Below are 57,671 nucleotides of genomic sequence, written 5' to 3'. Positions count from 1 at the left end.
CCCGAGCGGGTGACTGCGTCTCGGACCACCCTGGAGAGTCCAGACTCCGACAGCGACAAGCTCCACTCGTCACCGAAGATCCAAGGTTCTCGTACGAGCATGGGGTGCAGCTGGTCGACCTCACGGAACTTCTTGCGCGCCTCGTCGGAGTAGAGCAGCCGCCGCAGTCCGGCGACGAAGTCCACGCGGTTGGCAACGGTGTTCGCCGACCGCACAATGGACCCGAACGTCGTACGCTCCAGGAGCTCGACCACCATCTCCTGCTCGTCGTCGGAGAGCGTGAGCACCTTGGTCAGAATCTGTCCAGTCTTCGTCGGCTCCACTCGCGCGGCTTCCTGCAACAGCCGCAGTGAAAGTTCTTTTTGCCGCCGATCTTTTCCGATGGCCTGGCTGGCGAGCACGGCAACGATGTCGAAGACCTCACGTTCGACCTCCTCTGCTGGCGTGCTGGCCGCCCCCACATACGGGTAAACGCCTTGTGCCTTCCACTCGGCGAGAATCGTGCCTTTCCGTTCGTCCAACAACTCGCCGAGGTGGTCGATGAGAGCCTGCTGAGCTGCTTCGAGCAAGTCGCCATGGCGTACATCAGGGAACACCAGGTCTGCCGGTGTCATCAGCTCCTGGTCCCGGAAGCCCTCCCAGAGCAGGTAAGCGCTCCAGTGAACCGGGACCGGTCGGGGCAAAGTCGGCTTGAACTCGGTGACGACCGCGCCGTGTTTGTCGCACAGGAACAGCTTTCGCGCCGCCATGTCCTCATCCCACTCGACGAACCTCAATATCGGCGCGGCCTTGCCGTGCGTAGCCGCCGCGGGGGCGGGAACAGGCAAATCGACTTGGTCGAGGATGTGTGCCTTCGGGTCGAGGTCGTGGCCACGGAAGGTGACTGTCACGTCGGGCAAGGCCAGCAGGAAACCAGCGAGCTGAGCAGTCAACGGCGGCTGAAGATCACTATCAACCAGGTGAACCGTGCGCGGAATCTGACGAAGCGACAAAGTCACAGCCGTGCCGCGGGGACCGTCCGCGGACTGTGGTTCGCTGACCAAAAACTCGTCGGGCCGAGTCCGTGAGCCGTGAATTACCGTCGTGACGAACCCGCCTTCGCGGACGACCGTGCTGCGCCACTCGACCTCCTCCGCAATGCCGTAGGTGAGGAAGCGGCCACGGCCGAGCTGACCATGCAGAGGACGGTTGATCTCCGGGGAAAAACGCTTGGCCTTTTTCCAGGAGTCTCCGTGGATCTGGAAAAGGTCCAGGATGTCCTCGGAAGACATGCCGTGGCCATTATCAGTCACGACCACCTTCAGGGGCCCGCCAACCGCGTCTCGAACGACGGTGACATCCACGGTCGTCGCCTCGGCGTCGATCGCGTTCCAGACGAGCTCCGCGACTACGTCCACGGCAGTCGCTCGTTCCGACTGGCTCAGGATGGTACTCTTCCCCGCTTGGACGCGCATGGTTCCCACGCTGGCAGCTTAACCGGAGAGCGCGCTGACACCAGCCGAAACCTTCCACCGAGCGGTACCTTTCGGGCGGAGGATCGCATCGCCGGGTTAACGCAGCACGGTCAAGCCGCCCAGTGCCCCGGCCAGATTGCACCGTACTTGTGGCTGACGCGCACATGTGCCTTTCGGCGCCGGGCACTGCATGAATTCGCCTGCTCCTGCGCACGCATGACGATCACCTCCTCGTGCGCGATCAGGTGCAGCGGCATCCCGCCTCCCGCTGCTTTCGGATGAAGTCGCGCTGAAAGAAACTGCCACGCACGACCAGCTCGTTCTCCGAGACCCGAGCCAGCAGCGCGATGCACCGCTCGACCGGGACTAACCCGGCCGCGGCACCGCAGGCAATGACCTGCGAGGGCAGGTCGATCAGCTCGGCGTGCTCGCGCCACGGCCGGACCGTGATCGCCACGTAGCCGCTCGGGCGCAGGACGCGTGCGCAGGCGGCGAGGATGCGGGTGAAGCCCGCCAGCGGGCGGTGATGGCCGATATTGGCGAGGTTGCCACGGTCGAGCGCGCTGCCGTAGCGGTAGTGGCCTTTGCTGACCTTCTCGACGCCGGCCTCCCGGTTGGTGTTCACAAGGCCGTGTACCGACGGGCCGTACCGCGGGGACGTCACCACCAGAGCGACCTGGCCAACTTGCTCGGCCGGCAATAGCATCTCGAGCTGGCGGGCGTCGCCGCGGACGACCTGGCCGTCGTGGTCGTGACCGCGCTCGCGGGCGAAGCGGAGGTTCGCGCGAGCGATGTCGGCCCAGTGCGGCTCGTACTCGACGCCGACCGCGCGGCGGCCGAGGTCGATCGCGTCGACCAGCGTGGTGCCGATCCCGCACCTCGGATCCAGCACCACGTCACCCGGTTTCGTGTAGTGCTCGATCGCGTGCGCAGCGACGGCGGGCAGCATCTTGGCCGGGTGCGAGGTCGACTCCGGCACGTACCGGCCCTTGCGCTGCGCAGCCGGCGACGTCTGCGCGGTCACCCACACCGACACCGGCAACTCGCCCCCTCCCGTCTACGCACTGGTGGGCGGGGTGGTGTCGAGGGCGTCGATGAACGCGCGGGACAGCGGCATGGTCGGCTCGTCGGCCGGCGACAGCCGCGTGGTGGTGGTCATGGCGGTGCACCTGTCCTTCGGTCGGCTGGTCATCGGAGGTCTTCGGGGAACGCGACGTCCGCGTGCGCCTGCGCGAAGACGAGCACGTCGCCGTGCACGCGTACGTGTGCCGTCGTCGGCGGGCCAACCAGCTGGGCGCTGAGGGCCACGTCGTCGGAGACCCACTGGAGAGGCTCGGGAGTCGGCTGCAGGCGGCCGCCGCTGATCGGGGTCAGCAAGGTGACGACGTGCTGCAGGTACAGCCAGCGGGTTCGGGGTTCGATTCTCCCGGCATCTCCTCGGCCTCGTGTTCGTCGTCGGGATGTTCTTCGAGTTCCCATGGGGTGCCGGTTGGTACGTACTACTGGAGCCACCCCAGATGATCCTCTTTGATCAAGATCCTTCCAGACATCTGACCCCGGGTGATGCGGGTAGGCACGCCGAGGGGGAGGAGCGCGCCGCCCCGCAGGCTCGACGCCGCCGAGGCCGGTAGCGGTCCGCGCGCTGTTCGAGGTCCATTGCTTGCAGATGCCTCCCGCGCTTGCCGGTGCCGTCACGTTCCATGCAGGGCCGCGACGGGCTTAGCCAAGCCGTTGACGATGAGGACGAGCTCGGGGCCCGTGTCGTCGATGCGTGCATCCGCGGGCGGCTCTGCCCGTCGACGACGCAGTGCCTCCGTCATGGTGGTGAGCAGCTGCGTGTCGACGAGCGCGGGTGCTCATTCCGTCGGATGGCATAGGCCGGCCAGATGCTTCGGCGGAATCGGCACTTCCATGTCGAGCCGGTGCCGCGATGCTCGTCGACCTGGATGGGCTCGAGGCCCAGCATTCATTCGTCGGTGAGTGAACTGTCGTTGCGACCTTTCCGACACGGGCTGCCCCAGTCGCTGCGGTAGTCCGGGACCAGCTGGCCAACGACAATCATCTGCGATACCAGCCTGTACACCGTCCCAGTCTTCCCGTGCCGACGGCTGATGATCGTGATTCGCTTGACTTGGACTTCGCGCGAGTACCCACCGGCCAGCGGCAGGCAGGACGAATGCCCGGTACGGCTCCGCACTGGGAACCGACCTGCATCCTGCGCGGCCACCACAGCCGGTTCCGCCACCACGGTGGCTCCGAACACCACGGTGGCGGCCGCGACGACCATCGCGAATCTTTGCCCGTTGTTCAGGTCGCTCCTCCCCTGCAGGCCACGGCGGTTCGGCGTTCCCTCCCCCCCCGGAGCTCAGAACGCCGAACCGCCGACCCGTGCCGGGAACACCGGCACTCCGTCCCCGACCGGCACACTCCACCACGACTATCGCCGCCGGCGGCCGGATCCTGGACAAACCTGGACGTTCGCGAACACCCAGCCCGTCACCGACGTCCGAACTTCAAAGACGTCAGAACCGCATCAGCGCGCTCGACGCCGAGCCGGCAGCCGGCCTGCCCATGGAGGGCGCGAGCCTGCTGGACATGGGCGCGCTCGGCCTCGAATTCGCCGCGTTCGCGCTCGACGGCCGCCATCGCGAGCAGGCTGTCGGCCCTGATCAACCTGTGCCCGGTCTGCTCGCTGACGACCAGGGCCTGGCCGGCCAAGTCGTAGGCCTCTCCGAACGCCTTCTGTCGCAGGCGCACCGCGGACAAGCCGACCAGAGCGTCGCCGCGACCGCGAGGGTGGTTCGCCGCGGTCGAAAGATTCAACGCCGAATCGAGCTCGACCCCGGCCTCGTCGACCCGGCCGAGCTCCACCATGACCGTGCCGAGAACGTGGCGTGCGCTCGCCTGCGTCCGCAGCATCGCGAGCCGAGTCGCCTTGACCAAGGCATCGCGAGCAGTCGCAAGTGCGTCGTCGTACTCCCCGAGATCGCGCAATGCTCCCGCGAGGTTGGCGAGCACGCTGGCCTCATCCGCATGCTCCCCGGTCGACCGGCACAACTCGAGACCGGTCCGGTAGTGCTCGACGGCGCGCTCCAGGTCACCGAGCGCCTGGCTGGGGCGGCCCGCGTGGCTTTCGGCGAGCTGCACTCCGGCGGCGTAACCCTGCTGAGTCGCCGTTTCCACTGCCCTGGTCTGGAGGTCGTAGGCACTGGCCAGGTCCCCCAGCTCCCACAAGACATCGCCCATCACGACCAGGTTCGCCACGGATACCGGCCCGTCCCCGGCCAGCTCCAGGTCCAGGGCCCTCCGGTAGTACTCGGCGGCGTCGTGGAGCCGGCCGATCGAGATCGACGTACGTCCCAGGTCACTCAGGACGATGCTCTGGAGGTCCAGCGCCTCGAGCTCGTCAGCCAGTCGCACCGCCTCGTCCAGGTGACGAAGCGCTTCAGCGTGGTCCGACCTGCTCCAGTGCGCGCTGCTGAGCACCCGCAGGCACAGCACCTGCCTCGCCACGTCCCCGGCGACGCGAGCCGCGGCGAGGGCGGCCTCGCTGACCGGCAACCACTCCGCAGAACGGTGACGTTCGAACTCGAAATGCAGAGCAACGCACAGCTGAGCCGCCAGCGCGTCGAGGCCCACCGCGGCAGCCCGCCGGGTCAGCGTGGCCAGGGTGATGAATTCGACGTCGAACCAGGTCAGCGCCGCGTCGGCGTCGGTGAACGACGCACCGCCGGAACGGACGCACGCGTACTTCTCCCGGTACGGCCGTGGGTGCCTCAGCTGCGCTGCCTCGGTCGCGAGCCCCGCGTAGTGCGAAATCAGGCGCTGCAGCGCCGAGTCACGCACCTCGTCGGCGTCGTCTTCCAGGCAACGGAGCCTGGCCCACGAATGCAGCAGGGCGTGCTGGCTGTACTGCGCCGGCGTCCGTTCGAGGAGGAAGTGCATGTCGAGCAGGGTGCCGACGACCCGAACGACCGACTCCGGCTCAAGCTCGGTCGCGGCCACCAGTGCCGGTAACGCGATCCCGTCGACCGGAAACAGCCCGAGAAGCCGGAACACCCGTTGCGCCGCGGGTTCCAGCGCCCCGTAGGACAGCGCGATCGCGGTCCGCACCGCAGTCTCCCGATCACCCGCCGCATCCAGCACCGCGACCGGATCAGCCGACCGGAGCTCCTCGACGATCACGGAGAGGGGCGTGCCCACTCGGACACGAGCGTTGGCCGCCGCGATCCGCAGCGCGAGCGGCAGGCGTCCGCATACCTCGGCCAGCTCCGCGGTCGCAGTCGGGTCGGCGTCGACCTGATCCGGGCCGGCGGTGTGCCGGATCAAGGCGATGGCGTCGTCCGTCCCGAGCGGTCCCAGCTGGCGTGGGACAGCTCCCTCCCTGGCGACCAGGCCGACCAGCCTTGTACGGCTGGTGATCACGACGGCGCAGCTCGGCGTTCCGGGCAACAAGGGGCGCACCTGCTCGGCACTCCTCGCATCATCGAGCACCACCACCATGCGCCGACCGGCGACTACGGACCGGAAGGACGCCGCGAGCCGGTCAGCGTCCCCCGGTAACTCACGCTCGGCCATCCCCAGAGCGCGCAGGAACCCGGACAGCACATCGGCGGGATCGGCCGGACGAGCATCGGCGAACCCCCGCAGGTTCACGAACAACTGGCCATCGGGAAAGCTCTCCGCAGCCCGGTGCGCCCACCGAATCGCGAGAGCCGTCTTGCCCACCCCAGGCATCCCGGTGACGAGCGCAACCCCGGTGTCCGGAGAGCCGGTCAGCAGCTGGTCCAGTCCGGCGAGATCCTGCTCGCGCCCTGCGAAGCCGCCGACGTCGAGCGGCAGCTGCCGGGGAGCCCCCGGGACGGGCTCCACTTTCTCCATGTGGAGGTGGGCGGCGACGCGGAACCAGGCTTCGTTCCAACTCCCCCACGCGTCACGCGGAACCCGCAACGCGATCACGATCCGGTCGAACACGTCGGACGGCGGGTGGATCTTCCCGGACACGTAGGCGTGCACGGTCGAGCGGGGCACATCCACCAAGCGGGCGAGGTCGGTCAAGCTGACCCGCGCCTTGCCCGTGCCGCGAGCCGCCAGCCGACGCAGCAGATCTACCTCACGCACGAAACCCGCGACGTCATCGATCCGGGCCGGATCCGGCCTTCCGACATCGCCGCCCACCCGCTTCACACCCCACAACGCCTGACCTGGTCTATCCGATCCAACCGCACCTGCGCCCTTGGGCAGTTGCAAGGACTGCCGAAACGGCCTCGCCCGTTCAGCCGACGCACCGGCTGCGTTTCAGTTTCATTGAAACAGTGCCGTATAGCTATACATACACTGGGGAGCGTTCGTGGCGAGCAAGAGCGACCACGAAACTTAAGGTGACCACCATGCCGCCGGGCTGTCGTCTCCTGGGGCCGACTCGCCCAGCCGACAGTGGCGCCAGCGCCGACCTGGCGCGGCATGACCGTGCTGCTCGACCTGTACGCCGAGCCCCGGCATCCGCGCCGCGGTGCCGGGCCGTGTGCTCGCCCGAGCGACCGCGGTCCGTCGGCTGCCGTACTACGCGAAAGACCACGCGGCCAGGCCGCCGGCAGCTACTACACGTCGTCACCGACGGTGCTGCAAGGCAACCCTCGGTCACAACCCGTCCGGTGTGGTGTTCGACGAGGTCCTGACCCTGCCCAACGCGAGCCTGTGGGGACGCCGTGCACACCGGCATCGGCACCCGCAGCCAGCCGATGATGATCGTCGCTGCGCGAAACGCTCACTGGGGACGGCCTGGCAGCGTTCGGCGTCGGCCAGGTCAGAGCAGGCCGAGCGTGCGGGCCTTGTTCACCGCTAGTACGCGGTCGTGGCTATCCAGCTTCTCGTACAGGTTCTGCAGGTGCTTGCGCACTGTTCCTAGCGCGATCCGGCGGAGGCTGGCGATCTGCTGTGCGGACAGCCCTCGCGACAGCAACTCAAGCATGTCGACCTCGCGCAGGGTCAGCCCAGCCCGACAGCGCGCCTCATCGCGCCCAACCGCACCCTGCACCGCCGGATGCGGCCGGTAGGCACGGTCGAGGAGTGCCAGCATGGGCTGGAGCCGTCGCGCTGTGTCGAGATCGTTGTCCGTGAAATCGCGGCCAGAACGGTTGATTGCCCAGGCTTTTCCTGCCGATGCGGTCAACTTGCCGACGATAATCGAGAGCTGATAATTCGCGCCGTTCGGCCCGAACAGTTCCCGGTAGAGCCGGCTCGACCGCAGTTCGCGGTCGGACACGCAATCACTCATCCTGCGTGGCGCAACATCATTCGGCACCTGAAAGTAACTGTTGATCAGCGGATTCACGTCGATCGTCGCGGTGACACGCCGATCCCATTCGTCGCTCTGACGAGGATCCATCCAGCCTTCCACGTGTGGCGGGTCCGCGTCGATGGCGTTCCAGCCCACCACATCACCGGCGATCGCGTGATGCAGGTAGGCGGACACGCTCGCCAGGTACGCCGCGCGGTCCAGCATCTCACTGGCGACATAGCTGAGCTCGACAGCAGTCGCTTCACGCGCCACGATCCCCTCCCCGCAGCCGGTTGTCCATACGCGAAAGAACGTATTCACGACACCGTGCCGAAACCACCAGTCTAATGGGGTTGCAACCGCGCGACAGCGGCAGAACGGGCTAGGCAGCTGCTCCTTACAGTCTATAAAGGATCTACCCGCCGTGTCCAAACATTTGTCGATCGCAAGACCTCGTCGCGTTCACTCTACGAAAGGTCACAAATATGATCACGAAGACCAAATCGGGCCGCGCGCGCCGACTGCTCGCAATCGCGAGCCTGAGCGGCGCGTTGATGGCCTCCGCCGCAGGATCCGCGTTGGCTTCCACCGAGGACACGGGCATGCATCTGTCGCCCGGCGCGAGTGACAGCATGCCGACCTGGTTCTTCGGGCGCACGCAGGTGTGCTTCCGGAATCCTGAGCCGGTCGGCGGTCCGGACGTGTCGTACAACTGGTGGTCCAGCACCACGACCGGACACGGCAGCCTGCACGCAGGGGAACACGACTGCACGCTGGTCCGATCGTTCGTCGGATTCCGCATCGGAATCCAGGACATCTCCCTGAATGCCAGGCTCGACGTCTGGGAGCCGATCGGTCCGGCCTAACAGGCGATCACGCCTGAAACAGGCCGCCGTCGAGCCGGTGGGATCGCGGCAGATCCCACCGGTTCTTCCGGACAGCGTCGAGGTACTAGTGAATCAGCCGACCTTCGGCGTGGCCCGGCCATGGCTGTGCAGGCACGGTTCGCCGGGTCGGCAGCGTGGAGAAGACCACCGACGATCAGGCAATCTGTGCCCGGCACACGACGGGGTTGGCATCGATGGACAGCAGGTCCAACTCGATCGTCGGCTCTGGCGGCAGTAGCGCGGCGAGCTGCCCGGTCATCGTGTCCTGCATCCGCAGGCCGCGGTCCCTTTGGAAGGTCTCCAATCCGAGCGTCCGGCCGGGTAGTGCACCTGCCCGGCGAGCGTGCACTCGATAATCCACCCGCTCGGCGGCGGGCGGGTGGCTGGCACTGATCAACCCGTCGGTCGCGGCGCAGGTCACCGAAGCCCAGGTTCAGCCCCAACGCTTGCCGCTGGTCGCCATCCCGCCTGCCGGCCGCGCCGACACCGGGCTGATCCAGCTGCGATAAGGCGCCACGATCTGCGACCAAGTCGAACTGTCGCTGGGCGCGGGCGATCGACGTGGCCTGCTGCTCGAGCTGCACGTCGCGCCCCGGCGCCGCGGCGTCGGCCGAGTCTTGGTGCGTGCGGCTGCGGCGCGTGGCGATGGGTTCAGTTGGAGCGCGAACCCCTCAGATGAGCCGGACGCCGCCGCGCTCTGGGCCCGCGTCGGCGCACCACCTGCACCGGGGCGCCCGTGCTCGCACCAGGAACGCCAGGCTGCGCATCGAACCCCGCTGGCAGAAATGGTGATCGAGCTCAAGGTCAGCGGTGGGGTTGTGCGACCGGCCGCAGGACGGCGCGACCTTAGGATGCACCTTCTTCCGAATCGAGAGCTGCCTCGTCAGGTGGCGATGCGTCATGCGTAGTCGGGTCAAATGAGTGCCCGTTTCGGGTCGCCCCGCGGAACCCGACGACGCCGTCGAAGGCGGCATCGACGAACCCGACGGCGGCGTCGAAAGTGGCCCCGTCGAACCCGGCTCGACCGGCGAACGTCGCCGCGTTGAACACGGCGGAGCCGTTGAACGTCGCCTCGCTGAAGCTGGTGTCGTCAGCGAACGATGCCCCGGCGAACGTGCTGCCGCGAGTGAACGTCGCCCTACCGAACCCGGCATCACCGGTGAACGTCGCCCCGCTGAACACACTGTCGCCAGTGAACGTCGCCCCTCCGAACCCGGCATCACCGGTGAACGTCGCCCCGCTGAACACAGTGTCGCCAGTGAACGTCGCGCCGCGGAACACGGCCTCGGCCTCACCGACGAAGGTTGCGTTTCCGAAGCAGCCTTCCGCGACGTTGCAACGGAAGAGGGAGAAGTCGATGAGAGTGGCGCCAGTGAGGTCGATGTCGATCTCGGGCCAAAAGGTGGGCTGAGGGCCACCTGGGTCCTCACCGGGATTCAGGTGGCGTTTCAGGATGCCCTGTGCGGTCAAGCGCACTTCGCGTTCGTGGAGCTGAGCCTCTCGGGCTGGGGAATTGGCGTGCGGTGTTGGCGGTCGAGGGGTGGTGGTTGATCGCAGTAATGGGCGCCGCACACCCAGAGAACGAGGCTCGCCAGTCGCTGACGGCGGGGTGTAGAAGTTGCGCAGGTAGGCACAGATCACGTTGACGACTGTCTGCCGCTGAGACGGGTTATCTTGTGCGACCCGTTCCAATGCGTAGAGGCCGCCGTGGCGGACGGCGGCCTGCGCAGAGCCGAGTTGCTCGACGGCCTTGAGGTAGAGCTCGGTCAGCCGTCGTTCAGTAGCATCGTGTTGCTGGTGGGCGAGGGTGCGTTCGCGGTTGTCAAGGTCTGCCTCCGTGGAATGCTGGCGCCGCCAGGCCAGGTACAAGGCGACGACACCGCCGCTGCCGACCGCGACGCTCAGTCCGACCTTCAACGCGTCCAGCCGCGCGGACACCAAATCAGCGCCGTTGAGCCCGGCTGTCGCCGGCCACCACAGCACCACCACAGCACCGGCGGTCAACACCGCGATCACGGCCGCGGTCAGCCACATCGTCTTCGGCGACAGCTCCCGCAACCGCGCCGGTGCCCCCGTCGCAGCGGACCGCTGTGGGTCAGGGACCCCGGGGCCCGAGGTCGATGGCGTGATGTCGTCGGTCATGTTCGTCTACGTCGTCAGGATCCATCCGGATGTTGCAGACGTTCGACTGGACGACCGCGTCGTCGAGGTCAGGCACGACCATAGAGACATCGAACCCGGCAGCGCGGGCCCGACCGCCTCGATCAGCGTCCACACGACGCCCCGATGCCGGTGCTCCGCCGGCACGGCCAGGTCGGCGAACGCGGCGCGGCGGGAAGTCCCGCACTGCAGCAGCTCGGCCCGCCCGAACAGCAGATCGCCGCAGCGCAGCTCCAGTGCGCCTACGCCGGCCGGGAGCTCCGGCACCGCGAGCAGGAACTCGACGCGCAAGCCGTCGTGGTCGGCGAGGAGGACCTGGCCTGGCGGCCGACGTCGATCAGCGCCCCGGTCGGACGGGAGACGTGCAGGCCTCGCAGGCCGGGCATGTGCGCTCCAGTACGCCGAAGGCGTTCGATAAGCCGGTCGGCGGGCCAGCCCACGCCAGACCAGATGACGGCGTGAGGTCCTGTCACTGACCGCTAGACAATCACCCGTACTGGCCGGGGTGTCATGGATTTGGCCAGTTTTTGGCCAGTCGCAACACTGGCGGAACCGACCGGCGGCCTGGTGGTCCGCTTCGACCAGGTAGGCCGTTCGGATGCTCGCAGGACGCATGAGCCCGTCGTACGGGCCGGTGTGAACAGGGCCGGGTGCGGATCGACGCGGAACGCGCGGCCGCAGCGGTCAGCCCCGCCAGGTGACCTCCGAGACACCGCCGTACCGCTCCTCGTCGAGCGCGAAGCAGGTCACCAACCTGTGGCTGGCCACACCTCTCCACGGTATAAATCCGGATACTTGCACTAAATCCGTAGACGGATTACGTTGGCAACGTGTCCACGGATAACGCCCACAGTCGGGACGCCCGCGCGTTCCGCCCCTTCGACCCCCGCGAGTACGACTACGCGGCGGCCGAGCTCGCCGACCGCGACAAGACGATCGGCGACTTCTTGCACGCCGCGCTGCGCTGGTTCAACAAGAACCCTAAACACGTGCTCGCCACACTGGACGAGGAAAGGGTCTGGCCACCGCAGCGCCACGCCGGCCGACGCGCGGCAGTGACCGCCTACGCAGTCCGCGACGCCACCGGAGGCTGGTATGGCGACCCCGACCTGCCGGTCGAGCGACGCTGGGACTACCCCATGGCCCACCCCTTCGAGCCAGCCGACGAGTACAACCCGCTCTACGGCCAGGTGCTCACGCTGCGATGCGCCGAACTCGGCAACAACATCGGCCGCGAGCAGCACATCAGCCCCTACGCCGTGCGCGTGCTGGCCGACCAGCGTCGCGAGGTAGCCGTACGGATCACCGCCGCCGTCCAGGACGCCCTGTTCGGCCCCCCGATCACCGGCACCCCCGAACGGGCAGCGTGGGAACGGCTGCGCGATCAGCGACGACGCAGCATCGAGACGTGACCATGACGCCGACGTCACCGTCATGGATCGTCTTGCTGCAAGACGTGCTCGTCCGGGCACTGACGAGCAAGGTCGCGTTTCGTCGGCTGGTCGCACTGGTACTGGTCACGGCCGCAGCGCTTGCACTTCTGCTCGGCGTGGTGCTGCTCTGCGCAGGCAAAGACATCGGGTGGTGGTCCGTCTTGGCCTCCGGCAGTGTCCCGGCCCTGCGCGCGGTCCGCCGAAAGCCGCACTGACCACACTCGCCCACGACACTGCTTTGACCGTCGCCTCGTCAGCGGCGAGTCACCCGCCGGGTACCAGCGCGGGGAGGAGGGGCGATCAGGATCGTCAGCGCGCCGCTTCTTGGTGCGAACACGAGCTTGCCGGTGCCCCGACCCCGGCCCAGAACGCGGCGGAGTCCGGCCTTTGGGCGGGTTGGCGCACCAGTTGAGCCCGGCGGCGCCGGTGGTCTGTTGCTCGGGCGAGTACGCGATTGATGCTGCGTCGAAGTCGGGGCTTAAGGCACAGCTAGCTGTTGCGGGTCATGACGTTGGTGACGCGGGTGAGGGCCTGAACTGAGGGACGGGTCTTTCAGCGGCAGGATGAGAAGTGCGACCCACTCATCACGCCGAAGAGAAAGACCCGTCCATGCACCACCGTAATGCCCCGCTGTCTATCGAGGGCCGCCACAGGCTCGTCGCGCGCTGCCAGACCCGCCCGATCGCCCACGTCGCCGCGGAGATGGGCATCTCGCGGCAATGCGCATCCAAGTGGGTCAACCGCTGGCGCCGCTACGGCAAGGCCGGCCTGCTCGACCGGCCCAGCGTCCCGCACCACCAGCCCACCGCCACGCCCGCCGAGGTCGTGGCCCGGATCGAGCAGCTGCGCCGGACCCGGAAGTACTCCGCCCGCCGGATCGCCACCGAACTCGCCGCCGAGGGCATCACGATCTCCGTGCGCACCGTCGGCCGGCACCTGCTGCAGCTCGGGCTGAACCGTCGCCGGTTCCTCGACCCGACCGGCGCCACCAACCGCCAGCCGCGACGGATCATCGCTCGCTGGCCCGGGCACATGGTCCACCTCGACGTGAAGAAGACCGGCCAGATCCCTGACGGCGGTGGCTGGCGGATCCACGGCAAAGGCAGCGACCAGGACCGGCAGGTCGCTCACACCAAGACTCGGGGTCAGCGGGCCCGCTACACCTACCTGCACTCCGCCGTCGACGGCTTTTCGAGGCTGGCCTACACCGAAGCCCTGCCCGATGAGAAGGCCCGGACCGCGATCGGGTTCGTCCACCGCGCGCGGGCGTTCTTCGCCCGCCACGGCATCACCCACATCCACCGCCTGGTCACCGACAACGGCTCCTGCTACCGCGCGAACGATTTCCCCACCGTCCTGCGAGGGGCCCGCCATCAGCGGATCACGCCCTACACTCCACGCCACAACGGCAAAGTGGAGCGCTACAACCGGATCCTGGCCGAAGAATTCCTTTATGCCCACGTTTGGACCAGCGAAGCCCATCGCACCGCGGCCCTGGCCGTCTGGAACATCCATTACAACTACCATCGGCCACACACTGCCGCCGGAGATCAGCCGCCAGCGTCCCGGCTCCACGCCGGCGTCACCAACGTCATGGCCTCATACACAAAGCACGCGAGCAGACATTGTTGCCATGATCACTACAGCTCAGCTCTCGCAATAGATTTGACACGGGCTGACACGGCGCCAAGAGTGGATAATAGAGTGCGCAAACACGAGTTGATCTATAGCCCCAATACTGAAGTTCGCAACCCAGCCTGCAGACAAACGGCGATTCGATAGGCAATCGAAAGACCCATGCAATTGGGTCGTCGCAGGTGGTGACGGCGACCGGATAGCCGTCAAGGGCGGCACAAGCCACCGCGTTAAACCAGTCGGTTTAGCCAGTGAGCATGGTCAGTTTCTCTGCGGCGATGAGGTCACAAACCCGTCAACGCCGGTGACCAATCGCAATGTCGGCTCACCAACGGGCCGCCCCTGCCTACCGTGGCCGAGGCGCAGTTCTATCCCAAGGCGCGGTCTCTACCGCTCGTCAGCGGGCCCGGCTAGGTCAAGGCGACATCGACGGCCGGGTACCCGGCCAGTGAATCGGTGCTCAGCACCGAGACCGACGACAACTCCACCTCGCGCCAGATCATCGTCGATCGCTGACGGCCAAGGACTTGCTGAGGGAGTTCTGGTCACCCTCCCCCGCTAACGACACACTCCCGCAGTTTCTTCAGGTTCGGTGTAGGTGTTGTTCAGGGCCGCCACAAACTCACGGGTGGCTGCGGGATCATGACGATGTTGTCACTGGCGTCGATCTAGACGAAAGACGTCGATGATTCTTCGACGTCGATCGCGGTGATCGACATGCTGCGGATCCGCTCGCGTCAGCGCGTCGTTGAGCGACGTCGGCCTAGCGGACGGCCGAGCGCGGTCGCCGACGACGTCACTATCAGCCGTCACTGTGGGCGGCATCAAGACTGCGAAGGCGACGCCGGAGGTCAGCAGCATCATGCCTACGGTACTTATCGTAAATAACTAGGGCGTCGCGCCAGCAACTGAGCGCACGTTTTGTGTTGCCAACGTAATGCAGGGAAGTGCCAAGAGCATCCAGGATCTTGCCAGTTCCCGCTACCCATTGATGATGGGGCTCAATGGCAAGTGCCTCTTCGCACAGTGCAATCGCCTCCCGATGTCTTCCCATTCCCTGGTTCGCCGTCGTCATCTGGAACAGGGCATATGCCTCCCCTCCGCGGTCATCGGCCTGTCGACGCATGACGAGTGCATGTTCAGCGTGACGGAGTGCCCGCTTATAGTCCCCTAGACCCGTACACGCACTGCTGAGATTTCCTTCAATGACGCCCTCCATGCGACCATTCTGCATCCCCTCACTAAGAGGCAACGCAACTTGGAGGAATTCGTATGCGAGTGCATACTGCTGTTGCTCCAGCCACAGCAAGCCCAACTCGTTGAGCGCCCACGTTTCCAGCTGTACGTCACCAAGGTCACGTGCCAAGCCCAGCGCACCATCAGCGATGCTAATTGCCTCCTGCCAAAGGGCGACAGCGCCGCATGTCTCAACCAAGAGCAGCAACACATGCACCTCCGCCAGACTGTCATGGCTGCGACGGGCAGCAGCCACGGCCCGTTTTTCAAGCTCAAGCAAAATATCGTAATCGCCCCGTCCAGACAAAGCCGTCGATATTGCACAGACAAGAAGAATGGTAAGCCGATGAAGATCATCACGGTCAGCAGTCCGAACTGCAGCAATTAGATTAGCCGCTTCACTATCGAACCACTCCCGGGCCTGACCAGCCTCCGAAAAGGTGATTTCAGGGCAAGTTTTGACCGCCGACTTTAACGGTATACAAGAGGATGCTATCGAGGTCCACGCACTCCGAAAAGCAGCCGTAGCCTGCCACGCATACCAATTCAACATGCGATCTCGAGCCTGATCCCTTTCGACCGGATGGTCGTTTTGGATGTGGTCGACCGCATAGGTGCGCAGCAAATCGTGGAGCCGATACCGATCTCGTCCGACCGGCTCGATCATATGAACGTCGGCAAGCCCGCCCAACAGCCCGCGGACTATGCCAAGCTCAAGGTCCACAACTGCGGCCGCTGCGCGCAAGCTGATCTCGGGGCCCGGATGTACGCCGAGATACCGAAACGTGCGGGCCTGCTCAAGTGGGAGTCGTTCGTAGGACCAGTCGAACACCGCTCGCACTGCAGCTCGCTCGTCCCCACCTCGACTGAGGACGTCTAGGCGATACCGGTCGTCCGACAGTTCGGCGGCAACGTCCGCGACAGTGGTGTGTAGCGCGGTGGCGCGAGCCGCAGCTATCCGCAGTGCCAGCGGTAACCGAGCGCACAGCCGGATCAGGTCGTCCACGGCATCCGGTTCAGCCGCAGCGCGTGCAGAGCCAACGATGCCACCAACAAGCCGTTGCGCTTCGGGTTCTGTGAGCAGGTCGAGCGTAAGCCGGTGCGCGCCTTCAGTGACCACCAGCCCTGTAAGACTATCGCGGCTAGTTACTATCACCATGCAACCTGGAGTTCCCGGTAAAAGCGGGCGGACCTGATCGGCACTGTTGGCATTGTCGAGCACCAACAACACTCGCCGCCCCGCCAAATGTGAGCGGAACAGCGCCGCTCGTGCTTCCACCTCGACTGGAAGCCGCTCACCTGGCGCACCAAACGCTCGAAGAAAACCGTCGAGAACCTCATTTGGAGTCGCAGGGTCACCGGGACCGTAGCCGCGCAGGTTGACGTACAGGGTGCCGTCAGGAAACCGGAACTGCACTCGATGCGCCCACCACACCGCCAACGTGGTCTTGCCGATCCCCGCGGCGCCGTCCACCGCCGAAATCACCACAGCACCTTGCATGACTCCAGCAATATCTTCGTCCCCCGGCAGCCTTGCGTCTAAAGCAGCCAAGTGTTCGACACGACCGGTGAAGTCCCGCACTGCCGACGGCAACTGCCGCGGCGGTGACCAGCTCGGACCGGCCCAAGCAACAGTGGCTCCGGCTGGGGAGGCATGCTCAATTGCCCCAGACTGCACGACCGTGCCCTGCATCCAGCTACCGGTCTCGTTCCGACTATCCTGCTCGTCGCCCATGAAGACCAGTGTGTCGCCGCCCTGCCCTCTCAGCTCTGAGTCAGAGACAGCACCACCCACTCGGAGCATGCTTGGGCCGCTTGAGGTCAGCGTAGGTCACGACCGGACTCGGCCTATCGAGGGCAGTCGACATAGCCCGATTGTGGCTACCCGTGACTGGACCTCGATCTGACCAGGCCCAGCTGGGGACAGCTCCGGTAGAGCTACGTCGAAGTGGTCGCCACGCCGCGCCGCCGACTGTCGCCGCGCCGTGATGACCGACCGCGCTATCCGTCCGGCGGAGGCAGGGCACATTCGTCACCGATGTCACGATCCCGGACGGGACCGTCATGCCGCCGAGCAAAGGTCGGACACGGTATCCTGAGCTGACCAATCCAGGTGCGGATAGCCGACACGATGCTTGGTGCTCTCGACGCGCACTGCACTTCGCTCGAATGATCTCCACCCGCCACCGCTCTACTGCGACGTCGGCCTTCCAGCGCCCGACGCCTCGCCTTCGACGCGGCTCCAGGCGCTACCTCCCGCAGGCCAAGGTGGTTGCCAGGTATTGCACCGAGTCGACCGACCAGGCCGTCCGATTGCCCACGAAGAGGTCGACCAGTTCGTTCTGGCAGACGAAATCGCCGGCGAGGTCGAGGTTCGACGCCAGCCAGGACAAGGATCGGCCGTATGCCGCGTGCAGCGTGGACTGGCGGTACTCATCGTTCGGCACGTTGTAGCACAGGCACTCGATGAAGTAAGACGACAGGACCCTGGCCCGTTCGTCGGCCTCGACGTCCATCAGGTGGAGCCGCGCGTTCTTCACTGCTCGTACCACCTGTTTGAAGCGACCGCCGGTTTCGGCATCCTTCCGGTTGCCGTTCCTCAGGTGCTGCTTCGGGAAGCTGATCACGGCCGCCCCGGAGCCGTCTTCGAAGTAGATGCCTTCATCGAAGGTTTCGACACCACCCGAGGAGAAGTTCCGGTAGTGCCGATATTCGATGGCGGGAACGATGTCGGCCGGTATGCGGAACAGCGAGTCCCAATCCTGAATGTCGATGCACTTGCCACCCTCGTTGACGAAGTAGCTCTTCCGCAGGGCGGAGATCACATCCTGCTGAAACTCACGCCAGCCGAACGTCGCATTCTCGTACTTCGCGTGGAAACGTGATTCCTCCACCGACTTAAGATCCTTCACGTGCTCCTCGAAGGGCAACTTCATCTGCACCACGAGATCGACGTCGCTGTGTGCGCGGATGTTCGTCTTGTTGGCGTAGGACCCTTGAACGACGATCTCGTAGGAGTACTCGCGCAAGTGAGAGGACCGTTTCAGCGCGTCGCTGAGCACTTGCTTCGTCCACGCCGGCCACGGCGACCCCGGCCGTTCGGACCACTCGTCCAGCTGGTCAGGACACATTTCCGCGCCTCTTTCGCGAAATACGAGGCGGTTCTCCGGATCCTGGCCCCCGGTCCGGGAAGAAGAGTTCGACGTGCGAGTCGGGCCGTCCCGCTCCGTCCAGCCACCGTGCCCATTTCTCCTGGTTGCCGCCGACGATCAGCAAGACGGCCGGGGCGTCGTTCCTGGTGATCTCCGCCATGGCGGTCCGGTCGATGGCGCTCGGCTCCACCCGGTGGCGGGGGTGTGAGTGCCACATGCCGAGATAGCCGATCAGGCCCCGGCTTCGGTGTCGAAGCTGCGAGACGTGCCGGCGCTGTGTCGCGGGATCCAGGACCAGCCCCTCGGCCCACGCCGCGCTTCCCGGCGGCAGCCCGCTCACCTCGGTGATCCAGACGACCTTGGCGGCGTGGTCGACCTGGCCGAGCAGAAGACCGCCGGTTTCGCACTCCGGCCCGCGCAGTTCCCTGCTCTGCAGCACTTCCTGCCGGATGGCCGCGAAGGCGGCGGGGGCTATTCGCGCCTGGTAGCCATGGCCGGCTTCCGGCCGCACGACGTCGTTGGTCCACTGGAGCCGCTGCGCCGGCGCGCCCGGCGAGTCGCCGCTGGGAGACCGTACGACCGTCGCGTACTTCCGCGGGGTCAGGACGCCATCCGGGACCGGCAAGCCGAGGAGCGCGAGTGCGTCGGTGAACAGCTGACCGGCGAACCCGGCCAGATCCGCGGCGGAGCCGGCGAAGGTGGGATCGGAGCACCCGGGCTCCGGCTGGAACACCTCCGCGCGGGGCACGTCCGGAAGCAGGTCGTCCAGCAAGTCGCGCAGTCCGTCGTCTTCGCCCGCCGCCAGCAGCAGCTGCCGGAGGACGTCCGCCCCGGCCACTCCTGACCCAGGCAACGCGAGCGTGCCGATGCCGATCTCACAGCGGTGGCTGACCATGACGGACAGCAGCGGCGGGTTGCGGGCGCGGTCGCGCCACGTCAGCTCGAGCGCCGCGGCCACCGCGCGATTGGCCGTGGCGTCGACGACCAGGTCGGCCTCGGGCAGCCCGGCTTCGCTCCGGACGAGCTTGACCGCGTCGACCACCGAGTCCTCGATCGACACGTCGGGGGATGTCCGGCGCAGCCGCTCGCCGAGGACCTCGGCCTTGGAGAATCCGATGTCGTCGTAGCCGTACGGCTGGCGGACGAGCAAGCCGTGGTGCACGACCCCTTGGTCGACCAGCCGCACGTGCCGGGCGCCACCGCGCACGCAGAACTCGGCTATCGGAGCACCGAGGGCGCCGCAGCCCAGGACGAGCACTCGCTTGCCGTGGAGCCAGCGGGCCGGACGCCGGTGGTCACGGCGGAGGGTGATGCTCGGACGCTGGTCTTCGACTCGCATCCACCGCACCTCGCGCTCCTCAAGCCCGAAATCCGCCCACCAGGCCGCGAAGTGCGCGATCCGTCCCCGGATCGGCGAGTCGGGCCGCGCCCGGCTGCCCAGCAGGATCAGGCCCAGCGGCTCCGCGCCCGGCTGCTCGGCTCCGGCCGCCGCAGCGGCGGCCGACGCCCGGGCCCAGTCGATCAGCGAAGCGCACGCCGACGAGCCGAGCCCCTGGGTTCTCAGACCGGCCAGAAGCCCCGCAAGCTGCGTGGGGTAGTTGAAGCCGACCGGCCCCGGCAGCGCGACGACCGGGGCGAGGAAAGTGCGGCCCCGGTTCGCCTGCTCCGCTTTGACCCATTGACCGGCCTGCCTCAGGTCGAGCCACCGCCTGACCTCGTACTTGCGCCGGCCCACGCCTTCGATGACGGCACCGGCCAGCCAGATCGACTCGTCTTCCTCGAGGACCTTCGGCAAGTTCCGCCGGACGAGCAGCCGACCTGGCGAGCCGGCCAGGTTGGTGATCGGCGGGTCCCATGGCACTTCGGGGCCGGTGATCGTGCCCGCGGCGACGTGCTCGAGCCACGTCACCAACCGGGTGATCACATCGGTCATGCCGACGCCGGGGTCCCACTCGTACTGGGCCACGTACAGGCAGATCGACACGCCCCAGACCACGTGCGGCAGCCCGGCGAACCGGCGATGCTGGAGGAAAACCCGAGGTTGCTGGAGCGGGTACAGCGCGGGCACCACGATCGTCACGCGCTCGTGCTCGAGGAGGGGAACACTCGACCGGTCGGACCCGGCACCGCCGCAGTTAATATCCAGTTCGACCAGGAGCGGTCCCTCTTCCGAGGTCGGCTCACCTACCCCGACCACAGCGAGATCGCCCCCCGACGCACGGGCGAGCACCCGGAGTTCGTCGAAGGCCTCCACCTGCCCAGGCGTCCGTGAGAAGGATTTGCGGGTCATGAGCCGAAGACGGCCGGAGCTCGGGAAAGCTCGCCTCGGCGTGCCAGCCGCTCCAGTTCGCGTGACAGGGGGTTATCTAGCTCTCGCGGCGGTTCGACAGGCGCCGGTCCACGCCCGGACGGGAGGGGCTCCGGCGCCGACAGCTCGAGGGCGTCCCCCATCGGCAGTGGGCTCGCGCCAGCGATCTGGGTGCGCACCCGCACAAAGTCCGGCCGGTCGAGGAGCACCCGATCGGCGGCCGCCGGGGCCCGGCCGAGCTCGGCGCGCAGCGCACCGCACCCGGAGATCCGGCCGGTACCGGCGCACAACAGAATGCCCAGCCGTTGAAGCAGGCCGTCCAGTGTGTGGAAGTGCTGCCCGGCCTCGGCGTCGAAGCACCGCGCCAGCAAGTCGGAGACAAGTGCCGCGGCCAGCGCGGGCACATGGGCCAGCCGGATCACCAGCTCGGCCGTCGAGCCGGACTGGACAGCCGACCAGAACTTCTTGATCACGGCCGCCAGCGAGCCGAAGACGTCACAGCTCTCCGGCCGCCAAGCCGCCGCGATGACGTCCCACTCCAACTGGCTGAAGGAGTCTTTCGGCGAGCCGGCGCCCTGCCACTCCGCGTCCACGGCGGCGTCCCTCGCCCGGGGCCGCTCGCCGCCTGTGGCCGGTTCGCCGACGGTCAGCCCGGACGTCTTCCAGCGCGGCGTTTCCCCGTTGGGAGCGTCCCACCACACCTCGAGCGGCGGCGTCGCTTCGCCGGCGGTGCCACCGTCCTGGGTCGGATTGCACGTGGGGCATGTGCCACCCGCCACCTGCAGCACCACATATTCCCGCGAAACGATTTCCGCTGCGTACTCGGTGCCGCATGGCGTGCATCGGCCGGCGAATCGGGCCGTCGGCCGGCGACGGGGTCCGGTCCGCTGCGCCACCGCTGTGCGGTACGTCATCGCCATGATCGAATCTCCCGTGTCCGGAGCGCCGGGACTTCGGACCTTACCGTGACGGGAATGCGTTGGCCGGTACGGAAAATATTGTCCTCGAACTGTCAAGTCTTCGGCGATTGACCGGAGCCGTCGTCGGCGAGGGGCAGGAGCAGCCTCGGCAGGGTGCCGCGGCCGGCCTCCCGCGACCGGACGCGGATGTCGTCGTGGATCTGCTGTTCAACACCGGACGGCAGCTCCTCGTGCACCAGGTCGGCCAGCCGAGGCCGTAGCTGGACGAAGTTCTCCTGAGCGGCCGCGGAGACGAGGATCCGGGCGAGCGTCCGGGGCAGCTGCGGGACCTGACGCAGCACCTCCTGCTGGACGTCGAGCGGGCTCCAGCGGAACAGTATGCGCAGCGCGGAACGCAGCTTGTTGGCCAGCGCGTTTTCCTGCTTTTCCGACAGCTGGGCGTCGGCGGCGGCCGCGACGCGCAGCAGCACCTCGACCGCGGATTCCGGCTCTCCTTGCCGCGCGAACCTCGTGATCAGGTTGCCGAGGACCGCGAAGCTGTCGACATCGGCGGGCGCGGCCACCGCGACGGCGAACACCTCGTTGAGGTCCAGTTCGGCTGTCGAGCCACCCCGGCAGATCAGCCTCAACCAGGCGGAGCGGGCGATCCTGGCGACGTGCCCGGCCTGCCGCCCACCGCGTCCGGCCACGGCACCGGACGCCGGATCCACTTCGAACAACCGCCGCAGCATTCCGTCGACCGCACCGAACCCGGCCTTCCCGTCCAGCGCTACGTCGACGGCCAGTTCGAGGACGTTCCCGCGGGCCGCTTGGACGGTTGTGGCGCGGAAGCGCTCGGCGAGCGTCGGCTGGTCTGGGGTGTCGACCGCTCCGGCCCGGTAGAGGCGACGCCAGAGGCTGGCAGCCTCTTTCTGCTGCGTTCCGCTGCCGGCGAACAGCAGCTCGACGAGTTCACCGAGTGTCGCGGAGTAGCCGCGGAGCTCCGCGAGCAGTTCGACGTCCAGGTCGTTCACGACCTCCGCTAACGGCTGCGCGGCCTGCCGGTGCACCGAAAGTTCGACGAGCAGCCGGAGCAAGCCCGGGAAGCGGCCGAGGTGGGGCACGAGGTCGTAGCTGACGTTCTGCTGTCCGATCGGCGAAAGCTCGCCGACGTCGGCTTTCACGCGATCGAGCGCGGCCTGGGCGATGGGGTGGCCGCCGACGGCCGCCGGGATCAGCAGGCCCGACAGGCCGGCGTCGTCGAGCCAGTCGGCCACGTGTCCAGCCGGCCGGACGCCGTCGACGAGCATTGCCAGCTGCCGCGGTTCGAGCTTCGCGTCGCGGAGCGCCTGCCGGGCGGCGTGTGCTAGCCGTTGCGGGCCGTCGGCCAGGCTGTTCCCCGGCGCGGGAAGGCCGTCGAGCAGCTCGGTGACCATTGGGGCGGCGGCGACGGCTGGGGCGTCGCCGCGCGCCGCGGCACGCAGGAGCGGCAGGAATAGCCAGCCGAGCGCGAATGGGGCCGCCCCGCTCAGACCGCGCAGCCGCGTCATCGTCCTCGTGACGAGCTCCCGGCCGAGCGCACCCGTCGTGATGAGCTCGGCTAGCGCCTGCAGCCGCGCGTCGGCGAGGACGTCCCTGCTGTCCCGCTCCAGGCGCGCGCAGACGTCCTCGAGCGTCGTCAGCCACCAGTCGTCCGGGCTCGGCACGAGCTCGTCGAGCCGGGTCCGCCATTCGAGGGCCTCGATGCGCCCGAGTGCTCGGCGCATCTCCGAAGCGGCCGCGTCGTGGTTTTCCTGCGAGTGCACGATCCGGCCCCGGATCGCCGCTGCGGTGGCGGGTGATCCCAGCACCGGCCAGTTTTCGGCGACGAGTTCGACGACGCGGCAGGGCACGGCACGATGCGTCTTCCGGTCGATAGTGGCGTCGAACAGCGCGAGCAGCTCCTCTCCCGCCCACGCGGGGTTCGCCGGCGCCGCCGCAACCAGCACCCGGGCGAGCAGCAGCACCATCCCGCCGGGATCGTTCTTCCAGGACAGCACCACCACGACGCAGTCCAGCCGGCGCAACGCCGCGACGACGAAGGCCGGGCTGCGCGCGCTCAACCGTTCGAGGGCTTCCAGCACCGACTTGCGCACGGACTTGTCCCGCTGCCAAACCCGTTCCAGCATCGCGATCTGCAGGCCGGCGTCCGCCCTGGCCACCGTCGGTATCGTCTGCGCGTAACGCCGGAGGGCAGCGGTGTTGGCGATCTCGATAAGCCGCTCGGTGGTGTTGGCGAGTGCCGGCCGGTGCGCGAGAACGCCAAGCGCGATCCGCTGCAGCAGCGGCACACCGGCTTCGGCCAGGCCGGCCAGGATCTCGGCCGCGGCGTCCGCGCAGAGCGGGTCGTCGACCGCGAGGATCAGCGCCTGCTCGGCCACCGCGCCGACGAACAGATCGTCCGCGTGCTCCCGGAGGTGTCCGGTGAGGAAGTTCAGCGCGCGGACCCCGTCCCGCGCCAGCAAGCCTCTGGAGGCCGCGTACTCGAACATCGTCTGGTGGAAGAACCGGACGGCGTCACCGGAGCGGGCCAGCACGCCGCGGTGCGCGAGAGTCGTGACCTCGGCCCGGACGACCGACCGGTCGGCTTCGCCGCGAGGGTGGCGGCCGACCGCCACCTCGGTGGCCGAGTGGACCAGCAATCGCTCGCCGAGCTCGACCAGTCCGGACGCGAGCAGCGCAATCCCGGCGTTCTCGGCCGTCGAGGAGAGATCCGCGCCGTCCGCGACCGCGAGCTCCCCGCGTCGGTCCGTGTGGACCCGCCGCTCCCAGTAGGTCTCGTACAAGGTCGACACATCGTGTTCCAGCACCGGGAAATCCGGGGTGTACAGCTCGAACAGCAGGCGCAGCTTTAATGGGTTCAGCACGACCTCGCGGATGGTCAAGCCACGGGCGGACGCGCGGACGATCGTGCCGACCTTCTCCTCGGGCGAACCGGGCGGTGCGTCCGGGCAGAAGATCGCAACGTGCGCGGCCACGGCGGCCGGCAGTTCTTCGTCATCGTAGGGCCCCAGGACGACGGTGCGGAACGCCGCTGCGGGGAGTGTCCGCGCCTCTTCCGGGCGAGAGGTGACGACGAGTTCGGCACCCGCAGTGGCAATCGCGTCGCAGAGGTCGAGAAAGTCCTGGCGCTGCCGCTCGTCGTGGAGGAGCAGGTCGACCGTGTCGACGAGGTACACGGGAACGTGGCCGCGCGAGCGCGCTAGCTCGGCGGCCGCGACGAGCGCGTCGATCGTGACCCGCGGCTGGTGCCCGGCGGCGGAGGTCAGCCAGGACGAGTCGAAGAGATAGGCGTCCGTCCCGGCGCCGGCGGTGTATTCCGTGTACAACGCCCACAGGAGGCTGCTCTTGCCTTCGCCTGCCGCCCCCTGCACGAGCACCGGCTTGTCGTAACCGTCGTCCCGAAGTAGCGCGACGACCCGGGAGTGCTCGGTTCTCCGCACGTGGAGCCCGGTGCTGAGCCGGTGGCGGTCGCCGTCGATGCCTTGACCGGCCGCGACGTCGAGCTCGGTCGCGAGCCGGTCGGAGAGCAGGCGCAGGCTGTGCGCCACCGATCGGCCGGCAGCCGCCTCGAGCTCGTCGGCCTTCAGGCGAGCGCGCACCAGGGCGGCGTTCGGGTCGTCGAGCGCGTCGAAGATTTCGAAGGCTTCGAGGTACTTGAGCCGCGCTTCGCCGTCGCTCGGGTCTTGGGCGGCGAGCACGTCCCCCAGGCCCAGCAGCGTGAAGGCGAGCCCGTACCGGTCGATCGCGCGGCGAGCCGCCTCCGCCGCCCGGAAGGCGGCCACGGCTTCTTCGCGCTCCCCCAGCTTCGCGAGCACGCTGGCCAGGTTGTTGACCGCCCACGCGCGACCGTGTTCGTCACCCAGGTCGTCGAACTTGGCCACGGACTGCCGGGCGTGGTCCAGCGCCGCCGGCAAGTTGTCCAAGGCCAGGTGAATACCTCCCAGGAGGTTCGCGGCCCTGGCCTGGCCGTGCTGGAGCCCGGTCGACTCGAACAGCGAGAGAGCGGTGGTGGCGCACTGGAGCGCCGCGTCGAGTTCTCCCGCCTCGCGGTGAACCTGAGCGAGATGCAGGTTCGCCTGCGCCTCCCCGGCCGCGTCCCCCGACTCCTGGAAAGCCGTCAATGCCTCACGAAGAGCCTGTAAAGCGTCCTCGATCCGCCGTCGTTCCCGGTAGGCGACCCCGAGCCCGTCGCACAGCCAGGCCACCGCCTCGCGTTCGCCGGTTGCCCGCGCGGCTTTCAAGCCCGTTTCCTGGACCTCGATCCAGGTGGCCCACGGTTTGCGGCTGAAGAAGTACGCAGACGGCGCGAGCGCCAGCCGCCACGTCAGGTCGCGTTCGTCCTGTTCCCAGGCGGCGCGCGTCACCGCGGCGAGGTTCACGAGCTCGGTCTGGAACCACATCTCCGCGGCGGCGCCGTCACCCGGCTCGGCCGGAACGGGCGCAAAGCCCGGAAACCGCGGGCGCCAGGCGTCGAGGACCCGGTCATGGGCTTCGGCGGTCTCGCGGAACCAGCCGGCCACGCGGCGCAGCGCGGCGTACCGTTCTTCGGCGGGTTCGTCCCGGCGGGCGCACTCCGCCGCGTAGGTCCGGACGAGGTCGTGGGACCGATACCGGCCGGGGCCTGCCGATTCCAGGAGGTGCGCGTCGAGCAGCGTCCGGATGCCCGCCCGGTTGCCGGCGAGCACGTCCGCGGCGGCGCGCGAAAGGGTCGGCCCCGGGTAGGTACCCAGCAGCCGGAACGTCCGTTGCGCCGCGGCCGGCAACGCGTCGTAGGAAAGCTTGAAGGCGGCCGCCACCGATGCCGTGGTGTCGTTCGCCTCGGTCAGGGTGCCGAGCAGCTCGGCTTCGAGGTCGGCGAGGAAGTCCGCGCACTCGTCGGGTGCGGCGCCCTCCAACCGCGCGGCCGCGATGCAGAGGGCGAGCGGGTGGTACCCGCAGAGCCGGGCCAGCTCCGCGGCCAGCGGGCCGGCGGCGTCCGCGGCGTGGTCCAGCAGGGTGATCGCGTCCCCGGACGGCAGCACGTCGAGCACGAGCCGACGCGCCCCCACCTGAGCCACCAGGCTGCGCATCTCCGATCGGCTCGTCGCCAGGACACCGCACGTGGACGAACCGGGCACCAGTGGACGGACCTGGTCGGCGTTACGCGCATTGTCCAGCACCACGAGGTACCGGCGGCCGTGCAGGCAGGAGCGATAGCGCCGGACCGCACCGTCGAGACCCTTGGGGATCGACGATTCCGGCACGCCGAGATCGCGCAAGAGCCCGCCGAGCACCTCGGCCGGGTCGGCCGGCGGCCCGGCCGGGTCGAAACCCCGGAGGTCGGTGTAGAGCACCCCGTCGGGGAACCGGTCGGCCACCAGGCGTGCGCACCGCGCGACGAGCGCGGTCTTGCCGATCCCGGCCGCGCCGGTGATAAGCGCGATCTTCGGTGTCTCGTCGTCGCCGGAGAGGATCGCGTCGAGCTCGGCCAGTTCCTTCTCACGCCCGGTGAAGCGCGCATGCGTGGGCGGGAGCTGCTGGGGAGGCGGCACCGTCGGCTGGTGGTCGTGGATGTGGAGGGTGCCGATCGAGCCGGCCTGCACCACGGTGCCAGCGGTTCCGGAAACTTCGTTCCGCACCGACGGCGCCGACGGGTCCGGCACCGGAACGAGCGCCGCCTTGGCCTCGACGACGGCGGGAAGAGTCTGGTGCGGCCGCGACCACGCGAGCCCGAGGGTCGTCGCGATGAGGGCGCATTCGATGGCCGGCCCGCGCCCCGCGGTACCCAGTTCGGCGAGATGTCCGCGCAGCTCGGAAAGGGCGTCCTTGGCCAATTCCAGCCGGGCGTGCTTCGCCGGATCGCTCGCGTCCGCTTCGGCCGTCAGTTTCCCGACCTGGCGCAGGGCAAGCATCAGGTCGTCGACCTGCTGACGCAGTTCGGTTCTCGACCGCAAGGTGTGCTCGCGCTCGCCAGCGTACAAAGTTACCGATCTTCGCTCTTCACTCACCACGATCACCGGCTTGCCGGTCTCCTTGGCGTACCGCGAAGCGAAGAGGTGTCGGGTCCCGCCTGCGGTCGCGGCGATCTGCGACCGCGGTCGCAGGACCACGCGTTCCATGAGGATCGACTTCAGATCCGCGGTGACCACCGTGGCATTGTCGTTGCGCGCGGCGCGCCCGATCTCCTCGGCGGTGAGCGGGAGGTCGACCCGAAAGCCTCCTTCCACGAAGTCGGCATCCTGTTCGTCATAACCCACCACGACGGTCGTGCCGAGGCCCTGTTCACGAACGAGCTCGACACCTTCGCGCAACACGGTCCCGAAGGCCAGCAGGGCACGCAGATCCGCAGGCGGCTCCTCGCTGCTGGTCACGTCACCTCCGAACCCAGTGCGGGGTGCCGAAATTCTATGCCACGATCAACCGGGGCATCGAGTCCCTCGTGGCTTCGGCGAACATCAGGTCCCGTTCCCGGCCGGCCGGCTCCGGTCAGCCCTTGGCCATCGACGCGATGCCCCGCACGGATCGACTGCTCGTCCGCGATCAGCTGCCGCTCATCCTGCTGTCCCGGGCACGCCAGCGCCGCCGACGCCCCTGTCGCTGCCGTTCCCAAGCTGCGCACGATGATCCGGACGCCCTGTGCGCAGAGTTCGCGGGCCAGGGCGATTACGCGCTCGCCCACGTCGCCGTCGCCGAAGACACAGAGCAAGCGGTCGCCCGGCAGGGAGCATCACGTCGCGGCGAGCCAGTTCGAGCGCCGGCACCAGGTCGGTCCCGCGTGGGCCGACGCCGCCACGAGGTGGGAGGAATTCCGCGATCCGGTCGTTCCAGCTGGCGCCGCTCAGCTGGCTGTCACCGTCGGTCACCACGACCTGGGCGCCGTCCGGCCGACGCGCAGGACCGTCGGTCGAATGTGCCGCCGCCGAGGTCGTACACGAGCACGACGCAGCCGGGCCGCGCGTGACACCGTAGTGCAGCGCCGTCGCGACCGGCTCGCTGAGCAGCTCGAGCACTTCGATCCCGGCGAGCCGGGCCGCCTGGAACGTCGCCTCACGCTCCCGTGCGCCGAAGTAGGCCGGCACCGTGATGACGGCTCGGACGGCGCCGCTGTCACTTCCGCCGAGGTGACGGCGGGCGTCCTGGACCAGACTCCGCAGGATGAGGGCCGACACCGACTCCGGCGTGTGCGCCGCGTGGCAGAAGAGCAGTTCGAACCCCTCCCCATCCTGCGTTTGACCAGAGCCACGGGGTTGCCCGGATCGACCGTTGCGGCGTCAGGGGCCGCAGCTCCGACGAGTGCCGCCGTGGCCGACTCGAAGTACACGACCGACGGCGTCGTCAGCTCGCCGAGGAGGTCAGGCACGACCGTGGGCTGCCCGTCCGGGCCTGGGACCGCGACGGCCGAGAACGTCGTGCCGAGATCGTTGCCGGCGATCACACGGCTCTCCAGTCCAGGCCAGTCCACACCTGGCGCACGTGCGCGGCCCAGGACAGCGGCTCCTGCCGTCGCCGCGAGCAGCGACAGCACCACCGCGATCAGCACCACGCGGTGGTGAGGTGCGCGGGCGGCACGTCTTTGAACACGCTCACAACGCTTCCTCCGGTTCCTTGTCCGGGTCGCCGGCTCCGCCGCCGGGCCGGTCCACAGCCGGAGCCCGGCGCCGCCGGCAAACCAGCGAACGGCGTGGCCGCGACTGTGGATCGCCGGGACATCGGTGAGGCATGCGACCACGAAGTAGCGGACTTCGCCGAAGCCGCGGTCGGTCGCAAGCACGAGGTTGTCGAGGCAGGCCCGCTCCAGCCAGGCCGTGACGTTCCCCGGCGCGAGATCCCCGCGAGCGGCTGGCCGCCAGCAGGTCCGCCTTGACCACCGTGACGGCCAGCCACCGCCGATGCGTCTTCACGTCGTAGTCCGGCAGCCGCTCCGCCGTCACGTGGTCAACGTTTCGGGCGCCTGCCGCACAGTGAACGGCACACGTCGATCGCTTTTGAACTGCGCGGATGTACTGTCGGCACGTACAACGCCGATACGAGCGCAAGGCCGCCCACTTCCTGGCTTCACCCAGCTGGCCTGCGCGGTGATCTGCTACCGCCGAGCCGTCAAACTGGACCTTCTAGCCCACAACAACCCCAAATGAGATGTGGTCTTAGTGGATCGGAGGCTCCCGGGTCAGTAGTCCGGCACACACGACTGCGGTCCGGGTCGGTCGACGTCGCGCATGTGTTGATCACGGCCAGTCGAACGAGAGAGCAGGGCGCGGGCGTCCGACGATCGCGCGCGCCGCCGGCCGGAACCACTACCCATGATCACCCTGGTCACCGCGCTGAGATACGCAGCGTTTCGCGGCGTGTCGCGCGCCGGTCCGTCGACTCGCCCCCCGACGCTCCCATTAAGATGCTAGCAACCAGGGCGCATGGAGGATCAATGCTGCAGTTTTCGGAGCTGCCTGCCGACATTCGCGCCGGCCTGGTTTTCGGCCAGCTTTTGCGTGACGACGTCGAACTCGCGCGCACCCAGGGCAAGGGCGTGATCGTGGTGCTCGGCTGCGGCGGATGCCACGCATCGCTGATGACCGGCGGCGACTGGGGATCCTGGCCGATGACCGGGCGCGCGATATTCACCAACGCCGCCATCGACGGCGCGATGATCTTGGATCCGAGTCTCGAGGTCATCGTCTGCAAACACGCGACCCTAGCACCGGAAATTGCGCGCCACGCACCCGACCCTGGTGCCCGGCACGCCATGGCCGCCGGTTTCGCGGCTCAGACGAACCACCCCGTGATCGCTGTCAGCCAGGAACGCCAACTTGTCACGCTCTTCGTGGGCAACGAGCAGCTCACCCTCCGAACAAAGGCGGAGCTGCAGGCGACGGTCGAACATCAGTTGCAGCTGCTGCGTACGACTTTGACCATACACGCGCGGCGCGGCAGTTCGAGGCGCTCGATACCGGCCAGCGTCCGCACTGAGGCGGAGTCCACCGTTCAGGCAATCCAGGTCGTTTTGGCCGAGCTGGGGCCCACCGGGGATGCACAGGCCGCAGAGTGCAGGGCGATCGCTCGCGAACTTGGTCTGACGTCGGCGATTCCGGCGCCGGCGACCGAAGGCGACGCGACGCGGGGATCCGAAGAACCCGCCGTGCGGCTGCTGGGTGACGTCTACGTCGACGACAAACCGGTCACGGGGTTCGCTGCGGACATCCTCATCATGCTCGCACTCACGGACGAACGGCGCATTCCGATCCACGTGCTGCAAAGCACATTGGGAGAAGAGGGGGAACGAGCGCTCGAGCAGGGAATCGGCACCCTCCGCGAGCTCGGGCTCGAGATACTGACGCAGCGCGGCGACTGCCTCATGGAACTCGAGCTGGCCCTGGACACCGAGGAATTCGTGGCCGGCGTCCAGGATCTCCCGGATTCACCTCGGCCCGCCCAGGTGGATCGGCTGCTTTCGTTGTGGCGTGGCGATCCGACGGCGTTGCACCCGAACACCTCGGGGTACTGGCATGAGGTCTACACAGCGCGTGCCGAGCTGCTGCGCCGTATCCGGAAGATGACCGTGCACGAGCAACGCGGACTCCCCGGCCTGAGGACATTCATCACGCATTTCGCGCCCAACAGGATACCCTCGTGGGTGTCCGGCATCGCGTCCCTCAACGGCCGCGTCGGCGACCGGAAACGGGTCCTGATCGTCGAGGACCGCATGGCCGACACCTTCGTCGACGTGCTGGGGTGGCAGTACGACTGCGTACCACTGCGGTCGCTCCAGGATTGGCGCCAGTTCTCCGCCGAAGACGACTTGGACTTCGACGCCGCGCTGGTCGACCTGCACCTGACCGCCGCGGGGAACGACGCTCAGGGAGTGGAGATACTCGAATACCTACGAGACAACGGCGGCGCCCCGGCAATGCTGATCTCGAGCGCTCCCGAAGCCGGGGATATCGACGCTCTCAAGGAGAAGTACGGCCTGAGCAGAATCTACCTCAAGGCCCCGAATGACTCGGTGCCGCACCTGATAACCTCGATGGAACTGGTGATCCGCGAAGGGCGCCCTGCACTCCGGTAGATCAACTCCGCCAAAGTCCTGCCGGGAAGCTACAGATACACCGGAACGGCGGGGCAACGACCGCAGGACGTTGCCCCGCACATTGCGGACGTCAGGTTGGCTTCAGCTCGTCGGCCTCTCCTTGGCCGGACTCTTCGATCAGCGGCAGCTGGACCTGAAAATGCGCTCCGTTCATGGCAGATGAGCGGCCCACAAGGTACAGTCGGCCGCCGAACCAGCTGACATGGGCTCTGGTGAAGCTGATCCCCCGCCCCAACCCGTTCGGCCGCTCGGGAAGCACCTCACCGGCGTAGATTTTCGCAGCGACCTGGTCAGCAACGCCGGGCCCATCGTCCTCGACGTCGATGACCGCGCAGTCGACCTGAGTGCCGGCGATGGAGACCGGCTGTTTCGTCAGCGTCAGCCCGATCGACGCCCTGACGAACTCGGGCCCTTCCTGCGCCTGCATCGCATTGGTCATCAGATTTTCGATCGCCAGGCGAACGACTTGGCGGCTGCCGAAGATCGCCAGCGGTTCCCCCGGAACCCGTACCGTCACCGTCAGGCGGGCCGGGTACCTGGATTCGTAAAATCGGCGCAGCTCTTCCAACAGCTCACCGACATCGACACGTTCGGTGGCGAGCATCTCCTCCTTGCGTGTCTTCACGAGATCGGCACACCGCTCCTCGATCTCCTTTGCGCGCTTCGCGCCGAACGCGAGGGCCGAACGCATGCTGTCGAGACTGTCCGCGTCGACAGCATGTTTCAGCGCGGTCCGCAGTTCGAACAGATCTGTCTTCATCGTGTGTAACGTGGACGACAACGCCTCGTTGCGCATCTGCAGGCCGACTTGCTCGAGAACCAGTTGATTCCGCTGGTGCAGCTCCTGCACGGTCTCTTCGACGTACCCTTCCACGTCATCGCCGAGCATGGCGGCCAGCCCAGGCCCACGGAACCCGTACTGTTCTCCGTCGTGGCGGAGGATCCCCGCCACGACGGCACGCCGCAAAGCCGGTTCGACGTCAAACAGTACCGCCGTGGCAGGCTCGGACTGGACGCCGCCGAAGATCCCCAGCCATTCCCGCACCTCGTTCTCGCCGAACCGGCGGTCCGGTTCGTTGTCCTGCAACGCTAGCGCCGCCAGGCCGACGGCGGCCACATCCGGTTCGGCCAGCAAAGCCTTGAAGACACGACTGCGAAATTCTTCGAGAGCCTTTCGGGACCTCCGCCATTCGGTGATGTCGGTCATGGTCAATTCCGTGGGGCGCTTCCCCTCGCCGGCCAATAGACTCTCGAGAGCCGCACTGACCGCCGGTCGATAACCCGCGGTGTCGTAGCACAGCGCATCCACCACAGCGCCTCGGGCCCGAACCCCCAGCAGGTCGAGCAGCCACGCCATGTCGTCGCGGAGCTCGTGGGCGGTTGCCGGCCGGCCGCCGCCCTGCGCGGGGAAGAGCCGTTGCAACGGCAGCTGCCGGCACAGTGCGCGCAGCAGGTTGATCCGGCGTTCCGACGGTGACATGGTGCCGGATCCCGGGCCTCGCGCGAGGAGGCGGAAGAGGACTTCCGGCAGCATCCTGACCACCCCGACCGGCAGTGGCGCCGCCTCCGACGAGTTCAAGTCGAGCCAGACCGTTACCTGCGAAGGATCGTCGTTCGCCGGTGGCGGGCCGCTCGATCCGACCAGAAGCGTCCACGCGGCCGGGATGGCGATGCGGGTGAAACGGGGGTCCCGCAGGCCGTTGAGCGTCGTCTGGATTTCGTGCCCGGTACTTTCGGCGGTGTGGCGGGTGCTCTCGAAGCCGAGAAGCTCGTCCAGCGCGTCGGCGAAGGTCTGGACCGTACTCGAACTGAGCTCGCGGCACATTTCGTGCAGTGCCAGTACGAGGCGAGAGCCCACTGGGTCGGTTTGGGGATCCGGCCGCCATCGGTTGACGAAGTCGAGCTGCGGATCCGCGTCCGGGTCCAGGTACCAGGCGAGGGCGCCGGCCAGTCCCAGGTCCGGCCAGGGCCAGCGTTCCTGGCCGTAGGGCACGACGACCGGACCGCCGGGGGTACCGGCGTCCGGGGGTCCGTCCAGCATCATGCCAGCGGCAGGGAACTCCCTCGCGGTGATACAGGCACGTACCGCCTCGACCCACACCGGAGAGCTGTCGCCGGCCACCGTCACCAACCGCGTCTCCAGCTGCCGGGCGTACTCTCGTTCGGTTTCCTCCGTGGTTTCCTGCCAGGCGGCGAGGACGACGTCGGATGCGGTACGGCGAGCATGGCACAGACTTGCCAGGCGGCTTCGTTCGACCACTTCGCCTTCGCAGCGTTTGCTTCGCTCGAGGAGTTCGTTGTGGCGGCGATCCACCTCCCGCAGTGCAGCCTCCCGCGCACGGCGCAGAGCCTCATCTAGCTGGTCGCCGAGTCCGCCCTCGGAAATCAGGGCATCAGCGGCCGCGAAGTCGCCGCTATCGATCAGCCGACCGGCCGCTGCTTCGGCCGTAGCCGGTGGCTTAGCGAGGTCCAGCGCCACCCCCTGCGCCAGCTGAAGGTCCGAAAACTGCTGCACGGGATCCGAGAGAAGGCCGATGGTGGCGGCGTATCGCCACCTCTGGTCCGAAGCAGCCATGATGTCACGGAGGAGGTCGGTCACTGTTGCCCCCAACGTGCCAGTGGCTTCAACGCGTCCAACGCCGCGATGATCAGCTGCCGCTCCGGTTCACCGGCTGTCGCGGCCGCCCGGTCGAGTTCCGGCTGAAGCCGGGCGAGGGTCGCGGCCAGGGGCTTGACGTCTTCGACCCATCCCGTTTCTCCGGCATGCCGGGATGATCTGCTCAGCTCGTCGACGCGGCGTGCTGCAGCGATGATGGCGTCGAGCCGCTGCTCGTAGTTCCGCCGCCGCCTGCTGTGCACCGAACCCCCGCGTGGCAACGCTTCGGCGCTGGCTTCGTCGATCAGATCGCTCGCGTCCTGTTCGGCATGCTCGTCGAGCCACGCCCGCAGCCCGCCGACGTCCCGTCGCTCGGCCAGGGCCTGGATCCGGCCGAACACGCCGTCGGCGTGGAACAATCTTCCGTGCAGGCGCTGACCGTTGGCGAAATCGAAGGAAGTCCGCGCGGCGTGGGCGTGCCGAGTCTGCAGCTGTGACCACATCTTCTGCGCTTCCTCGTCGGCACGCGCGTGGTCGGTTGCCCGGACGATGTCCGCCAGAGGGACCGGCGCGGAGAACCTTTGCCAGTACTCCGTGGACGCGCGGGCGAGCTCGTCCCAGGGCTCCCCCAGATCCGGCAGCAGTTCCAGAGCCTCCGGCAGCAGCGACGTCACTCCGTCCGCAGGTTCGCCGTCGATCGGCCCCAATACCAAGTCTGCCGCCGCGACTGAGGTAAGCGCAGCGGTCTCGCCGGGGCTGAGGCCATCGGTGACGTTGTCGTAGACCGTCTGCGGACTCCACCGTGTCCGGTGCGCCGCGGCAACAGCACACAGCCATGGCCTGGGTTGCCAACCAGGGTGGGGCACCGCCCGGCGCAGCATCGCCGCACTTGCGAACGCGCCGCAGCGCCACTGGTCCAGGGTCAAGTGCTTCAGCCACGGCACGCGTTCGTCGTCGCCTACGCCGGTATGTCGCACCACCGCCGCGGCAGCTGCCCGGAGCACCGCATCGCCGGGGTATACGGACTCCAGCTCGTCAAGTAGGTCGAGGGGACGCGACGAAGCGGTGACTACAGCGAACACCTTGTCGACACGCGCAGCCTCGTCCGTCTCCGCAGCCAGCTGGTTGAGAAGGTCCAGTCCACCTGAGGCCGGCGGCAGCTGCGGTGTCCGGCCTCCTGCCGGTTTGCGGTCCGGCGTCACGACCTCCGCCGGCCGCAGCCGGCCGCCGAACAGGTCGAGCACCTGTGCCGCCTGGCCTGCTCCGACGATGCGGACGCCGATCTCCGACCGGAACAGCTGCCGGACTCCCGGGCCCGAGCTGAGCGCCAGCAGGTCGTAACTGGTGGCGACGACTTCCTGTTCGGTAGCGAGAACGTTCGGCGCCGCGCTCATCCGCTCGACTCGCGCCCGGACACCGCGCTCGCGGCTCAGCTCGTGCAGTGGGCCGGCCTGATCGCCCTCGCCGGACCGCTGGTACCGCAGCTCCACCCGCGCGCCTTGATCGAGCTGAGACCTCAGCGCGTCCACGAACCGCGGGTTCACGACCTGCGCGGCTAGCTGGCGCGATCCGATCATGATCCGCCCCTGGGAACTCCGGAGAACCCGCCAGAGCGCAGCACTGTGCTCCCCGTCCTCGATGACCTCCGCCCACGGTGCTGATTGTTGCGTCAGCATGCCCCGCAGCGATTGGATGGTGTTCGTCCACGCGTTCGCCCACGCGAGAACCGCGCTGTCGGCGACTTCGCCACCCTCGCGATCATGTGGAGGCTGGGGCGTTGTGAGCTCTTCCGGACCGGAGCCGCTCTGATCAGGCGGCCCGAATTCGCTGCGCCGCACGAACAGCGCCTGGCTGAGGCGGTACTCCGGCATCGCGCGAGCCATCGCGCGCAGCAGTGCTTCGATGGGCTCGCATTCGGTGGTGCCGGCGACGGCGCCGAAATCGAAACCCAGTTCCTTGTCGCCGATCGATCCGTCCAGCAGTGCGGCGCCTGTCACCAGCGCACGCCGATCGTCGGCAATCACCAGCCTGGCGTTTGCCCGGCTCGGCAGCGATGACCAGACCAGCCGCGGGTGCGCATCCGTGTCATCCGGCCCGCGGCGCAGGTCGGCCAGGGCATTCCTGACCCAGTCTTCAAGCTTGCTGTCGCGCTGGGAGCCCCACAGGATCGCAACCTGAACGCCTTGATCGAGCGCCTCGCGCAGCGGCTCGATCAGCCGTTGCAGGCCGTTTCGCCGGATACCGGGGCAGGCGAGGACGATTTGCTTGCGGGCGTCCTTGATGAGTTCGAGCGTCGTTGCCAGGTGGTCGGCCTCTCCGACGACCAGCCGGGCACGCACCTCGGACCGAATCCGGTGACGTACCAGCTCGTGCACCACACGAGCCTCCGCTGCCAGTTCGCTGTGAAACGCCGTCCGCGTCCCGGCCGGCTCCGTCCGGGCTTTGGCCACACGTCGCTCGAGCCGCTCCAGGAGCTCCTCGACCGGCCGCGAATCCTCGTACTGGGTGGTGCCCTGACCTCGCAGGTGCCGGGCGAACTCCGAATCCGGGAACTCCTCGACGTACCGCTTGATCCGCCGAGCCGCCGCCTCCCTGCGGTCGGCGGGCAGCCCTGGCCCCGGCGCCACCACGATTTGCAAGTCTTCGGTGTCGGGATCGATGCTCACACGCACATCGAGTGGCAACCATCGCTGCTCCTGGCCGGCACCCAGGCGTGCCGGTACCCGATACGCGGAGACCACGCGCCGGCGTCTGGTCAGCACGCTCTCATCGTCGGCGTTCCCCCGCTTGCTCTCCTCTTCGTCCAGCGCTCTGGCGACGTCGGCACCGGACAGGTCGTCGGCCCAGCCGTCGTCGGAGCCGACCTGCACGATCAGCCGGCCGTCGCGTACCTTCTTGGTTCCTTCCTTCGCGGGCAGTACGTAGCCGGTCAGCTTTTCGACCATGACGTGCCGCACTTCGTTGCCTCGCTCCGCTCCGCGCAGGCCGGAAAGGTCGTCCTCCTGCACGGCGTTCCGCACCTCCGCGGAGGGGCACATCGTGCCTTCGGTGAAGTCCAGCGTGAGGTAGGACCTGCGCCACAGGTCCGAAACGATGTCAAGGGTCAGCCGATCGCCAAGGCCCAGCAACGCGTTCAGTTCGCCGATCGTGTCGAAGCCTTCGACGACGGCGCGCAGTACGCCTTCTTCCATCGGCGACAGCCCCTCGCCAAGGGCGTATTCGACGCGCACCGGAACGACGTCGCACGGGACGAACACGGTGACCGTGCCGGTCACCGGTCGTTCACCTTGCCGGCGGGCATCACGGTGCCGAACTCCCGCAGTGCCTGCCCCAGCCGAGCCCAGACCTCCGAGCCACTGTTCTCTAGGTGGGGCAGGTCCCCGACCACGACGAGCAGGTCACGCGCACGGGACAGCAGGACGTTCAACAGGTGCGCTTGGGTGAGGTGACCGATGTTGCCCCAGGGCTTGCTCTGGTCGGCACGCCGGGTGTCCCGCACCATGGAGGCGATCACGACGTCAGCCTGCTGTCCCTGGAAGGCGTGCAACGTCGACACGTACGGCTTGATGTCGGCATCCTCCGCCAGGAGCTTGACCTGGGCGCGATAGGGCGACAGCACGGCGACGGGTCTTTGCTCGCTGCTGCTCGGCAAGGTCGCCGGCCGGGGCCTGAGCTGTGCGAACAGATCCCTGATCAGACCGGCCTCGGCCGGGTTGCGCCAGTACGGTTCGTCGCTCCCGCCCGTTCCACTGGTGTCCAGCCAGATGAGCGGGTGTTCGCCCAGCCACTTTGGCGCGGTCGGCCAGGCCGGTGAGTCCGCGCGGCCCGTGGTCAGCAAGCCGGGAAGGAGCTCGCCCGGCGCCGTGGATTCGGTCAACGGGTAGAACACGCGGCTGACGACCTCTGAAATGGGCCTTCGCATCCGGTACTGGGTGGTGAGCTTGCGGGTTGCGGTGCTCAGCTTCGACTCGGCCGCGCTCTGACCCGATTCGAAGAGCGTGCCGAACAGGTCGAAGAACCTGCGGAAGTCTTCGACGAGTTCCTCCTCGATGGCGATATCCGGATTGTCACTTCTTGCGCACTCACGCAGAAAGTCCTCCACCTCACGCCGCCGATGGGCAGGAAGCTGCCGGTGATCACCGATCAGGGTCCACCTGAGGCCACGGACCAGGGGGATGGCGAGTTCCGTCGGCCACGCCTTCGCCGCCTCCTCGACCACTACCCAGTCGTACAACGAGGAAGCCCCCGACCGGGCGACGGCATCCGGCGTCGCGGTGGCGCAGGTGGCGAACACCAGGTTGGCGCTGCGGCGAAGCCGGTCCGCCAGTTCGGGCTCGCACCCGGTGATCAGCGATTTCCACCTGCCCAACAACCGACGAGCCGCGTCATCGCGTCGGTCGGACAACTCGACCTCGACCCGGCGCCGTAACTCACCTGCCCGACGCTGTGTCAGCTCGACGATCCGGAACGGCCGCAGCGCTTGACTCACCCTGTCGGACCCCGCAGCAGAGGAAATCCTCAGCGGTATGACGTCCGATTCGCCCTTTATGCGACCCTTCTCATCGATCGTTTTCGTCACCTCGAGCACGCGCTGCGCGAGATTGTCGAGCGCGAAGTTGGACTGCGCCGAGATGAGCACCCGTCCCGGCTCCTTGGCCAGATATGCCGCTATCGCATGGGCGGCGATGGTCGTCTTGCCGGTTCCCGGCGGCCCTTGCAGCGCGAAGAAGGGCTGGTTGACCAGCATGTCGACGACCGCCGCGCGACCCTCGTCCTTCAGCTCTTTCGCCGCCTTCGACCACGGCGCACGCCGGCCGGCGATCGTGCGAGGCTCGCGCATCTGCGTCATCAGAGCACGGTTGTCGAGCAACTCCTGCCGAGCGGCATCCTGCCTCATCAACACCCGGTGCGTACCCCGGTCGCTGCCCGGGCACAACCACCCTGTTTCCGGCAGCCGATCAGCGCCGCCTCGTACCCGGAGCCTGAAGGCGTCCTGGTTGATCCGGTCCACGAAGAACGCGCGCAGCCCCGTCGAGCGACCGGGCTCGTTGCCGTTGTCCACGTCGGCCTCGATCTCCCGGTCATCCTCGTCGCCGGCGAGCTGCTCGAAGAAGGTCACGAAGGGTGGCCGGCGAGCCTCGCTTTCCGCGTACAGCGAGGCGAGCGCCGACCGGTAGCCGCGTGCCGAGTCGCGGTCCCGGTCGAACCGGACGACAGCGACCTCACCGTTGAACGATTCCCGCACGTACGCGTACTGGCGCGCCCGGTGCTCCACCCACTGGTACTCGACGAGCCAGTCGAGCGCCTGCTGATAGGCCTCGTCCTCCGTGGCTCCGGCGCTCGCCGACCGGGTTGCCCTCATCAAGGGGCCCCACGACGGGCGGCCTTGCCGTCGGGCAGTGAATTCGGCCTTGGCCATGTCGACCGGTACGGCCTCCACGGCGGGTACGGCACGTTCGGTGGAACTCCGACGCAGGCTCTTCAAGGCCGTCCGGCCCCGTTCACTCTCGAAACCCACCACGTACTTGATCAGCAGGACCTCTTCGACACTTCCCCCTTGACCTCCATAGGCGGATTCGAGGCGGTAGGGTCGGCAGTACCAGAGCGCCCGTTCGCCGACGAGGACGTGCTGCGCATCCCGTTTGGCACCGAGATCACCGACGACGGGAACGGCGCGATCGGCTCCGTGCGGCGAATGCACCAGCTTGGCCCGCCGCAGGTCGCGCTCGATCAAGTCGGCCAGCTGGGCCCGGCCCGCGTTCGTCGCCGGATCCGCCGTGATCCATCTCCAGCGAAACACCGTGTCGCGGAACTCCGCGGGCTGGAACCCCACCAGATAAGGCTGCTGTGTGGAGGTTGCCGACCACAGTTCGGTCATCGCTTGGTAGTGCTTGTTGATCCTTGCAACTACACCGGCCGCGGACGGGCGAACATTCATCGCCGGATCGATCATGTCGTGCAGCAGGTCGGCCAGCTGTGCAGGCAGTTCAGTCCCCACCCGCAGCAACCGGCGTCGCTCTTGTTGGACTTCTTCGACCCAATCTCGCACCGCCTCGCTGTCGGACGCGCCGGGAGGTGGCTCCGGCAGAGCACCGAGGAACCACTCCGACGCCAACATTCCCAGACTGAACACATCAGACCGGGGATCTTCTCTGGGCGCGCCCACAGAGTCGGGATAGAGCAACGACAGCCTTTCCGACGAAACGTAGACGAGCGCCTTCGCGCCTTGCTTCAAGAACAACGCCCTCGCCTGAGCGCCTCGGTCCGCGTCGATCGTCTGCGAGCGCAACAGGTCGGACACGAGCCTGCTCATTTCGAACCGGGACAGCTTCAGCTTCGGCAGCTCTCCCGAAACAGAGCTGTCCAGGTCGATAGTGCCGGGCCAGATGTTGCGGTGAACCACCCCGGTGCTGTGGAGGATGCTCAACGCGTCGGCGAGCATCGACAGCTGGTTCATCGCCTCCTCAGGGTTCCCGCGCATGAACGGAATGACTTGTTCGTCGTCGGCGAGCCGGTCGTTGAAGCCCTCGGTGATCACGTACGCGAACCCGGGATGACTGCTGGACGGCTCGACGTAGCCGCCGTCCGCCACAGACGGCAGAGCTGGGTGCCGGGTGGCGGCAGCTCGCAGCAGGATGCGCATCTCCTGATCCCAGAGGAGACCACCCACTTTGGAGACGTCCCAGTACGTCTGCAAAGTGACCGACTTGCTGGCCGAGTCCATGAGATCGTACCTGAAGATCGTGTCATGGATCAGCTCTACTCCGTCGACCGTGGCCCCCGCCGCGCGGCCGGGCACGTCGAATGTGCCGTATGCCCCCCCTGGACTGCAGAAAAGCTCCTCGACCAGGCGATCCATCTCCAGCTTTGACACGGTGCGTACACTCCAGAGCTGATCCGCGGCCAAGACAACAGGTCGGGAATCCTTGCACCGCGCGCGCCGGTTGGCAATGCCCGCCCTTCATTCGGCCCAGGGACGCACAGTGACGGCGATTTCACCGGAATCACCGGCGGTCGTTGCCGGGAATTCGCCGTGCAGAAGGTCGACCATGACGCCGACGCCTACTTCGATGACCTGTAGTACCAGAGCGATTTTCAATGGTCAGCGAGCTGACAATGACTTGACAGTTCCAGGACAAACCACTGTCCGCAGCGGAGACGCATGCTCACCGCGGTAGAGTGCCGACGACGCGAGGAGCGGAATGTGGAGCGAGGGTGGACGGTCGCCTCACCGCGCGGTGCCGATCGTGGACATCATGGAGTTCGAGTGGCATTCCGACCTTAGGCCGAGGTTCCTGCGGCCGCGGTCGATTAAGGAGTGGTCACGACGCACTGGCTGCGCGACACGCCCGTTGGTTGCGCGCCGCGCGCATGATCGCCGCCGTCCCCGGCAAGGGCTCCGGTTTCGCCATCGCGGCGTGCAACCGGCTCACATTCACGGCGCAACGTTTCGTTTCCGATCGGGGTCGATATCGTGACACCGTGGGCGGGCTGCTCGACCGGCTCCGAATCCTCCTGCGCGGGCTCAGGGCGAATATCGGGACGCGGTGGTTCTCGCACGAAATCGGGCTGAGGCCCCCGCCCCTTGCGTTCCCTCGGCCGGCAGTTCATGCGGCTGCAGAGTGACAGCCGGCGTGCAGGGCAAGCCGATCCTTCGGTTCGCCGTGCGATAGATAGCTTTCACCATTGAATCCCAGGGAACACTCGATCGGACAACTCTGCAACCGCTACAGAGGTTGAATCGTCGTGATTGATCATGGTCTGTCCGGCGTCGGAGCTCGGCGAGCCCGCCGGAGACGGCCGTCATAGCTCTCCTTTTGTCCGTCATCTTTTGATCTACCGGATCGTTTCTGCAGCGGCAAGCGCGACGAAGGTTCCTCATTCCGGTCCGACGGACATGCCCGTGGAGTCGCCTCGCGTGGCAGGATGCCGGGGAGAAGAGGAGGGCCAGTGGCGGATCCAGCGCGGCCGGCGACTAACCTGATCTCCGGGAACGTGGCCGGAGCCTCGGTGCAGGCCGAGACCATCCACGGTGGCGTGCACTTCCATGCGGCCGCGGCGCTGTCGGCCGAGCCTCCCGCCGTCGCGCCGCCCGAGGACTGGTCAGTGCTCCCGGAACTACCCGCGCAGATCGTTTCCCTCTTGCACGCCCAGATCCGGATAGCCGAGGAACTCCCGTATCGGCTGCCGGGCGCACGTCGACCCTCGCTCGCAACAGTCTACGTCCGCCAGGACGTCACGAGCGGGAGCGAAGCCCAGCCGGCCGAGCAGACTCGCCCGCTCCCAGTCCTCGACAGCAAGGGACAGCTGATTAACGTCCCGTACCCGCCGATCGCCCGGCTCTCGGTTCGCCCACCGGCGAGGAGCATGCGGGACGCACTCGACAGCGAGGACCACATGCTCGTCACCGGCGGCCCCGGCCAGGGCAAGTCCACCCTCTCGCTGCGGCTGGCGGCCGAGACCGCCTTACGCTGGCAGCACGCGAGCCACACCGCGCCGTTGCGCGAGCCTGTCGTCCCGCTCCGGCTGACGGCACGGGAGCTGGCCGCGCGCCTCGAACTGCCGTTCTCCGAGGCGCTGGCCGAGACCGTCCGCGGCGAGTACGGCGCGCTCCTCGCCCAGCCGCTGCGCCCGGACGACTTGGCCGGCCGGGTCGCCGGGTGCCGTTGGCTGCTGCTCGTCGACGGGCTCGACGAGGTCGCCGACGCGGCGCGGCGGGATAAGCTGGTCGCGGTCCTCGGCACCTGGGCCTCGGATGCCTACCGCGTGGTCCTCACCACTCGCCCGATTGAGGGTGCCACGCTGGCCCCGTTCCAGCGGATCGGCGCGGCGCGGTACGAGCTGCTGCCTTTCGACGAAGAGGCATTTCGCCTGTTCGCCGAGAACTGGTTCGCCAGCGACTGCGGTGACGCGAAGCGGTTCATCCGTCAGATCCGCGACGCCCATCTCGACGAGCTGGTCAGGGTGCCGCTGCTGGCCACGATCGCGGCGATCATCTTTGAGAAGCACGCCGATCGACCGCTGCCTGACAACCAGTACGAGCTCTACGAGACCTACCTCGGCCACATGAGGTCCGCGCACGCGCTGCCCCCGAGCCCGTTCGACGATCAGTGCGACCAGCTGCTGGAACACCTGGGCCGCGTCCGGCTCGAAGCCGACACCTCCCTGATCGAGGCGGCTTACAGCTGGCTGGCCGGCCATCACCCCGAGCTGGCCCGCGTGAGCGACTGGCGAGCGCGACTCGTTGGCCATCTGGGTGAAATCGGCCCGTTCCAGGTCCGCAACGGCGACCTGAAATTCCTGCACCACAGTTTCGCGGAGCACTTGGCGGCAACGGCGAAAGCCAGAGAGCTTCCGGCGGAATTCGACGCGACGCACCAGCAATTCGTGACCCTGCTCCACTCTGCGGAGCCCGAAGAACGTGGCCGTTACGCCCGTCGTGTGCTGTTGCACCACGCGCGGCTGTACCCGGCTCAGGCGGACCAGCTGATCCGCTACCTCCAAGGCGGACGCCCTCAGCAGCACCTGCTGGCGGCCCGCCTTCTGGCGTGGCACATTCCGGCCGGATCCGGCGTGGTGGACGTGCTATTAGCGACGGCCTGGGCATGGGCGGCGACGACTCAGCACCCGAGCGGGGAGATTCTGCGTCAGATCAGCCGCGCGGCCCACCATCCGGGCCTGGTGGAGTGGCTTCGCGGCATGATGCGCGACACGGCGATGCCCTGGCCGTCGCGCGTGGACGCGGCGGTGGCCCTCGCGACCCGCCTCGACACCGGCGACCGGGTGGAAGCGGTCGCGGCTCTCCGCACGGTGGTGAGCGACACGACGATCAAGGCACAAACCCGTCTGAACGCGGCCGAAGGCCTGTCGGAATGCGGCGCTGACGAGCGCGGCGCTGCGGTGAGCGGGCTGCGATCGATTCTCGCTTCCCCGACCGCCACAGCTGCGCAGTACAGCGACGCGGCGGTCGTGCTTGCCGGGCTGGGCGACGAGGCGAAGGCAGGAGCTGTCGAGGCGTTGACCGAGTTGCTTGACGACCCGGCGGCACCCGACATCGATTTGGTGATGGCGGCGGCCGGCCTCGTGGAGATCGGTGTGGAGTTCCACGAGCGCTGCGCGGCGGAGTTTCGGAAAGTGCTCGAACGGCGCTCGTGGTCCTCGATAGGGGTCGAGAAGGCCGCACTCGGCTTGGCGTCCCTGGGGCCCGATCTGATCGCGGAAGCCGCCGCCGCTCTCGAACGCCGGGTCGCCGATCGAAGCCTGCATCACTTCGTCCGGTTTCGAGCGGCCAGTGTCCTCTCGCAGCTGGGCTCTCAGCACCGGGTCCGGGCGGGTGAGCTGGTACCGAACCTCGCCGCTGAAGCCATCGGCAGTGCCTTCGGATCGGCAGATATCGCCTCCGCGCTCGCTGGCTGCGGCCCCGATTTCCACGAGCCGGCCGCGGCCCTCGCCCGGACGGTGCTCGAGAGCCCCGTGGCCGATGCGGCCGACCTCCTCTCGGTCGGCCGGACGCTGGTTAACCTCGGGCCGACCCGCCGCATCGACGCGGTGCACGTGCTTGACCTTGCTTGCAGCCACCCCCAGGCGTCGAGCATGACACGCATGAGCGCGCTCGGCTTGTTATTCGCCCTCGGCGACCCGCACCGGAAAGCCGCCGTGGAGCAGCTCCGGCTGGCGATGTCCGACCCGGAGCTGCCAGCCTCAGCCCAGTACGAGGCCGCTTTCGAGCTGTCGCAGGTGGGGCCCGAGTTCCACACCGTGACCATCACGGAGCTGAGACGCCTGGTAGCCCCACCCTCCCCAGTGAGGGTCCGGGTGAGGGCTTGGCGCCAACTCACGAGACTCTGTCCCGATCTGGAGAGCGAGGCCTCCACCACAGCACTCGTCTTACTCGGCGAAGCAGGCTGGGAAGCCCCGTACAACCAGGCTTCCTTCAGCACCGCCAATACCACGAATCCGGACGAGCTGGCGAACAGCGTCACGGCAGCGCTTCATGATCAAAACCGGAGCAGCAGCCGCCGCGCGGAGTTTGGCACCGACCTTTTACTTATGGGACGGCAATACCACGAGGCGGCCATCCGAGGTCTGGCCGAGTTACTCCAGGACGGCGAGGTTCCCGACGGCGAAATGGTTGTCATCGGACGTTACGCCTGCGATGCTGGCAGGGAACCGCGCAAGAGGATGGCTGACGCGTTCCGGGAAGTCGTTTTTTCCCCGCAGAGCAGCCCTAGGCGTGTGTGCGCAGCGGCCGAGGCGATGAATGCGATCGATGCTTTGGCCGATCCTGCCGTGCTCGCCAAGCTGAACTTGATCGCAGCCGATGCCTCAGCCGATGCGGCAACACGGTGTGATGCGATGCTTCTCCTGGTGAGGAACAAGATCGCCGAGCCGGCCGAAGCCACCGCACTGATCTGCCGGCTGCACGCCGAACTGCAGCCGTACATCTGGGAGAAAAGTTTCCGCGAGTGTGTCGTCGCCAGTGGCGGCTTCGAACCTGTGATAAAGGCATTACCGGCTGCCGGTCAGGTTCTGAACGCGTTGCGCCAACGGCTGGCGGCCAATACGGCGGAAGCGCACCCAGCCGCGGCCGCCGAGTTGGTCGCCGAGCTGCGCTCGCAGGCTACGGACCCGTTCCTGCGCGCCGATCTCCGGAGCAGTGCAATGACCCTGCTGGCGAGAATCGATCCGCGTACTTCAGGGGAGGCAACGGACTTCCTCCGGACGACCATGACTGACGAGAGACGGCCGATCGCTGATCGGTGCGACGCTGCTTACGAACTCGGGACGTTCGGTCAATCGGCCGGCGACGAGGCACGCCCGACACTCCTCCGGCTGGCCGGAATGTCCAGCCTGACTCCGCGAGAGCGTGGTGAGGCCCTGGGACTGCTGCGCAATTTCGGGCCTGAGGATCCGGTGACGCGCAGGGTGCGGCTCGCACTGGCCCGCGAACCGGCAGCCTCGGGCGAGGTCCGGGCCACTGCAGCCCGCGACCTGCCGGACTCAGGTGGGCGAGAAATTGCCCGGATGCTGGTGTTCGACTACCTCATCTCCCCCCGGGACTGGTCGGAGAACGTGAATCGTTGGCGGGACCGCCCACTGACCACCGAAGCGGAGCAAGTGGTATTGGACCGGCTTTCCGCGCCAGAGACGACCCCCGCAGAGCGCGTAACCGCGGCGAAGGCGTTGAGCGGATTTTCGCCAGGGCACGAACGGGAGGCGATCCGTCGGCTGGAGACGCTGACCGGTGGGCACTCGGTCGGTCGCCGGGCACGGATCGAGCTGACCGCGCTTTCCCCGGAGTGGCATCATCGATGCCTCGCGGACGCTTGCGCCGTGCTCGCCGACAGTGCGCGGGACGGACGCGACCGGGCCCACGCCGGTCTCACTGTCGCGGAGCTGACCTCCGAATTGCCGGCGCAGGTCCGGATACATCTGGAAGAGCTCCTTGCCGACCGGCGAATCGCGGGTGGTATCCGACTCCGCATGCTTTACGCGCTGAGGTGGCTGGACGAAGTCCGGGCGGTCCGGGATAACCCCGGCGAATTGCCGATCATTCGGAGGTCCGCAGCCAACTGGCTGTGTAGCTACGAACGACAGGATCGAGCCGCCGCCGCCGGTTTCCTGCATGAAGTTGCGACCGATCCACGATGTCATCCTCGACTGCGCTGGTGGGCCGCCGACGATCTCGCCGAACTGGGGGCCCGCGGACACGAACTCGGGTCCGCTGCACTGGATGCGATCACCGCGGACAGAGGGCTCCCGACCACCGTGCAACGAGACGCCGCGCGGGCGTTGGGACTGCAGCGTCCGGACCTTCGCGGCAGCCTCCTCGATCTGCTACGTGGGTTCGGCCGCACACGTGACCCGCTCTTGCGCTTGCAGGCTCTGGAAGCAATTCAGGTTTTCGAAGCTGACGAAAGCGCGCTGGGCTTTCTCGCGATGGCGCACGATCACGACCTGGCCCCGTCGGTCCGGTGCCGCGGCGCGTGGGGTGCCACCGAGCATCGCGAGCACCGGGAAGCAGCGGCGATCGTGGCCAGGGAAATCGCGCACGACGACCGTGTCGCCCCCCGTATTCGGTTATCCGCAGCACGGCTACTCGCCCTAGCGAGCGAACTCTGTCGCGGGGAAGCCCGAGAGATCATTAGAAACCTGCGCTGAACTGCACCCAGCACCTGGATCGCAGCCCGAGGTGCCATTAGATTGGACCCATTCCCGAACCCATTCTGGTCGCCATCGCCGCAGCACTGGCAGCAAAAACGCGACCGGCATATACGACTTAGAGCTTGTCTCATGTGGTGGGTTTGCGGAGTTTTTTGTGGCAGGTGAGGGCGGCGCCGAGGAGGAGGAAGGCGAGGAAGTGCTGGGCTTTGCGTTCGTAGCGCAGGGTGAGGCGGCGGTAGCCGGTGAACCAGGCCATGGTGCGTTCGATGACCCAGCGGTGCCTGCCGAGTTTCTTGCTGGTCTCGATGCCTTTGCGGGCGATGCGGACCTTGATGCCGCGGTCGCGGACCCAGCGCCGCAGGTCGGGTTGGTCGTAGGCCTTGTCGGCGTGCAGCTTGGCGGGCTTGCGCCGGCGTGGGCCGCGCCGGGACTTGATCGCCGGGATTGCCATGACCAGAGGTTTGAGGGCATGAATGTCATGGGTGTTGGCCGCGGAGACGGCCACGACCAGCGGCAGCCCCGCACGGTCGGACAAGGCATGGATCTTCGAACCGGGCTTGCCTCGATCGACCGGGCTCCGACCGGTCAGGGATCCCCTTTTTTGGCCCGTACGCAGGCACCGTCCACGATCGCGCGGCTCCAGTCGATGAGGCCCTGGCTGCCGAGTTCGTCGAGCACCGCATGGTGCAGCCGGCGCCAGAGCCCATCTTGGGTCCACCGGCTGAAGCGGCGGTGCGCGGTCTGGAACGGCACCCCGAACGACGGCGGCAAATCCCGCCACGCGCAGCCGCTGGTCAGCACGTACACGATCGCCGTGAACACCGCACGAGCCTACACCGGAGCCGTGCCGCCTCCTTGCGGACGCGGCCGGAACTCCGGGATCAACAATTCCACCAGTGCCCACAACTCGTCCGGCACCAACCGCAGCGACAACCGATCAACCACGAGCAAGATCATGGCTCACGAAGCATCGATCACCACGTAAGACACGCTCTTAAGCTGATCAAGACCTACACCGCGGAGGACGACCCAAACCATCTTCTCAGCCGCCCGAACGGCTACAGCTCGAAGACTGCATTCGGGGACTCACGCGTCAAGGCCGACGACGTCGAGTACCTGAAGGAGGACGCAGCAGAGCGCGGCGGATCGGTGGAGGTGTTCACCACTGAAGAAGCCGCCAAGGCACGGATGGACTTCATCCAGGCAGTGGCGAAAGGACTGCCCGCAGTCGGCGAATACGACTACGTCAAGGGCGGCGCCCTGGTACGGGAGTCGCGATTCCTGACGCCGGACCAGGCGTAGGATTACCAGGCGGCGCTGGGCGCCTGACCACACGCAAAACACATCCTGGACAATGGCGTCCGGTCCGCTTTCTGCCAGCGACATTCGATCTGCTGGCCGGCTGCTCCACGAAGCAGTGCAGGCCGCCGGAGGTAGCCCACCAATCCCCGGCGACCGCCTCGCAGCCCCGTGCGGTACAGGCGTCGGACGTGTCCGAACACGACCAGGCGCCCGTTCGACATCAGAACCATCTGGCGATTTTCTGGCGATGGGAACCCGAAGCAACATTGCCGTAGCTGCCCCTCCAGGAAGCAACCCGGGCAGACGACCTGCAGTAGTACCCGTTGGGCCTGGTCAAACCACGTGCCACACTTCCCTGACACGGAAGAGGTCACTGGTTCAATCCCAGTATCGCGCACCACCTGAAACTGCAGGTCGGCGACAATCCGGCGACGGCACCCAGCGCCGGGATGGCCGCCCCGACCGTAGGTGCGGGAACCAGGACACCAGCTTCGCCCGCTCTCCCGGGTACAGCGACACCAGCGTTCCGCCAGGACGTCCAGGACCTGATTCACCATCGCGGGCGTCACGTGGTCGTAGACCCGGGCGGCGCCCTCCATCTTCTGGCTCAGCCGCGCCCGTCGCGCGACCTCCGGGATCCGCTCGTGGAACGTGAACGTCGGCAGGATCGGCGGACGCCGCTGCGGGTTTCGTCCAGCTCGACACCGTCCCAGGCCGGCCGCCGGAACCTGGGTCCGGATGTTTGACCGCCGCCACGGATGACCCTCCGGTGTGGACAGCACGAACGGATCGCGGTGGCTGTCCATCAGCTCCTTGCAGAGCACCGCGATCCCTGGCGGCAACGCCACGAACCGAGTCCCCGCAGGGGTTTTCGTCCGGCCCCTCTCCGGCCGGGAGCCGCATCGCGGCGCGCAACGACTGAGCCGGCGGCGTGACGGTGCGTTGTGTGTCAGGTTGCGGATGCCATGTCCGCCACCAGGATGTAGTTCGGATGCCGGTCGAGGTTCTTGCGAGCGCGGTCGTAGCGCATGGCTTGCGGGTCGGCGTGGCGTTCTGCGATCTGGACGCGCAGCCTTGGCCGACAGGGCCGGCATTGACGCTTCGACCTGTACGGGCTTCCCGAAGAGGGTTATGCGGGAATTGGGAGGAGTGCCAGGCCGCCGAGTTCCCCGGAGGGCAGGATGACCAGCCGCATGCGTTGCGGCTTGGTGGCGAACTGGATCGTGAGGTCCGCGACGACGGCTCCGGATGCGGCTGTCTCGTGGTGGACGATCGTGACGTCCCCTGCGGGGCCGGCGGGCTGGATCTTGTTCGTCCAGGCACGTTCGAGTTGTTCCGGGGTGATCTTGGCGCGGGCCTGCGCGGCCAGCCGTGCGTGCACCTGTGAAATGTGTCCGTCCAGGAAAGCGCGGGCGACCGCGTGGGCGTCGTCCCGCCAGGAGGGCCGTGGTCGCGGCGTGTCGGCTTGTCGAGGGTCTTCACCGGCCAGCGCCAGGTGCGCGGCCTGCTTGAGGTGCGCTGAGTAGGCCGGGCTGCCCTGGTTGCTGACGAGGATCGCGACGGCGCGTTCGCGCGTGTGGTCGATGCTGACGCAGGCGCTGAACCCGCCGGTGCCGCCGCTGTGCTCGCGCACGCCGTCCGGTCGCACGATCCAGGCGAGGGCTTGTCCGGCGCCACCGTCGACGGGCAGTACGGGTGTCTGGGCGAGCGTGATCGAGGCGCCCAGCGCCGTGGGCGGCGGGAACAGGCAGGCGTGGGCGTAGCGGGCCAGGTCCTCGATCGTCGCCTCGACACCGCCGGCGCCGAGCGGCTGCTCCCAGGGAGGCACCTCGTGGCCGTCGGCGTGGCCGGACAGCAGCGTGCCCGCACCGCGTTGCCCGACCCCGGAGCGGGTCATGGCCAGTGGGGTGAGCAGGCGCTCGGTGATCAGTGCCGGGTAGTCGTGCCCGCTGGCTCGTTGAAGGATCAGACCGAGTAGCTGATAGCCGAGGTTGGAGTAGCGCCACGGGTTTCCGGGAGTCACGGTCGCTTGGCGCAAGCCCTCCTCGGCGCGCTCGAAGCTGTAGCCGGCCCAGGGATCGCGCGGATCGCCTTGGCCGATCCGAAGATTCGGAGCTGTCGCAGGCAGGCCGGAGGTGTGCGTGGCCAGCCGGCGAAGCGTGATCGCGCCGTTCGGGCCGGCCGACAGCCACCGCCCGATCTCGTCGTCCAGGTGGAGGAGGCCGTCCCCGGCCAGCAAGGCCAGCAGGGTCGCCGTCATGGTCTTGGTGACCGAACCGATCTCGAATCGCCGATCCGCGGCAATCGCCGTAGGAGCGACGGCGGTGACCGTCTCGGTGCGGTCGAGGGCGGCAGCTGCGAACACCACCCCTTCCGTGTCGGACGAACGGCTCAGTGTCTCGGTGAGCGAGTGGGCCGCCTGGTGTGTCCAGGTCATGGTCGTACCCCTTCGGGACGAAGCTGGTGAGATGCCGCGGGCTCGGCGAGTGCCCGGTACACGGAGGCGACCGAGGGGTGTCCGCCGGCGTTCCTGCCGGTTTTGATCGTCAGCTGCCGGGCGATGTCGGGAACGGACACGCCCTGGTCGTGCAGGCTGCGGGCGAGGGCGAGCATGTCCTCGTCGAAGACCTTCGGCCGGCCGCTGCGATGCCCCTTGGCCGTGGCGGCCTGCTGGCCTTCCCGGGTTTTCTCCCGGACGTAGTCACGGTCCAGGCCGGCCGCCGCCGCGAGGACGGCGAAGAGCGTCGAGCCCGGCCCGTCCGGGTCATGGATCCCGGCGAGCGGGCCGGTCAGCACTTCGAGCCGGATCTCGGCGGCCTGGACGGCGGCGGACAGGGCGATCAGTTCAGCGGTGTTGCGTGCCAACCGCTTCAGCTCGTGCACGGTCAGGATCACGGCCTGGCCGGGGGCGGTTCGGGTGAGCTCGATAGCCAGTGCCAGGGCTTTGTCCAGCTCGGGGCGCGTCTTGATTCCGGTGTGGACCTGTTCGGCGAGGACGTGCCGGCACCGCGCGCTCGTGAGAGCGCCGAGCTGGCGGTCCAGGTCCGCCGACGCGGGCGAACAGCAGGCATAGCCGACGCGGATCGGCGTGCGGGGATCGTGGGTTGCCCGGGCGGGGACGGCGTGCCAGGGACGCCCCGGCCCGCGGTCGTCGGGAACGTCGACCTCGTGCGCGTCGCGCAGGGCGGGGATGAGGAGAAAGCGGGGTGTGTGGTACTTGAGCGCGGTGGTGCCGCCGCGGGTGCGGCAGGGGCTGCCGGCGGGAACGCCGCAGGTCGGGCAGTCGAGCTGCTCTGCGGCAGCGGCGGCTTCGCGCGGGGTCGGTTCCACACCGCACACTTTCGCAAAACTATCTATCAAAAGTCAAGTGAGATGCGCTCGTCTCCCCCCGGCGGTCAACGTGTGAGTACTTCCTGCATCTCGACAGAGGCCCGATGTTCCTGCCAGGTGTGAGGTTGTGGCGAGTGGTCGAGCCCCGACCCGGGCGTCGGCCGCCGCCGGCCAAGGCAGCTTGTTCTGCCTGTGCTGACCGCAATCAGGCAATCGACACATGCGGAACGCGTTACTTGGGCGGCGGCGGCGTACGGCCCTCAGAGTTGTGACCAGCCCCCGTCGACCGGGAGTTCGAGGCCGGTGATGAAGGTCGCGTCGAAAGCGAGGAAGAGGACAGCCGTGGCGAGTTCCTCCGCCGTTCCGAAGCGCTTCATCGGATTGGCCTCACGCAGCTGCGCGGTGATCTGGGCTTCCAGATCTTTGTCGGGCATCGACTTGCCGGCGATCGGCGTGTCGGTGGGGCCGGGCGATACCGCGTTGACGCGAATCCCCCGGGGAAGAAGCTCGGCAGCGAACATCCGGGCGAAGTTCCGCAGCGCGGCCTTGGCCCCGCCATATGCGGCGAGCAGGGGCATTCCTTTGACGTTTGCGGTCGAGGTCGTGAGGACAACGGAACCGCCACTGGTGATCAGCGGCGAAAGTTTCTGCACCGCAAAAAACGGACCCTTGGCGTTCAGGTTGAACATCTCGTCGAAGGTCGCCTCCGTCGTTTGCTCGAGGGGGGCGAAGAGGCTGAACCCGGCGTTGACGAAGAGCAGGTCCAAGGTGCCGAACTCCGCCTTCGCGCGACCGGCGAGAGCGTCGAGGTCCGTCAACGAACGCGCGTCGCTCGAAACCACGATGGCGTCCTTCCCGATCTCCTCCCGGGCCGAATCCAGGCCTGCCTGCGAGCGCCCGGTCACCAGAACGCGCGCACCTCCATCGAGGAGCATCTTCGCCGTTGCCAGCCCGATGCCGCTTGTGCCGCCGATGATGACAACCTTTTTACCTTTGTACCGGTCCATGAGTGTTCTCCTTTGCGACGCCGGAGCGTCTGGTTCGGCGGAAGCCAGTCGGCGCGGTATTGCGCGAATGCCTTCAGGCGATAAAGCGGTGGATGGCCTCGTTGGCGTGGTCCTGAAAGGACGGGTTGGCCAGGTCAGGGAAGATTTCCGCCTGGTCGACCAGCGGACCGGTGGTCGTGTTGGCGGCGCTGGCGTAGAAAACACCACTCGACAGGGTGGGATCGATGACACCGTCGACCAGCCGCTTTGCGCCCACCTCGAGTTTGTGGGAGATCTTCAGAACCGGCATGACGTATCTGGCCGCCAGGCGCAGTGGGAGGCTCATATCGTTGGGCCCATCAGTGCCGGACGTATTACCAGGGCTCACGGTGACGAATCGCCGGTCCGGGTATCGGCGGCCCAGGGAGGCCATCCACAGGGCCGCGATGTACTTGACCTGCCCGTGGGCCAGGTTGCGGTCGAGCCTTCTGCCGGTGAAGTAGCTGCCGTCGATCACGGTCGCGAGTTCATCGGCGGAGGTCGAGGCGAACGATGGCCGTTTCATCCCGAACTTCGGCACTCCCCTGGCTGCTTCGCTTCCGGCGTAGACCGCCACCTCGCCAAGCCGGCCCTCGGTCAGGAGTGTGTCGAGCAGGACGGCGTGACCCAGAACGTTCACCGCGAAGACAGTGGTGACCCCGTCGGCGGTCAACGCCGTCGGTGTCCGGCCGCCGACTCCACCGGCGTTCATGACCAGCGCGTCGAGGGATCCGTCGATGCCGGCCAAGGCGGCGCGGACCGAACCCGGGTCGGCGACGTCCATGAGGACGATCTCGAAGATGGCCCGGCCGGTCTTCGCTTCGAGTTCGGCCCTGGCCTCGCTCGCCCGATCCCGGTTCCGGCACGCCAGGTAGATCCGCGCCACCTCAGGGCGCAATGCCAGTTGCCGGGCCACATCCTTGCCGATCCCGGCGTTGGCGCCCGTGATCAGCACGGTCTTCACCGGGACTGCGCTCATCGTGACGCCCTCACACCTTCTGCCGGCCCGGCCAGGCCGATCACGACCTTCTTGCGTACGTACCAACTCATGGACACCCTCTGTTGTTAGTCAGTCAACTAACACAGTAGCCGCGGAGGCCGGGCGTCGTCTATAGTTAGTTAGATGACTGACACACGGTCTGGTGGTGAGCGAGGTGACTGACGCGATGGCCGAGGGCGGATCACGAGCTCGGGAGCGCCGGGGGAAGCGAGACCGACTGATCGCCGGCGCTTCTCAGGTGTTCTACGAACAGGGAGTGGAGCGCACGACGATCGCCGACATCTCTGCCGCTTCCGGCGTTCCCCTGGGCAACGTGTACTACTACTTCAAGACGAAGGACGCCATCGTCGATGCTGTCGTCTCCGCGCGGACAGCAGAGATCGAGTCGACCTATGCGGCTCTGGCCGAGCGGCACGACGCCCCAGCCGACCGACTCAAGGCACTGTTCAGATCACTGTCGGAGGAAGCCGACATGATCGCGCAGCGCGGCTGCCCCATCGGTTCTCTCTGCACAGAGCTCTCCAAGCGCGTGACGGGCCCGGAGCCGCACTCAGCCAAGCTGATGCACGCCCTCGTCGACGGGGCCGAGCAGCAGTTCCGGGAAATGGGACGCAGCGACGCTCACGAGCTCGCCGTCGAGATGATCACCGCCTACCAGGGAACCGCGGTCCTCTCCCACGCCACGGCCTCACCGGAGCTTTTGAGACGCGAAGCTGACCGCGTCGACCGCTGGATCGATGACGTTCAGCCACGCCCCTGACGACGGCGCGCGACTTCGCACCAAGTCACGCGTTGGCAGGCTCGTTGCTCCCGTGGCAATGCCGTCACCGCAGCCCGCAGCTCATGCGCCGCACTACAGATTGGCGAAAAACATGACCATCAGTTTGATCGACCCCCAGGAACTGCCGAAGGTGGGCTTTTTCCGGCAGGTCTCGATAGCCACCGGATCGAAGCTGGTGTTCATGGCCGGCCAGGTCGCCTGGAACGCGGACGGAACCTTGGTGGGCGAAGGTGACCTCGCCGCGCAGGTTGAGCAATGCTTTCTCAACGTCGGCGCGGCGCTCGCCGAAGCGGGTGGCTCGTTCGACAACGTCGCGAAGCTGACCACCTATGTCACTGATTGGAACATGGACAAAATGAAACTGGTCACCGAGGGCCGTGATCGGGCCCTCGCGAAACTCGGCGTCACGCTAAGCGCGCCCGGAACGCTGATAGGTGTCGCCGCCTTGTACTCCCCTGATCTCTTGGTGGAAGTCGAAGCCATCGCCGTGATCGACTAGTGCCGCGTCAAACGACGTCGGGTGGGTGATCCGGGCGGCGTGGCTGGGATCGTCGCTGCCGTCTCGGGTCGGCCGGGCCCTCGTGGCTCCGTTGAGGACAGTGGAGAGCAGCTGGTTGTCGAGGGACGACCGGTACTTCGCGACCGTGTTCAGCTCCGGGTTCTTCAAGCCGTACCACTGTGAAGAATTTCTAAAGGGCACAAGAGGTTGCCCGATCCGGGGAGCGGCCTCATGTTTCGAGCCAGCGCGAAACGTTTTCGGGCCGGTTGACGGTGCTCGCGCGCCGCTGGCAGCGTCGGCACGGCTGCTTTCGTCACTGGGGCTGACCCTTACCGGCGAAAACAGACGCCCGCAGGAGGACGGGACCAGCTGCGGGCCCGCGTCCTGGGGCTGTCGCGAACCCGATTTCCGGCGGACGGCCGGGTGCCGCGCCGCGGCGTCGAGCGCCTGCGCGCGGTCCCGGCGACGGCCGCCACACGATCTTGAAGGGTGCGGGCACGGGATTGCTGGAAGCCACGGTCCTCGGCCCGGTCGGCGCGCGGGTCCACGGGACACCGGTGCCGGTCAAGGGGCGGCTGGGGCGCACGGTGCTCGCCGCGCTGGCGCTCGCCTGCCGGCAGCCGGTGTCGGTGGAACGGCTGGTCGACGCCCTGTGGGGCGAGCGGCCGCCGGCCACCGCGCGGACCCAGGTGCACATCCAGGTGTCCAAGCTCCGCGCGTCGCTCGACCGGGCCGGCGCGGCCGGGGCCGTGGTCACCGTGCCGAGCGGGTACCTGCTGGACTGCCTCGTCGACGTCGACGAGGTACGGCAGCTGCTGTGCACGGCGCGGGCGGCCGGGGACCCGGCGGACACGGCCGGTCTGCTGCGGTCCGCGCTCGACCGCTGGACCGGGACGCCGCTGGGCGGGGTGACCGCGCACCTGGCCGGCGCGGAGCTGCCCCGGCTGGACGAACTGCGGATCGGCCTGGCCGAGGAGTGGATCGACGCGGAGATCGCGTGCGGGCGGGCCGCGCGGCTGTTGCCCGAGCTGACCGCGCTGGTGCAGTCCCACCCCCTGCGCGAGGGCCTGCACCACCGGCGGATGCTGGCGCTGCACCGCGCCGGGCGGCGGGCCGACGCCCTGGCGGCGTTCCAGGAGGCCCGGCGCGTGCTGCGCGAGGAGCTGGGCATGGATCCGTCGCGGGAGCTGCTCGCGCTGGAGGCGGAGGTCCTCTCGGTCGAGACGCCTCCGGCGGTGACCGTGGTGCCCGCCCAGCTGCCGCCGCGGGCCTCCGGGTTCGCCGGGCGCGACGCGGAATCGTCCGCGATCAGGGCCGCGGTGGCACGCCGGGCCGACGCGCCGCCGCTGGTCCTGATCACCGGGATGCCCGGGATCGGCAAGACGGCACTGGCCCTGCACGCGGGCGCGGCGTCGGCGCACGCCTACCCCGACGGCCAGCTCTACGCCGACCTGCGGGGCGCCGACACGCGACCGGCCGCACCGCACGAGATCCTCGCCGGTTTTCTCCGTGCACTCGGGGTGCCGGCGCGGTCGATGCCGGCCACCGTCGAGGAGCGCACGGCCGAGTTCCGCAGCCGCACGGCGGGCAAGCGGGTGCTCGTGGTGCTGGACACCGCCGCCACCGCCGCGCAGATCGAGCCGCTCCTGGCCGCCGATCCGGGCTGCGCCACGATCGTGACCAGCAGGTCCGTTCTTCCCGAGGTCGGGCCGGCGGTCCGGGTGCCGCTCGCGCCGCTGTCCGACCAGGTGGCCGGGACGGTGCTGGCGAACGCGGCGGGCGCGGCGCGGCTGGGCGAGGACGACGGCACGGTCGCCACGGTGCTCGAGGCCTGCGGGGGTGTGCCGCTCGCGTTGCGGATCGCCGGGGCGCAGCTCGCCGCGTACCCGACGCTCAGCGTGGCGGAGCTGGCCGCGCGGCTGTCCGACGAGTCGAGGCGGATGCGGGAGCTGACGGTCGGGCAGCGCAGCGTCCGGGACAGCCTCGACGCCAGCTTCCGGTTGCTGGACCGGGACGCGCGGGCCGCGATGCTGGCGCTGGCGGCGATCGGGTCGCCGACGTTCACCGGCTGGCCGCTCGCCCCCGTGCTCGACGTGCCACTCCCCCGCACCGGCGAAGTGCTGGCCCACCTGTGCGCGATGAACCTGCTCGACCAGGCCGGCCCGGGACGCGACGGGGTGCCCCGCTACCGGATGCACGACCTCGTCCGGGCCTACTGCCGCACGGTCGGCCCGTCGCTCGGCCCGCGCGCCCTGGACCGGCTGGCGGGGTGGGCGGTCGCGCTGACCCGGCACGCCTACGAGGGCATGCTGGGCATGCGGGTCGGTTACACCGTGCTCGCCGAGACCGCCGCGCCACTCGGCCAGGACGTGGTGGGGCACGTGGTGAAGGAACCGCTGCCGTGGGTGGGCGCGGACGTCGACGTCCT

The 57,671-nt window shown here is 67.8% G+C and carries 30 protein-coding genes and 4 pseudogenes (1 of these 34 running past the window's edge); 10 read left to right on the top strand and 24 right to left on the bottom strand.

The window, feature by feature from the left end; genetic code table 11:
• The 6 genes and pseudogenes from ACGFMK_RS36095 to ACGFMK_RS36070 all read right to left on the bottom strand — a co-directional run.
• A protein-coding gene (locus ACGFMK_RS36095; protein ID WP_392773129.1) for an ATP-binding protein crosses the window boundary here: on the bottom strand, positions 1-1,397 show its 5' portion. The gene continues 250 nt to the left of window position 1, outside the view; 1,397 of the gene's 1,647 nt are visible here — the first part of the coding sequence; its start codon is at positions 1,395-1,397; the stop codon falls past the left edge of the window.
• Positions 1,398-1,564: 167 nt separating this feature from the next.
• Positions 1,565-2,496: pseudogene (locus ACGFMK_RS36090) on the bottom strand (TRM11 family SAM-dependent methyltransferase).
• Between the two features lie 146 nt (positions 2,497-2,642).
• Complete coding sequence (locus ACGFMK_RS36085; RefSeq protein WP_392773126.1) at positions 2,643-2,831, bottom strand: hypothetical protein; 189 nt, start codon at positions 2,829-2,831, stop codon at positions 2,643-2,645.
• Between the two features lie 589 nt (positions 2,832-3,420).
• A complete protein-coding gene (locus ACGFMK_RS36080) occupies positions 3,421-3,741 on the bottom strand; it encodes a hypothetical protein (RefSeq protein ID WP_392773123.1) in 321 nt (106 codons plus the stop codon).
• A gap of 209 nt (positions 3,742-3,950) precedes the next feature.
• Complete coding sequence (locus tag ACGFMK_RS36075; RefSeq protein WP_392773120.1) at positions 3,951-6,632, bottom strand: ATP-binding protein; 2,682 nt, start codon at positions 6,630-6,632, stop codon at positions 3,951-3,953.
• Between the two features lie 628 nt (positions 6,633-7,260).
• On the bottom strand, positions 7,261-8,007 hold the full coding sequence (locus ACGFMK_RS36070; protein WP_392773117.1) for a response regulator transcription factor: 747 nt from the start codon (positions 8,005-8,007) through the stop codon (positions 7,261-7,263).
• 212 nt (positions 8,008-8,219) lie between these two features.
• On the opposite strand from ACGFMK_RS36070, the gene ACGFMK_RS36065 reads away from it, so the two are divergent.
• Positions 8,220-8,600, top strand: coding sequence for a hypothetical protein (locus ACGFMK_RS36065; protein WP_392773115.1), 381 nt, complete (start codon positions 8,220-8,222; stop codon positions 8,598-8,600).
• A 175-nt stretch (positions 8,601-8,775) separates the two neighbouring features.
• Here the strand turns inward: ACGFMK_RS36065 and ACGFMK_RS36060 are convergent, their stop codons facing one another.
• The 3 genes from ACGFMK_RS36060 to ACGFMK_RS36050 all read right to left on the bottom strand — a co-directional run bounded on the left by ACGFMK_RS36060 (position 8,776) and on the right by ACGFMK_RS36050 (position 11,072).
• Positions 8,776-9,042: a hypothetical protein gene (locus tag ACGFMK_RS36060; RefSeq protein WP_392773112.1), complete on the bottom strand. Its 267-nt coding sequence runs from the start codon at positions 9,040-9,042 to the stop codon at positions 8,776-8,778.
• Between the two features lie 425 nt (positions 9,043-9,467).
• Entirely contained in the window at positions 9,468-10,763 is a 1,296-nt protein-coding gene (locus tag ACGFMK_RS36055) for a pentapeptide repeat-containing protein (protein WP_392773109.1), read from the bottom strand.
• 6 nt (positions 10,764-10,769) lie between these two features.
• Positions 10,770-11,072: a hypothetical protein gene (locus ACGFMK_RS36050; protein ID WP_392773106.1), complete on the bottom strand. Its 303-nt coding sequence runs from the start codon at positions 11,070-11,072 to the stop codon at positions 10,770-10,772.
• Positions 11,073-11,611: 539 nt separating this feature from the next.
• Here ACGFMK_RS36050 and ACGFMK_RS36045 point away from each other — a divergent pair.
• The 3 genes and pseudogenes from ACGFMK_RS36045 to ACGFMK_RS36035 all read left to right on the top strand — a co-directional run.
• Entirely contained in the window at positions 11,612-12,193 is a 582-nt protein-coding gene (locus ACGFMK_RS36045) for a hypothetical protein (protein ID WP_392773103.1), read from the top strand.
• Positions 12,190-12,429: a hypothetical protein gene (locus tag ACGFMK_RS36040; RefSeq protein ID WP_392773100.1), complete on the top strand. Its 240-nt coding sequence runs from the start codon at positions 12,190-12,192 to the stop codon at positions 12,427-12,429. Before ACGFMK_RS36045 ends, ACGFMK_RS36040 begins: the two co-directional genes overlap by 4 nt.
• 394 nt (positions 12,430-12,823) lie before the next feature.
• Positions 12,824-13,822 (top strand): annotated as a pseudogene (locus tag ACGFMK_RS36035) (IS481 family transposase); the annotation flags it as partial.
• 829 nt (positions 13,823-14,651) lie between these two features.
• On the opposite strand, the gene ACGFMK_RS36030 reads toward ACGFMK_RS36035, so the two are convergent.
• From ACGFMK_RS36030 to ACGFMK_RS36000, 7 genes and pseudogenes are all read right to left on the bottom strand, one after another.
• On the bottom strand, positions 14,652-16,820 hold the full coding sequence (locus ACGFMK_RS36030; RefSeq protein WP_392773097.1) for an ATP-binding protein: 2,169 nt from the start codon (positions 16,818-16,820) through the stop codon (positions 14,652-14,654).
• A gap of 514 nt (positions 16,821-17,334) precedes the next feature.
• Positions 17,335-18,147, bottom strand: coding sequence for a nucleotidyltransferase (locus tag ACGFMK_RS36025; RefSeq protein ID WP_392773094.1), 813 nt, complete (start codon positions 18,145-18,147; stop codon positions 17,335-17,337).
• Between the two features lie 58 nt (positions 18,148-18,205).
• Positions 18,206-20,527 carry a ThiF family adenylyltransferase gene (locus ACGFMK_RS36020; RefSeq protein WP_392773091.1) on the bottom strand — a complete coding sequence of 774 codons (2,322 nt, stop codon included), beginning with the start codon at positions 20,525-20,527 and terminating at the stop codon, positions 18,206-18,208.
• Positions 20,524-21,465: a hypothetical protein gene (locus ACGFMK_RS36015; protein ID WP_392773088.1), complete on the bottom strand. Its 942-nt coding sequence runs from the start codon at positions 21,463-21,465 to the stop codon at positions 20,524-20,526. Before ACGFMK_RS36015 ends, ACGFMK_RS36020 begins: the two co-directional genes overlap by 4 nt.
• Before the next feature lie 92 nt (positions 21,466-21,557).
• On the bottom strand, positions 21,558-27,836 hold the full coding sequence (locus tag ACGFMK_RS36010) for a tetratricopeptide repeat protein (protein WP_392773085.1): 6,279 nt from the start codon (positions 27,834-27,836) through the stop codon (positions 21,558-21,560).
• 180 nt (positions 27,837-28,016) lie between these two features.
• On the bottom strand, positions 28,017-28,634 hold the full coding sequence (locus ACGFMK_RS36005; RefSeq protein WP_392773083.1) for an Hsp70 family protein: 618 nt from the start codon (positions 28,632-28,634) through the stop codon (positions 28,017-28,019).
• Between the two features lie 83 nt (positions 28,635-28,717).
• A pseudogene (locus ACGFMK_RS36000) lies at positions 28,718-28,900 on the bottom strand (Hsp70 family protein); the annotation flags it as partial.
• 987 nt (positions 28,901-29,887) lie between these two features.
• Here ACGFMK_RS36000 and ACGFMK_RS35995 point away from each other — a divergent pair.
• A complete protein-coding gene (locus ACGFMK_RS35995; RefSeq protein WP_392773080.1) occupies positions 29,888-31,525 on the top strand; it encodes a diadenylate cyclase in 1,638 nt (545 codons plus the stop codon).
• 91 nt (positions 31,526-31,616) lie between these two features.
• On the opposite strand, the gene ACGFMK_RS35990 is transcribed toward ACGFMK_RS35995, so the two are convergent.
• The 3 genes from ACGFMK_RS35990 to ACGFMK_RS35980 are packed head-to-tail and all read right to left on the bottom strand — an operon-like array spanning position 31,617 to position 41,016.
• Complete coding sequence (locus tag ACGFMK_RS35990) at positions 31,617-34,145, bottom strand: sensor histidine kinase (RefSeq protein WP_392773077.1); 2,529 nt, start codon at positions 34,143-34,145, stop codon at positions 31,617-31,619.
• Complete coding sequence (locus ACGFMK_RS35985) at positions 34,142-37,417, bottom strand: hypothetical protein (RefSeq protein ID WP_392773074.1); 3,276 nt, start codon at positions 37,415-37,417, stop codon at positions 34,142-34,144. Before ACGFMK_RS35985 ends, ACGFMK_RS35990 begins: the two co-directional genes overlap by 4 nt.
• Positions 37,414-41,016, bottom strand: a complete 3,603-nt coding sequence (locus tag ACGFMK_RS35980) for an AAA domain-containing protein (protein ID WP_392773071.1) — start codon at positions 41,014-41,016, stop codon at positions 37,414-37,416. The genes ACGFMK_RS35985 and ACGFMK_RS35980 overlap by 4 nt, the downstream gene beginning before the upstream one ends.
• A 1,076-nt stretch (positions 41,017-42,092) precedes the next feature.
• On the opposite strand from ACGFMK_RS35980, the gene ACGFMK_RS35975 reads away from it, so the two are divergent.
• The gene (locus ACGFMK_RS35975; RefSeq protein WP_392773068.1) at positions 42,093-47,303 is read left to right on the top strand and encodes an NACHT domain-containing protein; all 5,211 of its coding nucleotides are present in this window, start codon (positions 42,093-42,095) and stop codon (positions 47,301-47,303) included.
• Between the two features lie 130 nt (positions 47,304-47,433).
• Here the strand turns inward: ACGFMK_RS35975 and ACGFMK_RS35970 are convergent.
• Positions 47,434-48,251, bottom strand: a pseudogene (locus tag ACGFMK_RS35970) (IS5 family transposase).
• On the opposite strand from ACGFMK_RS35970, the gene ACGFMK_RS35965 reads away from it, so the two are divergent.
• The gene (locus ACGFMK_RS35965; protein ID WP_392773133.1) at positions 48,162-48,608 is read left to right on the top strand and encodes a hypothetical protein; all 447 of its coding nucleotides are present in this window, start codon (positions 48,162-48,164) and stop codon (positions 48,606-48,608) included. The pseudogene ACGFMK_RS35970 and the gene ACGFMK_RS35965 overlap by 90 nt on opposite strands.
• Before the next feature lie 1,129 nt (positions 48,609-49,737).
• Here ACGFMK_RS35965 and ACGFMK_RS35960 read toward each other — a convergent pair.
• The 4 genes from ACGFMK_RS35960 to ACGFMK_RS35945 form a co-directional block, all read right to left on the bottom strand.
• Entirely contained in the window at positions 49,738-51,045 is a 1,308-nt protein-coding gene (locus ACGFMK_RS35960) for a serine hydrolase domain-containing protein (protein ID WP_392773066.1), read from the bottom strand.
• Positions 51,042-51,938 carry a recombinase family protein gene (locus tag ACGFMK_RS35955; RefSeq protein ID WP_392773064.1) on the bottom strand — a complete coding sequence of 299 codons (897 nt, stop codon included), beginning with the start codon at positions 51,936-51,938 and terminating at the stop codon, positions 51,042-51,044. The genes ACGFMK_RS35960 and ACGFMK_RS35955 overlap by 4 nt, the downstream gene beginning before the upstream one ends.
• A gap of 260 nt (positions 51,939-52,198) precedes the next feature.
• Positions 52,199-52,945, bottom strand: coding sequence for an SDR family oxidoreductase (locus tag ACGFMK_RS35950; RefSeq protein ID WP_392773062.1), 747 nt, complete (start codon positions 52,943-52,945; stop codon positions 52,199-52,201).
• A 73-nt stretch (positions 52,946-53,018) separates the two neighbouring features.
• Entirely contained in the window at positions 53,019-53,942 is a 924-nt protein-coding gene (locus tag ACGFMK_RS35945; protein WP_392773059.1) for an SDR family NAD(P)-dependent oxidoreductase, read from the bottom strand.
• Positions 53,943-54,108: 166 nt separating this feature from the next.
• On the opposite strand from ACGFMK_RS35945, the gene ACGFMK_RS35940 reads away from it, so the two are divergent.
• From ACGFMK_RS35940 to ACGFMK_RS35930, 3 genes are all read left to right on the top strand, one after another.
• Positions 54,109-54,723, top strand: a complete 615-nt coding sequence (locus ACGFMK_RS35940; protein ID WP_392773057.1) for a TetR/AcrR family transcriptional regulator — start codon at positions 54,109-54,111, stop codon at positions 54,721-54,723.
• A gap of 112 nt (positions 54,724-54,835) precedes the next feature.
• Complete coding sequence (locus ACGFMK_RS35935; RefSeq protein WP_392773054.1) at positions 54,836-55,243, top strand: RidA family protein; 408 nt, start codon at positions 54,836-54,838, stop codon at positions 55,241-55,243.
• A 503-nt stretch (positions 55,244-55,746) separates the two neighbouring features.
• Positions 55,747-57,671: BTAD domain-containing putative transcriptional regulator (locus tag ACGFMK_RS35930; RefSeq protein WP_392773052.1), on the top strand; the 1,925-nt coding region annotated here is incomplete at its 3' end.

It is taken from the genome of Amycolatopsis sp. NPDC049252, from assembly GCF_043197175.1.
In the GTDB taxonomy this organism is placed as follows: domain Bacteria; phylum Actinomycetota; class Actinomycetes; order Mycobacteriales; family Pseudonocardiaceae; genus Amycolatopsis.
Note: the sequence above shows the minus strand (reverse complement) of the source record. Positions and strands in the feature narration are given on the sequence as shown.

Coding starts and splice junctions, on each gene's coding strand:
- ACGFMK_RS36080 (WP_392773123.1), bottom strand. CDS start 3,741: ATGGTCGTCGCGGCCGCCACCGTGGTGTTCGGAGCCACCGTGGTGGCG.
- ACGFMK_RS36065 (WP_392773115.1), top strand. CDS start 8,220: ATGATCACGAAGACCAAATCGGGCCGCGCGCGCCGACTGCTCGCAATC.
- ACGFMK_RS36055 (WP_392773109.1), bottom strand. CDS start 10,763: ATGACCGACGACATCACGCCATCGACCTCGGGCCCCGGGGTCCCTGAC.
- ACGFMK_RS36030 (WP_392773097.1), bottom strand. CDS start 16,820: ATGGGCGACGAGCAGGATAGTCGGAACGAGACCGGTAGCTGGATGCAG.
- ACGFMK_RS36020 (WP_392773091.1), bottom strand. CDS start 20,527: ATGACCCGCAAATCCTTCTCACGGACGCCTGGGCAGGTGGAGGCCTTC.
- ACGFMK_RS36015 (WP_392773088.1), bottom strand. CDS start 21,465: ATGGCGATGACGTACCGCACAGCGGTGGCGCAGCGGACCGGACCCCGT.
- ACGFMK_RS35995 (WP_392773080.1), top strand. CDS start 29,888: ATGCTGCAGTTTTCGGAGCTGCCTGCCGACATTCGCGCCGGCCTGGTT.
- ACGFMK_RS35960 (WP_392773066.1), bottom strand. CDS start 51,045: ATGACCTGGACACACCAGGCGGCCCACTCGCTCACCGAGACACTGAGC.
- ACGFMK_RS35950 (WP_392773062.1), bottom strand. CDS start 52,945: ATGGACCGGTACAAAGGTAAAAAGGTTGTCATCATCGGCGGCACAAGC.
- ACGFMK_RS35945 (WP_392773059.1), bottom strand. CDS start 53,942: ATGAGCGCAGTCCCGGTGAAGACCGTGCTGATCACGGGCGCCAACGCC.
- ACGFMK_RS35935 (WP_392773054.1), top strand. CDS start 54,836: ATGACCATCAGTTTGATCGACCCCCAGGAACTGCCGAAGGTGGGCTTT.